Here is a 57,400-nt window from a genome sequence, read left to right as displayed (position 1 = left end):
GCGCCCGGATCGCCGGCGTACACCCTGGTGACCGCGTTCGGGCCGGCCGGACACGCGGCCGGCGACCGCGGGGACCTCGGGGAACAGCTCGCGGCGGCGACACCGCTCGCCCGGCGCGGGACCCCCGTGGTGCTCGCCGGCTGGGGTCCGCTGGAGCGGTGCAGCACCGCGTCCGTGCTCCGCGTCGCGGCCAGGCCGGCCGGCCCCGGAGCGGAGGCGGGCCGCCCGCGCCCCGCCGGGCGCGACGGACTGGAGGAGACCGCGGAGCGTGCGGGCCTCAGACCGGACGGATCGGGGCGGGTCGCCTGTCCCTTCGGGTACGCCGACATGGACAGCGCGGTGCGGGGGATGCTGTCGACGGGGCTCTTCGACGCGGCGATCGAGGCGACGGACCCGGAGCAGGTCGAGAAGGAGCTGACGGAAGCCCTCCACCCGCACCGGCGGGCGGACGGAACGGTGTGGATGCCGAACGTGTTCCGCTATCTGATCGCACGTGTCCCCTAGCGGGACCGGTTCCCGGGTGAGGACCGGGCCTGTCCGGGGCGCGGAGGCCGGGGCCCCTGGCCCCGGGAGCGGTCAGTCGTCCTTGCGCACCCTCAGCACCCCGGCGATCCGGTACGCCTCCGCCTCCTCCAACGTCTCGTTGACCAGCAGCGCCTCGGCCAGCGCGTCCAACTGGCCCCTGTGGTCCTGGAGTTTGCGGCACGCCTCCGCGTAGCACTCGTCCACGATGCGCCGCATCTCGATCTCGATGACGTCCAGCGTCTGCGGCGCGGCCGCCAGGCCGTAGGCCTGCTGCGCGTCGCTCGGCAGCGCCGACAGCCGGCCCACCCGCTCGCTCATGCCCCAGCGGGCGACCATGCCGCGGGCGATGGCGGTGACCTGTTCGAGGTCGTTCTCGGAGCCCGTGGTGATCACCTCGTAGACCACCCGCTCCGCCGCCATGCCGCCGAGGGCGCCGATGATACGGCCGCGCAGGTACTCCTCCGTGTACGCGTACTTGTCGGACTCGGGGGTCGACAGCGTCACTCCGAGCGCCCGGCCGCGCGGCACGATCGTGATCTTGCGCACCGGGTCGGCGCCCGGCTGCAGCATGCCCAGCAGGGCGTGCCCGCTCTCGTGGTACGCGGTCCTGCGGCGCTCCTCCTCCGGCATCACCAGCGACCGTTCGGCGCCCAGCTGCACCTTCTCCAGTGCCTGCGAGAAGTCCGTCTGCGTCACCCGGTCCTGCTTCCGTTTGACCGCCAGCAGGGCCGCCTCGTTGGCGAGGTTGGCCAGCTCGGCACCGGTCATGCCCGGGGTCGTACGGGCTACCTGGGCCAGGTCCACGTCCGGGGCGAGCGGGATGTCCCGGCTGTGGATCCTGAGGATCGCCTCGCGCCCGGCGCGGTCCGGCGGCAGGACGTGGACCACGCGGTCGAAGCGGCCGGGCCGGGTCAGCGCCGGATCCAGGACGTCGGCGCGGTTCGTCGCCGCGATGACGATCACGCCCTCGGAACCGGTGAAGCCGTCCATCTCGGTGAGGATCTGGTTGAGCGTCTGCTCACGCTCGTCATGACCGCTCACCGAGGCGCCGGCGCCACGCGCCCGCCCGATCGTGTCGATCTCGTCGATGAAGATGATCGACGGGGCCACCTTGCGGGCCTCGGCGAACAGCTCGCGCACACGGGAGGCGCCGACGCCCACGATCATCTCGATGAACTCCGAGGCGGAGGCGGAGAAGAACGGCACGTCCGCCTCGCCCGCCACCGCCCGCGCCAGCAGCGTCTTGCCGGTGCCCGGCGGACCCGTGAGCAGCACCCCGCGCGGTGGTTTCGCGCCCATCCGGCGATAGGCGTCGGGGTGCTCCAGGAAGTCGACGACGTCGTCCAGCTCGCCCTTGACCTCGTCGATGCCGGCCACGTCGGCGAACGTGGTGCGCCGGATGCCCGGCCGCAGTTCCACCGGTCTGGGCGGTGTCTTGCGGCCGAGCATGCCGCCCGGGCCGGTCAGGCCCGCCCCGATCCGCCGGGCGAAGAAGACCCACAGGGCCACCAGGATCACCAGCGGCGCGAGGGAGAGCAGCAGATTGGACAGGAAGCTGCGCTCCTGCACCACCGGCTGGGCGGTCACCGTCACCCGGTGCTTGTTCAGGTTCTGCCAGAGCTTGTCGTCCGCGAAGGCGGGGCGCTGGGTCTTGAACTTGGTGTACGTGCCGCCGCCGTGAGGCTTGGCCTGGGCCTGCTTGAGCTGCCCCTGGATGGCATCGCCCTTGGAGTAGATCGTGTTGACGTTGCCGTCACCGACCTGCCGGCTGAACTCCGTGTACGAGATCGTCGGCTCGTTGCCGCGGTTGTAGGAGGACACCGCGACATAGGCGACGAGGAAGACGACCACCGCGGCGACGACCAGGCCCCACCAGCCGCCGCGCGGCCTCCTGCCCCCCGGCCACCTGGCCGGCTCCTCCGGCGTGCCTTCGGTGCGCCACGGTTTCTCCGGGGTCTCGCGTGGTGGCGCGCCATTGCTCATACATCGGACGGTACGGCAACCGGGGGACCCCGGCACGCGCTGAGGGCGCCCCCGGGAGGGGGCGCCCTCGGTGTCGTGGCGTACGAACCGTCGCGTGGGCCGGCCGGTGAACCCGGGTCAGCCCATGAACTTCTTGAACTCGTCGGGCAGCTCGAAGTCCTGACCGGCCTGCTGCGGCAGACCGAAGGCGCCCGGGCCCTGGGCCGCGGCGGCGCGGCGCGCGGCCTCCTCCTGCTCCTGCTCCTTGCGCTTCATCGGGTTGCCGGAGCGCTGCTTGCCCTTGGCCTTCTTCGGCTGCTTCTTCGTCCGGCCGGGACCGCCGCCCATCCCGGGGATGCCCGGCATGCCGGGCATCCCGCCGCCCTGGGCCATGCGGGACATCATCTTGCGGGCCTCGAAGAACCGCTCGACGAGGTTCTTGACCGCGCTGACCTCGACACCGGAACCCTTGGCGATACGGGCGCGGCGCGAGCCGTTGATGATCGTCGGGTCCTGGCGCTCGCCCGGGGTCATCGATTTGATGATCGCGGCCGTGCGGTCCACGTCCCGCTCGTCGAGGTTGTTGATCTGCTCCTTGATCTGGCCCATGCCCGGGAGCATGCCGAGGAGCTTGGAGATCGACCCCATCTTCCTGACCTGTTCCATCTGGGACAGGAAGTCGTCCAGGGTGAAGTCCTGGCCCTTCTTGGACGCCAGCTTGGAGGCCATCTTCTCGGCCTCTTCCTGGCTGAACGTCCGCTCCGCCTGCTCGATCAGGGTGAGCAGGTCACCCATGTCGAGGATGCGGGAGGCCATCCGGTCCGGGTGGAAGGCGTCGAAGTCGTCGAGTTTCTCGCCGTTCGACGCGAACATGATCGGCTTGCCGGTGACCGAGGCGATCGACAGGGCCGCACCACCGCGGGCGTCGCCGTCGAGCTTGGAGAGGACCACACCGTCGAAGCCGACGCCGTCGCGGAACGCCTCCGCGGTGTTGACGGCGTCCTGACCGATCATCGCGTCGACGACGAACAGGATCTCGTCGGGCTGTACGGCGTCGCGGATGTCCGCGGCCTGCTGCATCATGTCCTGGTCGATGCCGAGGCGGCCCGCGGTGTCCACGATCACGATGTCGTGGACCTTGGTCTTCGCGTGGTCGATCGAGTCCTTGGCGACCTTGACCGGGTCGCCGACGCCGTTGCCCGGCTCCGGCGCGTAGACGGCCACGCCCGCGCGCTCGGCGACGACGCTGAGCTGGTTCACCGCGTTGGGGCGCTGGAGGTCGGCGGCCACCAGGAGCGGGGAGTGGCCCTGCTCCTTCAGCCACCGGCCGAGCTTGCCCGCGAGCGTGGTCTTACCGGCACCCTGCAGACCCGCGAGCATGATCACGGTCGGGGGCTGCTTGGCGAAGCGCAGCCGGCGGGTCTCGCCGCCGAGGATCGTGACCAGCTCGTCGTTGACGATCTTGAGGACCTGCTGGGCCGGGTTCAGGGCCTTGGAGACCTCGGCGCCGAGGGCGCGCTCCTTGACGTTCTTGATGAAGGTCCGGACGACCGGCAGGGCCACGTCGGCTTCGAGGAGCGCGATACGGATGTCGCGCGCGGTGGCGTCGATGTCCGCCTCGCTCAGCCTGCCTTTTCCGCGGAGGCTCTTGAAAGTCGCGCTAAGGCGGTCGGAGAGAGTGTCGAACACGGCGGCGTCGGTCCTCAGGGGTCGGGGTCGTTTCGGACTGCCCTCCAGGGTATCCGGACCCGCGAGCAAATCGTCCCCGCCCGCCGGAGCCGTCGGCCGGGGGCACACCCCGCGCAGGTCACGCCCGCAGTGTCTCCTCCAGTGTCCGCGCCACCGAGGCCGCCTCCGCCCCCGGCAACGGATCACCCGTCCCACCGGTCACGTAGAAGGCGTCCACGGCGTTGGAACCCAGCGTCGACACATGCGCGCTGCGCACCCGCACGCCCGCCTTCTCCAGCGCGCGTCCGATCCGGAACAGCAGCCCCGGCACGTCGTGCGCCCGTACCTCGATCACCGTGGCGTGCCGGGAGGCCGCCGGGGCGACGGTCACCCGCGGCGGGGGTGCCACCACGCCCCGGCGGCGCGGGTAGGCCGCGTCCCGCTCGGCGAGGCGCGCCGCGATGTCCAGGGAGCCGTCCAGGGCCCGTACGAGGTCGGCGCGCAGCCGTGCGGCCTGCGGCAGCGAGCCGTACTCCGCCGCGACCCGCCAGTCGAGCAGCAGGACCGAGCCGTCGTGGACGCCGTCGGGCAGTTCCAGGGTGCGCAGCTCCGCGGTGCGGACGGTGAGGCGGTGCAGGGCCAGGACGCCCGCCACCGCGGGCAGCACACCGGGCTGGTCGGGTACGGCGACGAGCAGCTCCACGCCGAGGGGTTCCGGCTCGCCGCCCGCGTCCTTTGCGGGCGGCTCGGTCTGCGCGCGCAGCGCGAGCACGGGGCCGTTCGTGCGGCACGCCTCGATGGCGAGCCGTTCCTGTTCGGCGGTGGGCGCGGCGGCCTCCGGGTCGGCGGGCTCGTCTCCGGCGAGCAGCGCCGAGACCCGCTTGACCAGGTCGGTCACCAGTGCGCCCCGCCAGGACGACCAGGCGGCGGGCCCGGTGGCCAGTGCGTCCGCCTCGGTCAGCGCGTGCAGCAGTTCGAGGGTGTGCGGTGAGCCGACGGCCTCGGCGACCGAGCGCACGGTGACCGGGTCCTCCAGGTCGCGCCGGGTCGCCGTCTCCACCAGCAGCAGATGGTGGCGGACCAGGGTGGCGAGCACGGCGACGTCGTCCCGGTCGAAGCCGATGCGGCCGGCCACGTCCCGGGCGATGATCTCGCCCGCCACGGAGTGGTCGCCGGGCCAGCCCTTGCCGATGTCGTGCAGCAGCGCGGCGACCAGGAGGAGGTCGGGCCGGCCGACCCGGCGGGTCAGTGCGGAGGCGCGCACGGCCGTCTCGATCAGGTGCCGGTCGACGGTCCACAGGTGCACGGCGTTGCGCTGCGGGCGGCAGCGCACGCGCTCCCAGTCGGGCAGCAGCCGGGTGATGAGCCCCTCGGCCTCCAGGGCCTCCCAGACCTCGATGGCCGGGCGGCCGGAACCGAGCAGGGTCACGAGCTGTTCGCGGGCCTCGGCGGGCCAGGGCGTGGGCAGCGGGCGCACGGCGCCGGCCATGCGCCGTACGGCGTGCAGGGAGAGCGGGAGGCCGGCTTGCGCGGCGGCCGCGGCCGCGCGCAGCGGGAGCACGGGGTCGCGTTCGGGGCGCGCGGTCCGGGCGAGCACCGCTTCGCCGTCCTGTTCCACCACGCCTTCGGCCAGCGGGGACCGCTCGGCTACGGGCTTCGGGCCGCCCAGCATGGCGCGCAGCCGGGGCCGGGCGCCGCGGGAGCGCAGTACGCGCCCCACCTCGCGCCAGGTCACATCGCTGGCGTACGAGATCACCCGCGCCGCCTCGTACACCTGGCGCAGCAGTGTGTCGGCGTCCAGCAGGTCCAGCTCGGCGGCGACCTGGTCCTGTTCCTGGAGGGCGAGCCGGTCGGTGGCGCGTCCGGTGGTCAGATGCAGCGCGTCCCGTACGTCCAGGAGCCTGCGCCGGGCGTCCGCGAGCCCCTCGCGCGGGGCGTCGGCGAGCCAGGAGGCGGCCACCGCGCGCAGGGCCGTGGCGTCGCGCAGTCCGCCCCGGGCCTCCTTGAGGTCCGGTTCCAGGAGGTACTGCAGCTCGCCCTGGCGGGCGGCCCGCTCGGCGCACAGGTCGTGGAGTTCGGGGAGCCGTTTCGGCGCCTGGTTGCGCCAGTCGGCGAGTACGGCCGTCCTCAGGCCCGCGGTCAGCGCCGGATCGCCCGCGAGGTGCCGGGCGTCCAGCAGGCCGAGCTGCACCTTGAGGTCCTCGCCCGCGGTCTTGCGGGCCTGTGCGGGGGTGCGGACGGAGTGGTCGAGGGCGAGGCCGAGGTCCCAGACGGGGTACCAGACGCGGTCGGCCAGCGCGGCGATGGCCTTGCCGTCGCCGCCGTCGTGCAGCAGGAGCAGATCGAGGTCGCTGCGGGGGGACAGCTCGCCGCGGCCGTAGCCGCCGACGGCGACCAGGGACACCCCGCGCAGTCCCTCGGCGCCGGCGGTGAACAGCCCGGCGAGCCAGCTGTCCGTCAGTTCGGCCAGGGCGGCACGGCGCGGCGGCCCGGACCACGCCCCCTCGGTGAGGAGGCGCAGACGGGCCGCCGCGTAGCCGCCGGGTCCCAAGCCCTCTGCTTCCATGTGTCCGTCCGTACCCGTCACCCGGCGACTCCTGTTCCGTTGGTGCTCGGAGCTCTTACAACGCGTCGGGTCCGCGCTCGCCGGTCCGGACCCGGACGGCCGTCTCGACCGGGATGGACCAGACCTTGCCGTCTCCGATCTTGCCGGTGCGGGCCGCCTTGACGATGAGATCGATCAGTTGCTCGGCGTCGTCGTCCTCGGCGAGCACCTCGATACGGATCTTGGGGACGAGGTCGACCGTGTACTCGGCGCCCCGGTAGACCTCGGTGTGTCCCCGCTGCCGGCCGTAGCCGCTCGCCTCGGTGACCGTCAGACCGTGCACCCCGAAGGCCTGGAGGGCCTCTTTGATCTCGTCCAGCCGGTGGGGTTTCACGACGGCGGTGATGAGCTTCATGCGTCCACCTTCCTGCTCTGCGCGGCGGTCGGGGCGGCCGTGGCGGAGGAGGCGATGACGCCGCCGCCCGCGCCGCTGAAGTCGTATGCGGTCTCGGCGTGCTCGGCCTGGTCGATGCCGGAGATCTCCTCGTCCTCGGAGACCCGCATGCCGAGGGTCCGATCGAGGACGAAGGCGAGGATCGCGGAGGCGATCAAAGAGTAGGCGAGGACGGCGAAGACTCCGGCGCACTGCTTCCAGAACTGATCGAGGCCGCCGCCGTAGAAGAGGCCCTTCACGTCGGACTGGCCCCGGCCGCTGGCGAAGAAGCCGATGAGCAGGGAGCCGGCGATGCCGCCGACCATGTGGACGCCGACGACGTCGAGGGAGTCGTCGTAGCCGAACTTGTACTTCAGGCCGACGGCCATGGCGCACAGGACGCCAGCGATCGCGCCGACGGCGATCGCGCCGAGCGGGGAGACCGCGCCGCCGGACGGGGTGATCGCGACCAGACCGGCGACGGCGCCGGAGGCGGCGCCCAGCGTGGTGAACGCGCCGTGGCGGATCTTCTCGTAGGCGAGCCAGGCGAGCATGGCCGCGCCGGTGGCGACCTGGGTGTTGACGAACATCAGCGGGCCGACGCCGTCGTCGTTGCCGAGCCAGGAGCCGGCGTTGAAGCCGAACCAGCCGAACCACAGGAGCCCCGCGCCGAGCATGACCAGCGGGAGGCTGTGCGGACGCATCGGGTCCTTCTTGAAGCCGACGCGCTTGCCGATGACGAGGATCACACCGAGGGCCGCCGCACCGGCGTTGATGTGGACCGCCGTACCGCCGGCGAAGTCGATGACGCCCAGCTCGTAGGCCCAGCCGCCGGTGCCCCAGACCCAGTGGGCGACCGGGAAGTACACGATCGTCACCCACAGCACGAGGAACAGGGACCAGGCGGTGAACTTCACCCGGTCCGCGAGCGCGCCGCTGATCAGGGCGGGCGTGATGATCGCGAACATCAACTGGAAGACGGCGAAGACGAAGACCGGGATGGTGTAGCCGGGCCAGAGGTCCGTCTTGCCGATCCCGCTGAAGCCGACGAAGTCGGAGGTCCAGCCGACGATCGAGCCCTTGTCGTCGCCGAAGGCCATGGAGAAGCCGTAGAGCACCCACAGGATGGTGACGATGCCCAGGCTGATGAAGCTCATCATCAACATGTTCAGGGTGCTCTTGACGCGGACCATTCCTCCGTAGAAGAAGGCCAGGCCGGGCGTCATGAGCATGACCAGGGCGGAGCAGATCAGCATGAAGCCGGTATTGGCGGACGACAGCTTGGGTGCGTCCGCCGCAAGCATGATGGCTGGTGCCATCGGCGTCTCCTCGTCGGTTGGTACGGCCCCGTGCGGGCGAAGCCTGTGAGCGGTCCGGTCATCAGGGGCGGGCCGGTTATGCGCCCTGAGATTGACGCAGCGCGGTTTCGGTCGTTGCCGCTCGATGTTTCGCCGCAGTGACGAAGGTGCCGGGCGTGTTACGCGTTGATGAACGGCCGGAAGTCGGCCCGGTCGATCGTCATCGTGACGCAACCCGGGGTGAAAGGCATCGCGGGAATGACACCGCGGCCGTCCTGCGCGGGAGCCCGGGGCGGTCGACGGGGCCCGCGGGCGTCACGTCCTTTCGGACGGAGAGGCCATGCATCCGGCCGCGACAGCCATCCGATGACCTGGCACGGGGGAGCCGAGTCGGGCAGTTCGGGATGGCGGCCGCGGCCGGGGTCATGGGTGCCCTCCCGGTCCGGTGGACCGGGGGTCAGACCGCCTCGGCGGTCTCGGGCAGATGGGTGGCGAGATGGCCGGTCAGCTCGACGACCTCGGCAAGATCACCGAAATCACGCACGGCCGCGTCGACGGTCTTTCGAATACGAGTGTTGACCCGTTCGGACCGCACTTTTCCGGCGATGCCCAGGGCTTGCCTGACGAGCACCGCGCTCTGTTCCGGCTCGCGCTGGAGGAGGTGCACGGTGGCCATGCCGATCAGATTGAGTGCGTACGACCGCTGGTGATCGCCGTCCCCGGCGAAGCCGTCGACGGCCTTCTGCATCAGTGGCCGGGCGAGGGAGGCGTAGCTGGGGCTGCGGCCCGCGACATAGGCGAGGTCGCGGTAGGAGTGGGAGTTCTCGGCGTGCAGCTCGGGCTCGGAGAAGAAGCGGATCCAGTCGGGCTCGGGCTCGTCGAACTCCTGGACGTCGCCGAAGGTGTCCTCGGCCAGCCGCACGGCCCGCTTGCACTTGCCCGGCTGGCCCATGTTGGCGTACGCCCGGGCCTCCATCGCATACAGCATCGCCTGCGTGCGCGGGCTCGCACAGTCCCGGCTGCCGTACTGGGCGAGGTGGATGAGTTCCAGGGCGTCGTCCGGCCGGCCCAGATGGATCATCTGGCGACTCATGCTGGAGAGGATGTAGGAGCCGAGCGGCTTGTCGCCGGCCTCCTTGGCCGCGTGCAGGGCGAGGACGAAGTACTTCTGCGCGGTGGGCTGCAGTCCCACGTCGTAGCTCATCCAGCCCGCCAGCTGGGCCAGCTCGGCGGCGACCTGGAACAGGCGCCTGGCGGTGTCCTCGGGCTGGGGTTCCTGGAGGAGGTCGGTCACCTCGTGCAGTTGGCCGACGACGGCCTTGCGGCGCAGTCCGCCGCCGCACCGGGCGTCCCACTTGCGGAACATCACGGTGGTCGCCTCGAGGAGGTCGAGCTCGGGCCGGGACAGCCGGCCGCGGGCCCGCCCGGACGGCGTGGGGCCGGGCTCCTCCCGCGGGGCGGCGGGGCCCGGCACGAGCCAGCGCTGCATGGGTTCGATGAGGGACGGGCCCGCGGACAGGGCCAGCGAGGTACCGAGGAAGCCGCGCCGCGCCAGCATCAGGTCGCTGCGCGAGTACTCGCTGATCAACGCCACCGTCTGCGGGCCCGTCCAGGGCAGGTCGACTCCGGACACGGAGGGTGACTGACGGGCCGCGCGCAGTCCCAGATCCTCGATGGAGACCACACAGCCGAAACGCTCGGAGAGCAGCTCCGAGAGGATGCGCGGGATCGGCTCGCGCGGGTTCTCCCCGTCCAGCCAGCGGCGCACCCGGGAGGTGTCCGTGGAGATGTGGCAGGCCCCCAACTGACGGGCCCTTCGGTTGACTTGCCGTGCCAGCTCGCCCTTCGACCAGCCACTGCGCTCGAACCACGAGCCGAGCAGCTCATTGGGGCGCTTCTCAGCGTTCGTCCCGCTTTCGCCGTTGCCGCCCACTGGACGCCCCCATCCCTGAACCCACCTGTGCGCCGTGTGCGCCAAGCCTTACCAGAATGCCGGTGGCCGCGACCCCGCGTCCGGCGGTTCTCGGCCGCCGGACGGGAACCCGGCTTGCCTCCGGCATACCCACGCGTGCACGCGTCCCCAGGAACCGTGCACTCAAAGTAGTCCTACGATCACCCGCCCAACCATGGCGAATCCATAAGCGCCACCATTCGCCACCCCTTTGAATGAACTCGCCGCCACCCGGGCGCGATTCACTTGACACATACCAGCCGGAAGTGGGTGGAGCGATGTATTCACCGGCGCGCGCCAGGAACTCACACCCTGCGGACCACCGGACACGCCCCAGGCAGGGCACGAGGGCGCCGGACGCAGTGTCGCCTCCCGATTCCGGGGCGTAACCACCGGTGTGCCGAACCCGTTGGAGGGAGCATGGGCTTCACGATCGGCGGCACGCGGAGCATCCGCGAAATCCGCCCCGGTGCCCGGCGCCGGGGCCGCTCGTCGGAGTGCCTCGCCGTGGCCGAGTACACGGCACTGTGGGGCTGGGACGTGGTACCGGGCGCGCGGGCGACCGCGGGGGCGTGTTCCTGCGGGGACACGGACTGTGCCGCGCCCGGAGCGCATCCGCTGAGCTTCGCCCCCGTGGTGCGCGCCGGCGCGACGCTCGACGAGGCGGCCGAGACCTGGGCCGAGGTGCCCGGCGCGGCGGTGCTGCTGCCGGTGGGCCGCGCGTTCGACGCGGTCGAGGTCGCCGAGGCGGCGGGGCGCCGCGCCCTGGTCCGGCTGGAGCGCATGGGCATCCCGGTCGGCCCGGTCACGGCGACACCGCAGGGCCGCGCCCAGTTCTTCGTCGCGCCCGGCTCCGCGGCCGAGCTTCCCGCGCTGCTGTACCGGATGGCGTGGGACGACGCGGACCTCGATCTGCACGCCCTGGGCCCGGGGACGCACATCACGGCCCCGCCCTCGGACCGTGGCGGCCTCGGCCCGGTCCGCTGGCTGCGCTCCCCCGCCCTCGACACGGCGACGAGACCACCGGCCGCGCGTCTGCTGATCGGCACACTGGCCCATGTGGCCCACCGCTCCCGGGCATGGGCGGTGTCCGACACCCCCTGAGCCCGTCGACGGCGACAGCGAAGGGCCTTGGCCGCATCCGCACCATGCGGCGGGGGCCCTTCTGTATCCGCACGCGGATCCCGCGCCTGCACGCACATCCCATGGCGTACGCGTGGCGTACGCGCATCCCATGGCGTACGCGCAAGAGACAGCGCCCGTCCCCCACCGCATCGTGGGGGACGGGCGCTGCTCGGTGCGTGCCGGGACCGACGGGTGGCGGTCGCGCTCCGTTAAGTGGTCACTCTCCGATGAGGGCGTCAACGAACGCCTCCGCCTCGAACGGCGCCAGGTCGTCGGGACCCTCGCCGAGACCGATCAGCTTCACCGGGACGTCCAGCTCACGCTGGACCGCGACCACGATGCCGCCCTTGGCCGTGCCGTCCAGCTTGGTGAGCACGATGCCGGTGATGTCCACGACCTCGGCGAAGACGCGCGCCTGGACGAGACCGTTCTGCCCGGTGGTGGCGTCGAGGACCAGCAGCACCTCGTCCAGCGGGGCGTGCTTCTCGACGACACGCTTGACCTTGCCCAGCTCGTCCATGAGGCCGGTCTTGGTGTGCAGGCGCCCCGCCGTGTCGATGAGGACGACGTCGGCGCCGATCTCCTTGGCCTCCTTGACCGCGTCGAAGGCGACGGAGGCGGGGTCCCCGTTCTCCGGGCCGCGCACGATGTGCGCACCGACCCGCTCGCCCCAGGTCTGCAGCTGGTCGGCCGCGGCGGCGCGGAAGGTGTCGGCGGCGCCGAGGACGACGGTGCGGCCGTCGGCCACGAGGACGCGGGCGAGCTTGCCGGTGGTGGTGGTCTTGCCGGTGCCGTTGACACCCACGACCATCACGATGCCGGGCTTGCTGGTCTCGGGCTCGGTGCGGACCGTACGGTCCATGTCGGGGCCGACCAGCTGGAGCAGCTCCTCGCGCAGCAGCCCGCGCAGTTCCCCGGGCGTGCGGGTGCCGAGCACCCGTACCCGCTCGCGCAGCCGCTCGACCAGCTCCTGGGTGGGCTGCACTCCGACATCGGCGGTGAGCAGCGTGTCCTCGATCTCCTCCCAGGTCTCGTCGTCGAGGTGCTCGCGCGACAGGAGCGTGAGCAGCCCCTTGCCGAGTGCGTTCTGCGAGCGGGACAGGCGGGCGCGCAGACGGACGAGACGGCCGGCGGTGGGCTCGGGGATCTCGATGGGGGGCGCCTCGACGGTGGGCGGCTCCTCCACGGCGACGGGAGCGGAGCCCGCCGGAAGATCCACCTCCTCGATCGTCCGGCGCTCCTCGTCGCGCGGTGTCGCGGCCTCGTCGCCGACGTGCGGCTCGGCCGGAGGGGCGGTGATGTCGGGTGCCGTGGGGGGCGCCGGGGGCAGCGGCTTCTTCCTGCGGCTGCCGACGACGAGCCCGAGCACGCCGAGCACGACCACGGCGATGACTACAGCAAGGATGACGAATTCCATAACGGGTCCAGTATGCGCGACGGCCCCGCGGGCCCTTCGGCGGCGGCTCCGGGGCGTGGAGCCCTGATTGTCTGACGATCCATCAGTTACGGTCCTCGCGCCGGTCCCGCCGGCGCAGGCGAAAGGGGCCTCTCCCGTGCCCGTCACGGTCGTACGCTGCGAGCGGGCGCTCCCCCGGCTCGGTGGCTCGCTCCGTGGAGGGCGTGCGCGGATACGCGGAGCGCTGAGCACGGTTCTCCCCTCGGTGCCGGCCAAGGCTCCCGGTGGGCGAACGGGCCGGAGCACACGCACCGCCGCCCGGCTCGGGCAGTGACCGGGCCGGGCGGCGGACGGGGGTCGAGGAGAGAGGCAGCGGGGACTTGGCCTTTCTCCTCGAGTTCGGGGTGGGCGGGTCAGCCCATCTCCTCCAGGGACTTGCCCTTCGTCTCCTTCACGAACTTCAGGACGAACGGGATGGAGAGCGCGGCGAAGACCGCGTAGATCACGTAGGTCCCGGAGAGGCTCCAGTCGGCCAGCGACGGGAAGCTCGCGGTGATCGCCCAGTTGGCGATCCACTGCGCGGCGGCGGCCACGCCCAGGGCGGCGGCGCGGATCTTGTTCGGGAACATCTCGCCGAGCATGACCCAGACGACCACACCCCAGGACAGGGCGAAGAAGAGGACGAACAGGTGGGCGGCGACCAGGGCGACCCAGCCCTGGGTGCTCGGCAGCTTGCCGTCGACCAGGTGGGACGAGAACGCCCAGGCCTCCAGGGCGAGGCCGACGGCCATGCCGACCGAACCGATGAGGGCGAGCGGCCTGCGGCCGACGCGGTCCACGAAGATGATCGCGATCACGGTGCCGACGATGTTGATGATCGACGTCGTGAACGAGTAGAAGAACGATTGCGTCGGGTCGACGCCGACCGACTGCCACAGGGTCGAGGAGTAGTAGAACGCGACGTTGATGCCGACGAACTGCTGGAAGACCGACAGGCCGATGCCGATCCAGACGATCGGCTTGAAGAAGAAGCCGCCGCCGAGCAGGTCCTTGAAGGTGGACCGGTGCTCGCTCGTCATGGCGTGCTCGATCTCGGCGACGCGGGCGTCCAGGCCGGCGTGGTCGCCCTCGACCTCGGCGAGGATCTCCCGGGCCCGCTCGCGCTTGCCGACGGAGAGCAGGAAGCGCGGGGACTCGGGGATGGCGAGGGAGAGCAGACCGTACAGGACGGCCGGGACGACCATGACGCCGAGCATGACCTGCCAGGCCTCCAGGCCCATCAGCTTGCCGCGCTGGTTGCCGCCGGCGGCGTTGAGCAGCCCCCAGTTGACCAGCTGCGAGATCGCGATGCCGACGACGATGGCCGCCTGCTGGAAGGAGCCGAGCCGGCCACGGTAGGCGGGCGGGGCGACCTCGGCGATGTAGGCGGGGCCGATCACGGAGGCCATGCCGATGGCGAAGCCGCCGATGATGCGCCAGAGGGCGAGGTCCCACAGCGCGAAGGGCAGGGCGGAGCCGACGGCGCTGATGGTGAAGAGGACCGCGGCGATCTGCATACAGCGGATGCGGCCGATGCGGTCGGCTATGCGGCCGGCGGTGGCGGCGCCGATGGCACAGCCGATCAGGGCGATGGCGATGACCTGGGCCAGCGCGGCGGAACCGATGTCGTAGCGGTCCCGGATGGCCTCGACGGCGCCGTTGATCACGGAGCTGTCGTAGCCGAACAGGAAACCGCCCATCGCGGCCGCCGCCGCGATGAAGATGACATGCCCGAGATGATCGGGGTGAGCCGTCCCGGCTCCTGACTGGGGTGCCTGCGCTGTGCTGGTCACGAATAACTCCTCGGGCCACCGGCAACGCTGCCGGGGGTGGGGGGCGAGCCCTTTCAGGCACGACGCCAGCGTCCAAGCACCCGGGGAGCATCGGAGAAGCCGCCGCTCACACCTGTAGGTAAAAGCAACGTTGCAGAGACTATTCCTTCAAGTTCCGAAGTCAAGAGGCCGATCACTACTAGATGTGCCCGAAATGGCCGACCCGATTGGGTTTAGAAGTTGAATCTGCAAGGAGATGCAGGTCAGGACCGGTGTAAGCCCCACCCACCTAGCGGAGCCGCTGGGAGATGACCTTCGACACACCGTCACCCTGCATGGAGACGCCGTACAGCGCGTCCGCGACCTCCATCGTCCGCTTCTGGTGGGTGATCACGATCAGCTGCGAGGCCTCCTGCAGCTCCTGCATGATGCGGATCAGCCGCTGGAGGTTGGTGTCGTCGAGGGCGGCCTCGACCTCGTCCATGACGTAGAACGGGCTGGGCCGGGCCTTGAAGATGGACACGAGCAGCGCGACGGCGGTCAGCGACCGCTCACCGCCGGAGAGCAGGGACAGCCGCTTGACCTTCTTGCCCGGGGGCCGGGCCTCGACGTCGACGCCCGTGGTGAGCATGTTGTCCGGGTCGGTCAGCACGAGCCGCCCGTCGCCGCCGGGGAACAGCCGGCCGAAGACGCCCTCGAACTCACGGGCCGTGTCCCGGTACGCCTCGGTGAAGACCTGTTCGACGCGCTCGTCGACCTCCTTCACCACCTGGAGCAGGTCGGCCCGGGTCTTCTTCAGGTCCTCCAGCTGCTCGCTGAGGAACTTGTGGCGCTCCTCCAGCGCCGCGAACTCCTCCAGCGCGAGCGGGTTCACCTTGCCGAGCTGCTGATAGGCCCGCTCGGCCGCCTTGAGCCGCTTCTCCTGCTCGCCGCGCGCGAACGGGCGCGGCCGGTTACGCGGGTGCCCCGGGTCCTCGGGCAGCTCCTCGCCCTCGGCGGGCGGCGAGGGCGGCACCGGCTGGTCGGGGCCGTACTCGGCGACCAGTCCCGCCGGCTCGACGCCGAGTTCCTCCAGCGCCCTGGACTCCAGCTGCTCGATGCGCAGCCGCTTCTCCGCGCCGAGCACCTCGCCGCGGTGCACGGAGTCGGTGAGCTTGTCCAGCTCGGCCTTGAGCGCGCGGCCCTCGGTGCGGGCGGCTGCGAGCTCCTCCTCGCGCCGTGCCTTGGCGGCCTCGGCGGCGGTGCGCTCGGCCTGCGCCCGGCTCAGGGACACCTCGGCATGGGCGAGGAGCTGCCGGGCACCGGAGGCGACGGCCTCGGCGACGGCCGCCTCGTGGCGCAGCCGGGCCCGCCGCGCTTCGGCACGCGCGCGTGCCTCGCGTTCGGCACGGGCGCCGCGGTCGAGGGAGTCGGCCCGGCCGGCCAGCCCCTTGACCCGCTCCTCGTGGGTACGGACCTGGAGGCGGGCCTCCATCTCGGTCTGCCGCGCGTTCGCGCCGTCGGCGGCGAGCCGGTCGCGTACGGAGGTGTCGGGCTCCTCCTCGACCGGCATCTCCTCGGCGACGGCGAGCCGCTCGGCGAGTTCCTCGACCTCCAGCAGGGCCTTCTCCACCGCCTCCTGCGCGCGGGCCGCGGCGGCGGTGGAACGTTCGGCCTCCCCGGCGGCGGCCCGGGCCTGCCCGGCGAGCCGTCCGAGCTGCTGGGCGACCGCGGACTTCTCCCGCTCGGCCGCCCGCCGCCGCTCCCCCAGCTCCTCCACGAGGGCAGCGCACTCCTTGCGGCGCTCTCCCGCCAGATGCTGCGCCTCGGCCAGCCCCTCGCAGCTCACGGCGAGTTCCTCCAGTTCGGCCGCGGCCTCGTCGACCGAGGCCTGCACCTCGATCAGGCTCGGCGCCCCGGCGGACCCGCCGTGCGCGAAGTGCGCCCCGAGCAGATCACCCTCGGCGGTGACGGCCGTCAGGCCGGGCCGCGCCTCGACGAGTTCCTCGGCGTCCTCCAGGGTGCCGACCACGACGATGCCGCGCAGCAGCCGCCGTACGGCGGGCATCAGCGCGTCGGGACCGCGCACGAGGTCGGCGGCGAAGGGGGGCCCGTCGGGAGGGAACGGCGCACGACCGCCCCGCGCATCGGCATCGGCGCCCGCCCCCGGATCGCCGGACACCCCGGCTCCCGAGGGGTCCGCCGCGCCCGCCCGCGCGCCCGGGCCGTCAGGGATCGGTCGGCGCGCGCCCGGGCCGTCCGGGAGCGGCTCGTCTCCCGGCTCCCCCGGCGGCCCGGCCAGCACCAGGGCCGCCCGTCCCGCGTCCTGCTTGCGCAGCAGCCGGATCGCCTCGGCCGCCGCGGACGGGCTGGTCACCGCGACCGCGTCCGCGGCGGCACCGAAGGCCGCCGCCAGCGCCACCTCGTGCCCGGGGGTCACCGTCAGCAGTTCGGCCGCCGGGCCCAGGAGGCCGGAGAGACGGTCCTTGGCCCCGAGCAGGACGCCCGTTCCGTCCTTGCGGCGCAGGCCCAGGGCGAGCGCCTCGTGGCGGGCCGCGACCGCCGCGCGCTTGCGTTCGGCCGTGGTGGCCGCCTCCCGCGCGGCCGACAGGGCCGCCTCCGCCTCGGCCAGAGTCCGCTTCGCCGTCTCGTGCTGCCCGGTCAGGTCCGCGTCCCCCGCGTCCAGGCCGTCCACCTCGGCCTTGAGGGCCTCGTACTCCTCCTGCGCGGCGACCGCGCGCTCGTGTGCCTCGTCGCGTGTTGCGGCGAGGCGGTCGATCTCGGCCTGGGCGGAGGCCGCGCGGGAACGGGCCGCGCCCACCTTCCCGTTCAGCCGGGCCAGATTCTCGCGGCGGTCGGCGATGGCGCGTGCCGCGTCCTTCAGGCGCCGCTCCTCCAGGGCCAGTTCGCGCTCCAGTTCAGACCGGTGGGCGACGGTGTCCTCCAGCGCGCGCTCGGCCGCTTCCAGGGCGGCCGCCAGCTCGGCCTCCTGCTCGCGGATGCGGGCGGCCTCGCGTTCCATGTCCTCGGGGTCGCGTCCGCGCCGCTCCTCCAGGGGCGCGGAGGTGGCGCTCTTGACCCGGGCGTCGGCCAGCGAGACCGTGCCCCGCACCCGCTCCGCGAGCTGGGACAGCTCGTACCAGGTCTGCTGGGCGCGCCCCAGACGGGGCGTCAGCCGGCGCACCTCGTCCTCCAGGAGCGCCTCGCGCCGGAGCGCCGTCTTCAGTGCGGTCTCGGCGGCTTCCTTGCGTTCCTTGAGCGCGGCCTCGTCCGCGATCTCGGCCTTCAGCGCCTGCCGCATCCCTACGAGGTCGTCGGCGAGCAGGCGCAGCCGGGCGTCCCTCAGGTCGGCCTGGATGACGGCGGCCCGGCGGGCGACCGCGGCCTGCCGCCCCAGCGGCTTGAGTTGGCGGCGCAGCTCGTCGGTCAGGTCCTGGACCCGGGCGAGGTTCGCCTGCATGGCGTCCAGTTTCCTGAGGGCCTTCTCCTTGCGCTTGCGGTGCTTGAGGACCCCCGCGGCCTCCTCGATGAAGGCACGGCGGCCCATGGGGTCGGCGTGCAGCACCGAGTCGAGCTGGCCCTGGCCGACGATCACGTGCATCTCGCGGCCGATGCCGGAGTCGGAGAGGAGTTCCTGGATGTCGAGCAGGCGGCAGGTGTCGCCGTTGATCTGGTACTCGCTGCCGCCGTTGCGGAACATGATCCGCGTGATGGTGACCTCGGAGTACTCGATCGGGAGTGCCCCGTCGGAGTTGTCGATGGTGAGGGACACCTCGGCGCGGCCGAGCGGCGGGCGCCCGGTGGTGCCGGCGAAGATGACGTCCTCCATCTTGCCGCCGCGCAGCGACTTGGCCCCCTGCTCGCCCATGACCCAGCTCAGCGCGTCCACCACATTGGACTTGCCCGAGCCGTTCGGCCCCACCACGCAGGTGATCCCCGGCTCGAAGCGGAGCGTGGTCGCCGAGGCGAACGACTTGAACCCGCGGAGGGTCAGGGCCTTGAGGTGCACGCCGCTGGACTCTACCTTCCGCCGGTATCTCACACTGTGAACCGCGGCACCCCTGCGGTTTCACCGTTGAACGCGCAGGGCACACCATCCGTTAAAGAGGCTGAAAGGGTGTACGGGGGCAAGAAAGAAGGGACGCCTGGGGCGTCCCTTGCAACGCGGATGGCTGAGCGGTTGATACGGGCAGCCAACCACTGCGTGTGCCTCGTGGAGCGATGCAGTGATCAGGTGAGCGCAGGCTCCGCCTGGTGTGCGTCGATGCTCTCCATGATCCTGTCGTGAGAAGCGGCAGCCGTCAGCGCGTCGTTCTCCGCCTGGATCCGTACGAGCTCGGACTCGAGCTCGTGGACGCGCTGCTGGAGCCGTCGCATCTCGGCGAGGAGTCGCGGGTCGGAGCCGCCGACGTAACCGAGAAGCGCCTTTGCCATGATGGATGGTCCTCCACACTGAGTGACCGACCGATGCGGTGTGGGTCGTGAGGGATTCGCACCCGCGGTGCTTGGCAATCTTCAGTTCTTACGCCGTTCTCACATGCCAAACAGCTAAGGTGCGCGGGGCTTTCAGCGTCTCACCAAAAAGTTTGACGGTCAACACGATCACACCCCGCATCGGCGGGCAGCCGGGGGCGCGCGGCCCTCGGCGGGCGGCGCTGCGACTCCTTCGGGGCCCGGAGTGCGTGGCGATCATCCTTGCCGCCGGAGCCTTCCATGGTGCGCCCTTCTTGGCAACCACCTGGGTTTTTCCGCTACGGGCAGGTGCCGGTGGCATGTTCTCCCGCTTCCGCCCGGGGCCCCCGCGGCGCGGGCTCAGCGGATCGCGAAGCCGTCGTAACCGCCGCGGGGCGTGTCCCACATCTCAGTGACGCCATCCACCCTCCCGGGTGTGTCGTCACCCCGGAGCCAGTCCAGCAGGCCCTCGCACTCTCCCCGGGAGCCCTCGGCGACCACCTGGACCCGGCCGTCGTCGAGATTGAGGGCAAAGCCCCTCAGGCCGCCTATCTCCAGCGCCTTGGCCCGGGTGAACCAGCGGAAACCCACACCCTGGACACGTCCGCGTACCCACGCCACGAGCCGTGCGTCGTCGTTCATGGCTGCACGCTAACTGGCCAATGTCCCTCCAGGCACTTCCTCCACTCGCGTCTTGCGGTAGCGTCCCCACTCATATGAATCTGACGTGAAACTCACTCGATCGAGCGATTTTCGATTCAGTAGAGCTGACCGCAAGACTCAGGAAGGCCAGCAGATGGGACGCCACCGACGCTCCGCCGCCGGACGCGCCGCCACCGGCCGCGCACCCAGAGTGACATCGGACCACGAGCCCGCGACGGAGCGCTACGGTCCGGAGAACCTCTACGGCTTCGCCGCGGTCCTGGAGGCCGAACAGCAGGTGGTGGCGCGCTCGCACCGCAGGAAGAAGGCGGCCACCCCGGTGCGCACGGGCCTGCTGGGCGTCTCGGCCGCCGTCGCGCTGGGCACCGCGGCGGTCGCCACGGGCGTGCTGCCCGGCGCCGAGACCTTCACGGTGAGCGGCGATGCCGGCGATGTGCAGGCCGGGGGCACCGGCCCGTCGGGCTACGCCACCGCGCAGGGCGGCACGAGCGGCCCGGCCGACGGCCGCGGCTCGGCGTCCACGAGCCGCGACCACGACCGTGACCGCACTTCCTCGCCGGCCGCGCCGCCCTCGGCCCCGGCGTCCTCGACCGCCGCGACGCGGGGACCCTCGCAGCCGCAGTCGCCGTCCGCGCCGGCGACGACCGCTCCGCCCGCGAAGAAGCACCCGAAGAAGCCCAAGGCCCACGTCCCGCCGCCCAGGTCCGCCCACTCCTCGACCACGGCCGCGGTGCTCGACCTCGTCAACCAGGAGCGGGCCAAGGCGGGCTGCAGCCCGGTGTCCGCGAGCAGCGAGCTGACGAGGCTGGCGCAGGCGTTCAGCGACGACATGGCCGTGCGGGACTTCTTCGACCACACCGACCCGAACGGCAGGGACCCCTGGGACCGGGCCGCCGCTCTCGGCATAACCGACCTGGGCGGCGAGAACATAGCCCGCGGCCAGGCGACCGCCCAGGCCGTGATGGACGCCTGGATGAACAGCCCCGGCCACCGCGCGAACATACTGAACTGCGACTTCAAGACGCTGGGCGTCGGGGTGCACCAGGGCGCCGGCGGCCCCTGGTGGACGCAGGACTTCGGCTACTGACGCCCCCTCCCGGCGCCGCGCGTGCCCCCGCCCGGTCCTCCCGGGCGGGGGCACGGCCGTGTCCGGTGGCTACGCCGCCGCGCGGCCCAGGGCGAACACCCGGGCCGTCTCCGCGACGCGGCGGCCGAGGTGCCGGGCGGTCTCCACGTCGGCCTTGTGGACGGCCTCGGGTCCCTCGTCGACGTTCGTCTGCGCGGCGGCGCCCAGGAAGACGCCGAGGCGGTTGAGGTCGTGCTCGGAGCCGGCGCTGTTGTTCCAGCCCGGGTGGAGTCCGAGGCTGATCCAGTTCATGCCGTGCTGCGCCGCCAGGATCTGGAAGAACTGCAGGGTGTGCAGCTTGTCGCCGCTCTTGGACCCGGAGTTGGTGAAGCCGGCGGCCAGCTTGTCCCTCCAGTCCTGCCCGAACCAGCGCTTCGACGTGGCCTCGGCGAAGGTGTGGAAGGGGGCGGACGCGGTGCCCATGTAGGTCGGCGAGCCGAAGACGATCGCGTCCGAGCCGTCGAGGGTCGCCCACTGCTCCTCGGTGATCTCGTCGACCCTGATCAGGTGCACCTGGGCGCCGGCCTCGGCGGCGCCCTCCCGCACGGCCTCGGCGAGCACGGCGGTGTGGCCGTGGCCGGAGTGGTAGGCGATGGAGACGACAGGGGTGGTCACGTGAGTACTCCTCGTGGGAATGGAAACAACGTCCGCGGGGGACGGGGTCGAGGAGCGCGGCACAGCGGCGGCCCTCGATCGTGCGATACCTCCAGGAAAGCACTAACTTTTAGTTAGCGCAAGCTGTCGGTTAGCGCTGTGCTGGAGTACGCTTCGGCCATGACGACCACGCAGCAGGAGAACCTCCCGTACGACGTGTTCTCCAAGGCGTGCCCGTCGCGGGGCACGCTGGAGCATGTGACGGGGCGCTGGGGGGCGCTCACGCTGGGCGCGCTCCAGGAAGGCTCGCTCCGCTTCAACGAGCTGCGCCGCCGGGTCGACGGGGTGAGCGAGAAGATGCTGTCCCAGACCCTGCACGCGCTGGAGCGCGACGGCCTGGTGCACCGTGACGCCCAGCCGACGAACCCCCCGCGCGTGGACTACGAGCTGACCCCGCTGGGACACGCGGTGGCCGAGCGGCTGCTCGGCCTCATCCACTTCGTGGAGGGACGCATGGACGACGTGCTGGAGGCTCGCCGTCGCTACGACGGCACCCGCACGGGCTGAGGCTCCCCCCAGCGCTCGCGAGCGGTCCTACGGCACCACGGGCGGCGTCGCGCCGCGCGGCGCCCGCTGGCACCTCGGGCAGAAGTGGCTGGACCGGTTCGTCCAGGGGCGGCGGCGCACCGGCGTCGCACAGCGCCGGCAGGGCAGGCCCTCGCGGCCGTACGCGTCCAGCGACCGGTCGAAGTAGCCCGACTCCCCGTTGACGTTGACGTAGAGGCTGTCGAAGCTGGTGCCGCCGACGGTGAGCGCGGCGTTCATCACATCGCGTACGTGGCCGAGGAGTTCGGCGGTGCGCGGGCGAGTGAAGCCGGCCGTGGGGCGCTCGTAGTGGAGGCGGGCGCGCCACAGGGCCTCGTCGGCGTAGATGTTGCCGACACCGCTGATCAGCGACTGGTCGAGCAGGGCCCGCTTGATCGTCGTGCGCTTACGCCGCAGGGCCTCGTGGAAGGCGGCGTCGTCGAAGAGCGGGTCCAGGGGATCGCGGGCGATGTGCCCGATCACGTCGGGCAGCCCGTCGGGGGTGGTGTCGTGCAGCGAGAGCCCGCCGAAGGTGCGCTGGTCGACGAAGCGCAGCTCGGTGCGCAGGCCGTCGTCGAACCGGAGCCGGACACGCAGATGCTTCTCGTCGGCGGCGTCGTGCGGCTGGACGAGGAGCTGGCCGCTCATGCCGAGGTGGGCCAGGATCGCCGCGCCCGTCGTCTCGACCGGGATCCAGAGGTATTTCCCGCGGCGGCTCGGGGTGCCGAGGAGCTGCCCCTTGAGGCGGTGCGCGAAGTCCTCGCCGCCCGCCGTGTGCCGGCGGACGGCGCGCGGGTGCAGCACCTCCACGTCGGCGACGGTCCGGTGGGCGACCCAGCGCTCCAGACCGCGCCGCACAACCTCGACCTCGGGCAGTTCGGGCACGGGGCTCCTCGGGAGGGGTGAACGGGGGCGACGTCCGCAGGGTACCTCGCACCCGGGGCCGGCCGACGGGCCCGAGGGAGCCGCTGCCGAAGAAACGGACCCCGCCCGGCGGCATACGCCGGGCGGGGTCCGGTGAAGGATTCAGGCCGTGGCCGTGTCACCCGACGGGGCCGTGACGGATGCGGCGGCTCCGTCGGGAGAGCCCGACTCGGCCACCGCCTCGGCACGCTCGTCCGCGGCGGCGCGGATGGAGCGCCAGGCCGACTCCGCGGCCTGCTGCTCCGCCTCCTTCTTGCTGCGGCCGGTGCCGGTGCCGTACGAGACGCCTCCGACGCGGGCGGCAGCAGTAAAGGTCTTCTCGTGGTCCGGGCCGGTCTCCGTGACCAGGTACTCGGGCACGCCGAGCCCCTCGGTCGCGGTCAGTTCCTGGAGGCTGGTCTTCCAGTCCAGGCCGGCACCGAGATTCGAGGACTTCTCGATCAGCGGGTCGAACAGGCGGTGCACCAGCTCCGCCGCCGAGTCCAGCCCCTGGTCGAGGTAGACAGCGCCGATCACCGCTTCGAGGGTGTCGGCAAGGATGGACGCCTTGTCCCGGCCGCCCGTGCCCTCCTCGCCCCGGCCGAGCCGGATGAAGGAGCCGAGATCGAGCCCGCGGCCCACCTCCGCCAGCGCACGCGAGTTGACCACCGCGGCCCGCAGCTTGGCCAGCTGGCCTTCGGGCAGGTCGGGGTGGGTGCGGTACAGCGTGTCCGTGACGACGAGGCCGAGAACGGAGTCCCCGAGGAACTCCAGACGCTCGTTCGTCGGCAGACCGCCGTTCTCGTACGCGTACGAACGGTGGGTCAGCGCACGCACCAGAAGGGCGGACTCGACCTTGTAGCCGAGCCGCCCTTCCAGAAGCGTGTGGGACGAGGCTGTGTTGTCCGCCGAACCACCCCCGTTACGACGGGGACTGTTTTTGGCGTCAGACATCAAACCTCTCACCAGCCGATCAGACCTCGAGGACCTGGCGCTTGTTGTAGGTGCCGCACGAGGGGCACGCGATGTGCTGCTGCTTGGGCTCGTGGCAGCGCTCGCACGCAACCAGGGTGGGGACCGCAGCCTTCCACTGCGACCGGCGGTGGCGCGTGTTGCTGCGCGACATCTTCCGCTTCGGAACAGCCACGGCTACTTCTCCTGCTTCTCGTCGACGCCCGCTTCGGCGCCGCTCATCTCGTCCTTATCGCCGGCTTCGTGTGAATCGGCGAGTCCCTGCAGTGCCGCCCAACGGATGTCGACGGCGTCGTGGTGGTGGTCCGAGTCGTCCGCGAGTCGCACTCCGCATTCGGAGCACAGGCCCGCGCAGTCTTCCCGGCACACCGGCTGCATCGGCAGTGCGAGCACCACCGCATCGCGCAGCAGAGGTTCGAGGTCGAAGAGTCCGTCCTCGAGGAAGAACCTGTCCTCGTCGTCCTCGTCGTCGTCGCCCGGCTCCGCGATCACGCGGCCCCGGTCGTCGGCGGCAGGGTACGAGAACAGCTCCTGGAAGTCCGCTTCGAGCTCCAGCTCCAGCGGCTCCAGACACCTTACGCACTCCCCCTCGGCCGATGCACGGGCGGTGCCTGTGACGAGCACCCCTTCCATGACCGACTCGAGCCGGAGTTCCAGCTCCACCGGGGCGCCTTCCGGCACTCCGATGACCCCCTGGATACCGAAGTCCTTGGGGGCGTCGACCGTGCGGGTCAGGCGCTGCAGCGCACCAGGACGCCGCCCCAGCTCGCGCGTGTCGAACACGAGGGGGTTGCGGTGGTCGAGGCGGGCGTTCAGAGCCGTTCCTGCTTTCGGTCTCGAAGTTCAGGGAACGCTGTCCCGTGATGGTCCGGGCAGCGTGGTTCGCGAAGGGTACGCGTGACCGAAGAGCCAGGATACTGGACCTTGCGCTCAGGGCCCAATCCGCTGCACTCGGACGCCCCGGAACCCGCGCGTCCGGCACGCTCAGTGACCGCCGCGCCCCTGTTCGTAGGCCCGGAGCTGCTCGGCGCTGATCATGCTGGTGTCGAAGAGGCTGGTCTCGTCGAGGGTGTTGCCCTGGGGATACCCGTGCCCCTGGCCCTGGTCCTGACCCTGATCGTACGCCGCCTGCTGGTCGTAGGTCCCTGACTGGGGGTAGGCGGCGTACGGGTCGGCCTGCTGGTAGCCGTAGGCGTCCTGCTGGGCGTAGGCCTGCTGGTAGCCGTACTGGTCGGGCTGCGGATACCCGTACGGGTCCTGCTGCTGCGCGTAGGCGGGCTGGTTCTGCTGGGCCGGGGGCCCGGGGGTCCGGGCGGGTGCCGCGGCGGCCTGGGCCGGGATGTCGGAGAGGGCCGCGAGGTCGGCGAGGTAGTCGGCGTCGCTGGAGTGCTGGACGGTCGTCAGGTCGTCGGCGAGGGCGCCGAGGTCGTCGGTGGCGATCCGGCCGTGCAGCTTCTGCCGGCCCTTGCCGACGGCCTCCAGGGTCTTGGCGAGCACGGCTTCGAAGGCGCCGAGCTTGGTGTCCACGTACGCGTCGGCGTCCCGGCGCAGGGTCTCGGGGTCGTGGCTGCGCTCGGGGGCGTCCTCGTCCTCGAAGCCCTGCGCGTCGAGGCCTGGACCGGTGCCGAGGAGTTTCTCGCGGCCGCGGCCGACCGAACCGAGGGTCTTGGTGAGGACGACCTCGAAGTTGGCGAGCTTGGAGTCGACGTAGTCGTCGGCCTCGGCGCGCACCTCCTCGGCCTCCTGACGGGCCTCGGCGAGGATGCGGTCGGCCTCGTTCTGGGAGCGGCGGGCGACCTCCGTGCCGGAGACCAGCGAGCCGCGTTCGGCGTGTGCGCTCTCGATGATCCGCTCGGCCTCCTGACGGGCCCGCTCGACCATCTGCTCCCGGTCGCCGATCACCTCCTGGGCCTGGGCCAGGGAGTCGGGCAGGGCCGCGCGCACCTCTTCGAGCATCGAGAGCAGCTCAGCGCGGTTGATCACGCACGAGGCCGACATGGGCATGGACCGGGCGCCGGAGACCATCGAGACGATCTCGTCGAGCTTCTTCTGCACGTCCACCGTGTGCTCGCCACTCTCTACAGCTGTGTTGGAGACGGACGGGTCGACTGTACGACCACTTCCACCCCGGCCGACACCGGCTGACGGTCCGTCAGGGATCGGCGGGTGCGCGGCGGGTTCGTTCAGTCCTTGCCCAGGCGCCTGCCCAGGGCGTCGAGGACGGCCGGCGGCACCAGGTGGGAGACGTCCCCGCCCCAGGCCGCGACCTCCTTGACGAGCGAGGAGGACAGGAAGCTGTAGGTGGGATTGGTGGGGACGAAGAGGGTCTCCACGCCGGTGAGGCCGTTGTTCATCTGGGCCATCTGCAGCTCGTAGTCGAAGTCGCTGACGGCCCGCAGGCCCTTGACGATGGCGGGGATGTCGCGCTGCTTGCAGAAGTCGACGAGGAGGCCGTGGAAGGACTCCACCACGACGTTGCCGAACTCGGCGGTGACCTCGCGGATGAGATCGATCCGCTCGTCGATCTCGAACAGGCCCTTCTTGGACTGGTTGATCATCACCGCGACGTACACCTCGTCGTACAGCTTGGAGGCACGGGCGATGATGTCGAGGTGTCCATTGGTGATCGGGTCGAACGACCCGGGACAGACGGCACGGCGCACTTGTGATCCCTCGCTCTCCAGTCCGGTCATCGTGCGTCTTCGCACGTAGAGGCGGCGCGACCGTACCAAAACGTCCCTTCCCCGTAACGACGGGCCCGGATCGCCTCGAAGCCGTCCGGCCACCGGAACTCTCCGCCTCTGGTGCTGCGCTCCACGGTGACGAGGGCGTCGGCCGCGAGCCAGCCCCCCGTGCGGAGTGTGAGGAGAATCTCGCGAAGATCGTCGTCGGAGACCGCGTACGGCGGGTCCAGGAAGACGAGGTCGTACGGCTGTTCAGGGGCCGGGGTGCGGATGATCTGTTCCGCTTTGCCCGCCCGCACCTCGGCGCCGGGCAGGCCGAGCGCCCTGACGTTCTCACGGACGATACGGGCGGCGCGGGCGTCGGCCTCCACCAGGAGGGTGTGGCCCGCGCCGCGGGAGAGGGCCTCCAGGCCGACGGCGCCCGAGCCGGCGTACAGGTCGAGGACGTGCTCGCCCTGCAGCGGGCCGCCGAGGAGGGACTGCCAGGTGGAGAAGAGGCCCTCGCGCGCGCGGTCGGAGGTGGGGCGGGTGCCGTTGCCCGGCGGGACGGCCAGGCGGCGTCCGCCGGCCCGGCCGGCGATCACGCGGGTCATCTCTTCGGTCCTTGTCGGTCTGCGGGCCAAAGCCCTGTGCCCAGGGCGGGTGTGCCCCTCCAGTCTCGCAGCCCGGCAGCCGTCCGCGCTCGGTCTCCCCCGGCCATCCCTTTCCCCCTTCGCCGCCTCGCGCGGCTTCTTGTCACCCCCGTGTCACCCCTTGTCGAGGTACTGCTCCCGCTCCTCGTCCAGCAGCGCCTCCAAGGCCGTGCGCAGACCGGGCAGTCGCTGGAGCTCCGGGTCGGCGGCGACCACCGCGGTGGCCTCCTGACGGGCCTCGGCGATGATCTCCTCGTCCTCGATGACCGCGAGCATGCGCAGCGAGGTGCGGGCGCCCGACTGGGCCTGGCCGAGGACGTCGCCCTCCCGCCGCTGTTCCAGGTCGATGCGGGAGAGCTCGAAACCGTCCAGGGTGGAGGCGACCGCGTTCAGGCGCTGCCGCGCCGCGCTCGCCTCCGGCATCTCGGTCACCAGGAGGCACAGGCCGGGCGCCGCGCCCCGGCCCACCCGGCCGCGCAGCTGATGGAGCTGCGACACCCCGAAGCGGTCGGCGTCCATGATCACCATCGCGGTGGCGTTCGGCACGTTGACCCCGACCTCGATGACCGTCGTCGCGACCAGGACATCGGTCGTCCCGGCGGCGAACCGGCGCATCACCGCGTCCTTGTCGTCGGGGTGCATCCGGCCGTGCAGCACCTCGACCCCAAGGCCCTTCAGGGGCCCCTCGGCCAGGTGGTCGGCCACGTCGAGCACGGCGAGCGGGGGCCGCTTCTCCGCCTCGTCCTCGGGCGACTTCCCGGCCTTCTTCGGCTCGCCGGGCTCGTCGGCGTCGTCGCCGATGCGGGGGCAGACGACATACGCCTGATGGCCCTTGGCCACCTCCTCGCGCACCCGCTCCCAGGCGCGCGTCAGGAAGTGCGGCTTGTCGGCGGCCGGCACCACATGGCTGGCGATCGGCGAGCGCCCGGCCGGGAGCTGGTCGAGGACGGAGGTCTCCAGGTCGCCGAAGACGGTCATGGCGACGGTCCGGGGAATCGGCGTGGCGGTCATGACCAGCAGGTGCGGCGGCTGCGTGCCCTTGCCGCGCAGCGCGTCGCGCTGCTCCACCCCGAACCGGTGCTGCTCGTCGACCACGACCAGGCCCAGGTCGTGGAACCGCACCTTGTCCTCGATCAGCGCATGCGTGCCGATCACGATCCCGGCCTCCCCGGTGACGAGATCGAGCAGCGCCTGCCGTCGCCCCGCCGCGCCCATGGAGCCGGTGAGCAGCACCACCTTGGTGCCCTGCTCGGCTCCGCCCAGCATCCCCGCCTCGGCCAGCTCCCCCATCATCTCGACGATCGAGCGGTGGTGCTGCTGGGCGAGCACCTCGGTGGGCGCGAGCAGGGCGGCCTGGCCGCCCGCGTCCACGACGGCGAGCATGGCGCGCAGGGCGACCAGGGTCTTGCCGCTGCCGACCTCGCCCTGGAGCAGGCGGTGCATCGGGTGCTCGGTGGCCAGATCGCCGAAGATCTCCTGGGAGACCTTCCGCTGGCCGTCGGTGAGGGTGAAGGGGAGCTTCTCGTCGAAGGCCGCGAGCAGGCCGTCCGGGGCGGGAACGCGGGGCACCGCCGGAAGCTGGGCGTCCGCGTGGCGGCGGCGGGCCAGGGCGACCTGGAGGACGAACGCCTCGTCCCACTTGAGCCGGGCACGGGCCTCGGCGATGTCCGCCTTGGTGTGCGGGCGGTGGACCTTCAGGAGTGCCTCGGGGAGGGAGACGAGACCCCGGCCCGCGCGCAGGGACTCCGGCAGGGGATCAATGGCCTCCTGGGCGCTCGGCAGGACCGTCTGCACCGACTTGGCGATCTTCCAGGACTCCAGCTTGGCCGTGGCCGGGTAGATCGGGATGAGGGCGCCCGCCCAGCTGTCGACCGTCTCGGCCACGTCGTCGCCGCGCAGCAGCTCGTAGGCGGGGTGGGCCAGTTGAAGCTTGCGGTTGAAGACGGAGACCTTGCCCGCGAACAGCGCGCGTGTGCCCGGCAGGAGTTCCTTGTGGGGCTTGTGCACGCCGTTGCCGAAGAAGACGAGTTGGAGGCGGCCGCTGCCGTCGGTGATCGTGACCTCCAGGCGCTGGCCCTTGCCGCGGGGCGCCTTGGCCGAGGCGAAGGCGTGCAGACGGGCGTCGGCGACCTGGGCGACCACCGTGACGTGCTCGTCCATGGGCAGGTCGGCGAGGTGGGTGAGCTGACCGCGCTCCTCGTATCTGCGCGGGTAGTGGTGGAGGAGGTCCGAGACGGTGTGCAGGCCGAGGTGCTCGGCCATCACCTTCGCGGTGGCGGGGCCGAGCGCCTTCTTCAGCGGTTCTTGCGGTGCGGGCACGAGATCCATTGCACACCACACCACTGACAACGCCGTATAGGTATGGCAAAACCGCTGGTCAGGAAGGTGGGTCGGAGCCTACGATGGCCCATTCTCCCGGCTCGCCCCGCGGTCACCGCCCCACCGGGACCGCCCGACCCCGCGCCGTCGACCGACCCCACTCACGGCGCTGTGACGATGGACTCCCAGACCTCACAGGCATCCCAGGCACCTCAGTCACCCCAGCCGCCTCATACGTTCCAGGTCGACCTGCGCGGTCTGGTGGACCTGCTCTCCCATCACCTCTACTCCAGTCCCAAGGTCTATCTGCGCGAGCTGCTGCAGAACGCCGTGGACGCGATCACCGCCCGCCGCGCCGGGCAACCGGACGCGCCGGCCCGGGTCCGGCTGTACGCGGACGCGGGCGGCCTCCGCGTCGAGGACACGGGTATCGGGCTCACCGAGTCCGATGTGCACAGCCTGCTCGCCACCATCGGGCGCAGCTCCAAGCGCGCCGAGGGCCTGCAGGAGGCCCGTTCCGGCTTCCTCGGACAGTTCGGCATCGGATTGCTGGCCTGCTTCGTCGTCGCCGAGCGCATCCGGGTCGTCAGCCGCAGCGCCCACCGGCCGGACGCGCTCCCCGTCGAGTGGACGGCCGCCGACGACGGGTCGTACGTCGTCCGCACGCTGCCGCCGGACGCCCGGCCCGAACCCGGCACCACAGTGCACCTGGTGGCGCGTCCCGGGGCCGCGGAGTGGCTCTCGGCGGACCGAGTGCGGTCCCTGGCGCGGGACTTCGGGTCGCTGCTGCCCTACGACGTGCGGGTCGACGACGAGCCCATCACGGATCTGCCGGCGCCCTGGGACCGCGCGTACCCCTCCCCCGCCGCCCGGAGGGCGGCCCTGGCGCGCCACTGCCACGGCCTGTTCGGTTTCACCCCGCTGGACTCGATCGACCTGGACGTGCCGGTCGCCGGGGTCCGGGGGGTGGCCTATGTGCTGCCGAGCGCGGTCAGCCCCGCCCAGCGGGCGAGTCACCGGGTGCACCTGAAGGGCATGCTGCTGACGGAGCGGGCCGAACAGCTGCTGCCCGACTGGGCGTTCTTCGTGCGCTGCGTGCTCGACACGGACAGTCTGCGGCCCACGGCCTCGCGCGAGTCGCTGTACGAGGACGAGACCCTGGCGGCCGTGCGCGAGGCCCTCGGGGAGCGCATACGGTCCTGGCTGACGGGACTCGCGGCCGGTGACCCCGAGCGGCTCGCCGCCTTCCTGGCCGTGCACCACCTGGGCGTCAAGTCGCTCGCGCGGCACGACCGGGAGATGCTGCGCACGATGCTGCCGTGGCTCCCCTTCGAGACCACGGACGGACGGCTGTCCCTGGAGGAGTTCGCCCAGCGGCACCCCGTCGTGCACTTCACCCGGACGGTGGAGGAGTACCGCCAGGTCGCGCCGATCGCCTCCGCGCAGGGCGTCGGGGTGGTCAACGGCGGCTACACCTATGACAGCGAGTTGGTCCAGGCGCTGCCGTCGGTGCGTCCGGGGACGGTGGTCGCGGAGCTGGACGCTGACACCGTGACCGCCCACCTGGACGCGGTCGACCCGGCCGAGGAGCTGGCGCTGTCGGGCTTCCTGGCGGCCGCGCGCGCCACGCTCGACCCGCTCGGCTGCGATGTCGTCCTGCGCGCGTTCCATCCCCTGTCCGTGCCCGCCCTGCACCTGGACGACCGGGCGGCCCGCCACGAGCAGGCGCGCGCCGAGGCCGAGGAGCAGGCCGACGACCTGTGGGCGGGGATCCTCGGTTCGCTACGGGGCAGCGCGCCCCGCGCGCGTCTGGTCCTCAACCACCTCAACCCGCTGATCCGCAGGATCGGCTCCCTGGGCGAGGCGGAGCTGATCGGCACCGCCACCGAGTCCCTCTACGGGCAGGCCCTGCTGATGGCTCAGCGCCCGCTGCGGCCGGCGGACTCCGCGCTGCTCAACCGCGCGTTCATCGGCCTGCTCGAATGGGCCACCCACACCGACTCTCCCAAGGAAGGCCCCCGTTGAGCCAGGTCACCGACTTCGATGCGCTGCGCCGGGCGATGGCGGACAACTACGACGAGCCGGAGGGCCCGGCGCGCAACGCGCGCGCGGAGCAGCTGCTCGTGGACGCGGAGAAGCTGAACATCCCGCTGGCCGTGATCGAGGCGCTCGGGCACCAGCTGAAGGTCTACAACTACAGCTCCGAGAAGGACCGGATGTTCGTCCCCTTCGCGCGTCTGCTGCGCATGTGGGACGAGCACCCCGAGGACTTCGACGAGTACGAGACCCACTCGCTGCACTGGGTCTTCAAGTGGATGTCGGCGGGCATGCTGGGCCAGCCGCACATCCCGCTCGCCGCCATGGAGAAGTGGCTCGGCGAGATGGAGCACCGCTACCGGCTGGCCGGGCACTCCGAACGCGCCGTGCGCAGCGCGGAGTTCAGCGTCGCCGCACACATCGGGGACCTGGCGCGCGCCGAACGGGCGTACGCCGCGTGGCTGGCGGCCGACCGCGACACGATGGCCGACTGCCATGCCTGCGAGCTGCACGACCAGGGATGGTGGCAGACACGCAAGGGCGAGGACGAGCAGGCGCTGGAGCTCTGGCGGCCGGTGCTGGATGGTGAGTACGTGTGCGCGCACGAGCCGCACGCCGTGCTGGCCTCCTCGCTGCTGCCGCTGCTGCGGCTGGGCCGTGCGGACGAGGCGCGGGCGCACCATCTGCGCGGGTTCCGGCTCGTGCGGGGCATGGAGAGCATGCGCGGCGCGTACGCGGACCACGTGGAGTTCTGCGCCCTGACCGGCAACGAGGCCCGCGGCCTGGAACTCCTGGCCGAGCGCCCGCAGTACTTCACGGACTCCGGGGAGCCGCGCAGCAAGCTGGACTTCCTGGCCGTGGTGGCGCTGCTGACGGACCGGCTGGTCGCGCTGGGGCTCGGCGACCAGGTGGTGCCGGGCCCGGCGGGCCGTCAGTGGACCGCCCGCGAACTCGCCGCCCACGCGCGCGAGGAGGCGCTGTCGCTCGCCGCCCGCTTCGACGCGCGCAACGGCACGGCCTGCGTCGGTGAGCGCACCCGGGAGCGGATGGACCGCCGTCCGCTGGTGGACCGGCTGCCGCTCGGCGTGCGGACGGTCCGGCCGGCGCCCGCGCCCGCGCCGGTGTCCCCCGCGCCGGCCCCGGAGCGGGACCTTCCGGCGCTGCTCGCCGAGGCGCGACGGCTGTCGGCGGCCCTGCACCCGGACGCCGTGGACGCGTGGGCCGCGGTGGCGCGCGCGGCCGGGGGCCAGGTGCTGGAGCCCCTGGACCAGGCGGAGCTGGTCGACCACGAGGCGATCAGCCGGGGCCCGGAGGGCGTCGAGTCCTTCGAGCGCGCGGCCGCGCTGTACGCGGCGGCGGGCGACCCGGGTGAGGCGCTGGCGGCACGCGCGCGCGCCGCGTTCGTACGCGCCCTGACGGGCGAGGCCGACCGGGCGCTGGAGGAGATCACCGGGCTGCGCGAGGAGGCCCTCGCCCTCTTCCAGGAGGGCGGGACGGGGCCCCGGCAGACGGCGTCCGTCCTGGTGGGGCGCGCCCGCATCCTGATGCACCGGCTGGAGGAGGACGAGGGCTCCGCCGGGGCCGCCGAGGAGTCCGTACGGGAGCTGCTGGCGTTCGCCGGGCCGCACACGGCCGAGGTGCGTCTCGCGTCCCGGACCGCGGAGGCCAGGGCGATGCTCGCCGAGCTGGCGGGGCGCGCCGGGGACGCGGAGGCGGCCGCGGAGCTGCTGGCGCGGGCGGCCGAGGAGTATGTGGCGGCGGGCCTGCCGTGGTTCGCGGTGGAGCACGAGGCGCGGCTGGCCCACCTCGCGCGCCGGCTCGGGGACGCGGAGGGCGCCGAGCGGGCGGCCCGGGCGGCGCTGGAGCACGGCCAGGGGCAGCTGGAGCCGGTCGGGCAGGCGCAGCTGCACCTCGGGCTGGCGGAGGCGCTGGAGGCGTCGGAGCGGTTCGCGGAGGCCGCCGAGCACGCCCTTCAGGCCGCGTACTGGGCCGACGAGGCGGGCGAGGGCCCGACGCTCGGCGCATGGGCGCGACACCGGCTGGGCGGTCTGCTGCTGCGGCAGGGCCGGTTCGCGGAGGCGGCCGAGGTGCTGGAGTCGGCACTGCCCGATCTGACCGCCGAGACACACGGCGACGGCGCGCTCGTGCAGACACAGTGGTGGCTCGGCGACTGCCACACGGAGCTGGGCGAGCACCGCGCCGCCGCCGAACGGTGGTTGCAGGCCGCGGAGATCGCCCGGCACTGGCCGGAACAGCGGGACCACGCCATGCTGGCGCACCTGGCCGCGGAGGCGCTGGGGAACGCGGAGCTGCCGGCGGAGGCGGACCGGGCCTACGCCCGCGCCGCAGACCTGTGGAGCGACCTCGGCAACACCCATGGCCTGGTGCGCGCCCTGCGGGCCCGCGCCTGGCTCGCCGCACGCGAGCAGGCGGATCTGGACGCGGCGCGGGAGCTGATGGCCCAGGCGGCCCGGGTGTGTGCGTCGGGCTCGCCCGAGGACGAGGAGACACGGGCCGGGCTGGCCGCCGAACTCGGGCACACCCACCGCCAGTTCGGCGAGCTGATCGCCGGTTCGGCCGGTGAGGACGCGGACGAGGAGACGCTGCGGGCGGCCTTCGAGGAGGCGCTCGGGCACTTCACGGAGGCCGTCGCGGTCTTCGCGGACCTCGGCCCGGGCGCCCTCGACGCCCGTACCGGCGCCGAGCTGGCCGCGGGCCGGATGGAGGCGGACCTGCGGCGTCCGGACGCGGCGGCGGCACGCGCGCGTGCGGTGCTGTCGGCGTACGAGGGGCACGAGGCGGCGGACGGCGGCGGCGAACCGGCCCGGGCTCGGCGGGCAGAGGCGGAACGGCTGCTGGAGTTCGTCGAGGCGTAGCGGGAGCGGTGACGCCCGTGCCGGGTGCCCGTCGTCGCGGGCGGACACCCGGCTCGCATCGCCTGCCGCTGCCGGGGGCGCCGCGCGGGTGGACGTGCTGCCGCGAACCCGGACGGTGTCACGGCGGGTGGCCGCACTGCCGTGACCCCGGACGGTGTCATTCCACGCCGATGAGCAGCAGCGGCCCCTGTCGGCCGCCCCGGTAGACCACCGTGTCGACGGCCAGGTACGACTCGCGTACCCGGGCCTCCAGATGGGCCGCGACCGACTCCGGGGCCTCGTCGCCCAGGACCAGGGTGACCAGTTCGCCGCCCGCCGCGAGCATGCGGTCCAGGACCGTCCCGGCGATCGCCGTCACGTCCGAGCCGATGACCGCGACATCGCCGTCGATCAGGCCGAGGACGTCCCCGGCCTGGCAGATGCCCGCCATCGTCCAGGACTGCCGTTCGGCGACCGCGACCTCCGCGTACCGGGTCGCCCCCGCCGCCGACGTCATCGCCACGACGTCCTCGTCGAAGCGTCGTTCCGGCTCGTGGACGGCCAGTGCCGCCATCCCCTGCACCGCGGACCGGGTCGGGATCAGCGCCACGCGGACGCCCTCCGTACGGGCCTGCTCGGCCGCCGCGGCCGCGGTGTGGCGCAGCTCCGCGTCGTTGGGCAGCAGCACCACCTCGCGCGCGTGCGCCCGTCGTACCGCCTGCACCAGCTCCCCGCTCGCCGGCGGTTCCCCGGGCCGGGCGAGCACGGTGGTCGCCCCGGCCTCCTGGTACAGCCCGGCCAGACCCTCTCCCGGCACGACCGCCACCACCGCGCGCTGGACCCGCTCGCGCGGCGGGCGTCCGGCCCGCGTGGTGTGCACATCCCCGGCGGCGAAGTGCGTGATCCGGATCCGGTACGGCCGCCCGGCCTCGACACCCGCCTCGACGGCGGCGCCCGCGTCGTCGACGTGCACATGGACGTTCCACAGCCCGTCCCCGCCGACCACGACCAGGGAGTCGCCGAGCGCGTCGAGCCGCTGCCGCAGCCGCGCCACGGCCGGGTCGTCGGCCTCCAGGAGGTAGATCACCTCGTAGGCGGGGCCGCCGTCGTCCGCCGGGGCGCCTGCGCACTCGTCGGCGACGCCCGGGGAATCGGCGTGCACGCGCGCGAGGGCGTCGTCGCCGTGCACGCGCGCGAGAGCCTCATCGCCAGCAGGTACACGCGGGTGGACGTCGCCGCCGTGCACGCGCGCGTGGGCGTCGCCGCCAGGCACACGCGGGTGGGCCGCGCCCGCGTCCCCGCGCGCGTGGGCGTCGCGCCCCGGCCCGTCGGGAACGTGGGGGGTCTCCCCCGTGAACGTCTCCACCAGTGCCGCAAGCACCGCCACCAGGCCCCGGCCACCCGCGTCGACCACCCCGGCGCGCTCCAGGACGGCGAGCTGGCCGGGAGTCGCCGCGAGGGCGGTCCGGGCTCCCTCGTACGCGGCCCGGGCGACGCCGGCGCAGTTCTCCTCCGCGCCCGTGGCCGCGTCCGCGGCGGCCGAGGCGACGGTCAGCACGGTGCCCTCCACGGGGTGGGCGACGGCCTCCCGGGCGGAGTCGGCCGCCCGCCGGAGCGCGAGCCGCAGCCCCTGGGCGTCGGTGTGAGCGCTCTCACCGTCGGCGGCGAGCACCTGGGCCATGCCGCGCAGCAGTTGCGCGAGGATCGTCCCCGAGTTGCCGCGGGCCCCGATGAGCGCGCCGTGTGCCATGGCCCGCACGGCGTCGGCGAGCGTCGGCCGCTGGGTGCCGCCCGCCTCGTATCCGGCGAAGACCGCCTCGACGGCCGCGGCGGCCGACTCCACGGTGAGATAGAGGTTCGTGCCGGTGTCCCCGTCGGCCACTGGATAGACGTTGATCGCGTCGATCTCCTCGCGCGCCCGTCCCAGCGCCTGGAGCGCGAGAGAGCACCAGGTGCGCACCGCGAGGGCATCCAATGGCTGCGGCACCTGCGCCACCTGCGCCTCCTTGAGCTGCTGGACGTGGGACGCAGCGTAGACCCAGAGCGGGTACGGCCCGGAAGAGGGCCGGACGGACGCCCGGCGCCGAGGTCCCGGCGCGGCCGGATCCCGGACCCGGAGCCGGTCGGGGCCCGAGCGGGGGGCGGGAGGGCCGTGGTAGTTTCGTTGAACGGAAGCAGCCGTTGTATGCTGCTCCGGTTGCCCGATCCAGGTCGGGCTTTCCCCTGGCAGAGCCACTCAGATCCTACGATCTCGATCCCGGCATGCCGGGATCCACCGTAAGAACATCTGAAGTCTTTGGAGTGACCCGTGGCTGCCAACTGCGACGTCTGCGGCAAGGGCCCGGGCTTCGGCAACAACATCTCGCACTCGCACCGCCGTACGTCCCGTCGCTGGAACCCGAACATCCAGCGTGTGCGTACCGTGGTGGGCGGGACGCCGAAGCGCGTGAACGCTTGCACCTCGTGCATCAAGGCCGGCAAGGTCTCGCGCTGACGTCCTGTTAAGCGCGCGGCCACCGCTGGTTCGCTGCAGAAAGCCGGTCCACTGACGTGGGCCGGCTTTCTGCTGTGTCCGCCCGGACACGGCCTGTCAGACTCCCCCGCATGCGCTTCGCCATCCTCGGCTACGGGCGGTACGGGCACCGGAGTGGCGATCGTCGCCGCGTATGTCCTGGCGGGCTAACTCGCCCTCGCCCACGGCGACCACCGCACCGCCCTGGCCGCGTACGAGGCGCGGATCCGGGACTTCGCCAAGGGCTGCCAGAAGATCTCCGGCAACGCGGGTCCGTTCTTCGCCCCCGCGACCGAGCGGCGGATCCGCAGCCGGGACCGGATGTACCGGCTGCTGGCCTCGCGTCTTCTCGCCGGGTTCTTCAAGCGGCTGACGAAGAAGGCGGCGACGGACATCGACCTCCCGGCGTATCCCGCCTGAGGCCGTCCGCGTGGAGCGGGCGGCCACGCCCGCCGGACGGCTACGCCTCGACGTCCCCGAAGTGGTCCCAGCCGCCCTTGCTGGTCCACGGTGCTCCGTCGACCGTCACCTGGGGCAGCGCGGAGGGGTTGAGCACCTCGCCGATCACCTTCCAGCGCGCGGGCAGCTTCACGTCCGGCGGGAAGGTCGCCACGATCGCGTGGTCCTCGCCGCCCGTGAGCACCCACTGGAGGGGGTCGACGCCGACGGCCTGCCCGATGTCGTTCATCTGGGAGGGGATGTCGATGGCGCCGGAGCGGATGTCGATCCGCACCTTGCTGGCCACCGCGATGTGCCCGAGGTCGGCGATGAGGCCGTCGCTCACGTCGCACATCGCGGTGGCGCCGAGCGCGGCGGCGGCCGGTCCCGCGTGGTACGGCGGTTCGGGGCGCCGGTGCGCCTCGACGAACGCGCGCGGCGAGCGGAAACCGCGGGAGAGGACCGCGTGCCCGGCCGCGGACCAGCCGAGCCAGCCGGTGACGGCGACCACATCGCCGGGCTGGGCGCCGGCCCGGGTGACCGGCTCGTGGTTGCGCAGATCACCGAGCGCGGTGATCGAGATCATGATGGTGTCGCCGCGTACGACATCGCCGCCCACCACGGCCGCGCCCGCGACCTGGCACTCGTCGCGCAGGCCGTCCATCAGCTCCGTGGGCCAGGTGACGGGCAGTTCGGCGGGGACGACGAGACCGAGCAGCAGCGCGGTCGGCACGGCGCCCATCGCGGCGATGTCGGCGAGGTTCTGCGCGGCCGCCTTGCGCCCGACGTCGTACGCCGTCGACCAGTCGCGGCGGAAGTGCCGGCCCTCCAGGAGGATGTCGGTGCTCGCCACCACCCGGCGGTCGGGAGCGGCCACCACCGCGGCGTCGTCGCCGGGGCCGACCCGGACCGCCGGGGTGGTGGTGAGCCGCGCGGTGAGCTCCCTGATGAGCCCGAACTCGCCCAGCTCGCCCACGGTGCCCTTCATCGTCGTACATCCCCTTCTCTCGCCTGCCGCGCCCGGTCGCGAGCCGTCATCGTCGCCGGTACGGTCGAGTCGACTGTCAACTTGTGTCGCGGGTGGTACCCGTCACGCACGCCACAGCCTCCGCGGGTCTCCCCGCGGCGAGCGGCGACGCGATACCGTGGCGTCCCTTCTCCCCCACATGATCCTCGTGGCCGCCTTGGAGGTTCCGTGGTACAGGCGTACATCCTGATCCAGACGGAGGTCGGCAAGGCGTCGACCGTCGCCGAGACGATCGGCAAGATCCCTGGGGTCGTCCAGGCCGAGGACGTGACGGGTCCCTATGACGTCATCGTGCGCGCCCAGGCCGACACCGTCGATGAGCTGGGCCGCATGGTGGTCGCGAAGGTCCAGCAAGTGGACGGCATCACCCGCACCCTGACCTGCCCGGTGGTGCACCTGTAGCCCCCGTCTACCCTTGGCCGGTGAGCTTCTTCCGTCACCGGCGCCTCGGACTGTCCGCCCTCGCCCTGCTGATCGCCGCTGCGGGCTGTTCCTCAAGCGATGACAGCCCCTCGGCGGCGGTTCCCGACCCGGATGCGAAGGTCACCCAGCTGTGCCGGAACCTGGACAAGGTGCTGCCGCAGAAGGTGAACGGCCTCGAGCGGAACGATCCCGAACCCCAGTCCGCGCTGACGGCGGGCTGGGGAAGCCCGGCGATCATACTGCGCTGCGGCGTGGCGAGGCCCGCGGAGATGGACGACCCGGAGGCCGACGGCATGGACGTCAACGGTGTCGGCTGGCTGCTGCAGAAGCGGGACGACGGCTCGTTCCGCTTCACCACCACGCTGCGCCGGGCGTATGTCGAGGTGAGCCTGCCCCAGGCACGCACGGGCGGCGGGGTGGCACCGCTCGTCAGCCTGGCGCCCGCCGTCAAGAAGGCGATCCCCGAGGGGATCGCCGACTGAGAGGTCCCGGCGCGGGCTACCGCAGGCCCGTGGAGCGGTTCAGCGCCGCCTGGATGAGACGGTCCACCAGCTCGGGGTAGCTGATGCCGCTCGCCTGCCACATCTGCGGGTACATGGAGATCGGCGTGAAACCGGGCATGGTGTTGATCTCGTTGATCACGAACTTCCCGTCCTCGGCGAGGAAGAAGTCCGCGCGGACCAGGCCCTCGCAGGACGCGGCGTCGAACGCCTGCACGGCGAGCCGCTGGACCTCGGCGGTCTGCTCGTCGGTCAGCGGCGCGGGCACGATGCCGGGGGTCGAGTCGATGTACTTGGCGTCGAAGTCGTAGTACGCGTGCGTGTCCGGCGGCGGGATCTCGGCCGGCACCGAGGCGCGGGGGCCGTCCTCGAACTCCAGGACACCGCATTCGATCTCGCGCCCGCGGATCGCGGCCTCCACGATGATCTTGGGGTCGTGCCGCTGGGCCTCGGCGATCGCCTCGTCCAGCCCCGCGAAATCGTCGACCTTGGTGATGCCGATCGACGAACCCGCGCGCGCGGGCTTCACGAACAGCGGCCAGCCGTGCTCGCCGGCGAAGTCCACGATCTTCTTGCGGGCGGCGGCCTGGTCGCGCTCCCACTCGCGCGGACGGATCACCACGTACGGGCCGACCTGAAGCCCGAACGAGGTGAACACGCGCTTCATGTACTCCTTGTCCTGGCCGACGGCGGAGGCGAGCACGCCCGAGCCCACATAGGGCACGCCGGACAGCTCCAGCAGGCCCTGAAGGGTGCCGTCCTCGCCGTAGGGGCCGTGCAGCACCGGGAAGACCACATCGACCTCGCCCAGCGCCTTGGGGACCGAACCGGGCTCGCTGTAGACGACTTCGCGGTTCGTGGGGTCGACGGGCAGGACGACGCCGCCCTCGTGCGACTCGGCGAGTTCCTCGACGCTGGGCGTGCGGCGCTCGGTGATCGCCATCCGCTCGGGTTCGTCGGCGGTGAGCGCCCAACGGCCGTCCCGCGTGATGCCGATCGGCAGGACGTCGTACTTCGTCCGGTCGATGGCGCGCAGCACAGCACCGGCCGTGACCACGGAGATGCCGTGTTCGGAGCTGCGGCCGCCGTGGACGATGGCGACGCGCGGCTTGCGAGGGGGCTGCCCAGGGCTCTGGGGGAGGTTCTCGGTGCTCATATCGCGATGAGCGTACCCGGTGGTAGGGCCCTGAGACAGCGTCCGTCGGCCTGGGTCGCTCAGCGTCGTTCGGGCTTCGCGCTGCGCGACATCAGCTCCTTGAGGGCGACGACCGGCGGCTTTCCCTCGTGGACGATGCCGACCACCGTTTCCGTGATGGGCATGTCGACGCCGTGCCTGCGGGCCAGATCCAGCACGGACTCACAGGACTTGACGCCCTCGGCGGTCTGCCGGGTGACCGCGATGGTCTCCTGAAGCGTCATGCCCTTGCCGAGGTTGGTGCCGAAGGTGTGGTTGCGCGACAGCGGTGAGGAGCAGGTCGCCACCAGGTCGCCGAGGCCCGCGAGCCCGGAGAAGGTCAGCGGGTCGGCGCCCATGGCGAGCCCGAGCCGGGTGGTCTCGGCGAGCCCGCGCGTGATGAGCGAGCCCTTGGCGTTGTCGCCGAGGCCCATGCCGTCCGCGATGCCGACCGCGAGGCCGATGACGTTCTTGACCGCCCCGCCGAGTTCGCAGCCGACCACGTCGGTGTTGGTGTACGGCCGGAAGTACGGCGTGTGGCAGACGCTCTGGAGGCGCTGGGCGACCACCTCGTCGGTGCAGGCGACCACGGCGGCGGCCGGCATCCGGGCGGCGATCTCCCGGGCCAGGTTGGGTCCGGTGACGACGGCGACGCGTTCCGGGCCGACCTTGGCGACGTCCTCGACGACCTCGCTCATCCGCATGGCGGAGCCGAGTTCGACGCCCTTCATCAGGGAGACGAGGATCGTGTGGGGCGCGAGCAGCGGCGTCCACTCGGCGAGGTTCCCGCGCAGGGTCTGCGAGGGGATCGCGAGTATCGTGAAGTCGGCCTCCCGCGCGGCCTCGGCCGGGTCCGTGGTGGCCTTGAGGTTCTCGGGCAGTTCGACGCCCGGCAGGTAGTCCGGGTTCGTCCGGGTGGAGTTGACGGCCTCGACGAGTTCGGCGCGGCGAGCCCACAGGGTGACCTCGCACCCGGCGTCGGCGAGCACCATGCCGAAGGCCGTCCCCCACGATCCCGTCCCGAACACGGCCGCCTTGACCGGCTTGCTCACTTGCCCTGCCCCTCCTTCTCGCGTGCCTTCTCCTGCGCGGCGGTGCGGCGGCGCTGCTGGATGCGGACCTCGCGCGGGTCGTAGCGCTTCTCGGGCGCCTTCTCGCCGCGGATCTCCTCCAGCTGCCGGGTGATGGCCGCCATGATGACCTCCGTCGCCTCCTTCAGGACGTCGGGGGACATCTCCTTGTCGTAGAAGCGCGTGAGGTCCACGGGCGGACCCGCGAGCACATGGTGGGTCTTGCGCGGAAAGAGGTTCGGCTTCTTGGCGTAGGGCGGCAGCAACTCGTTGGCTCCCCACTGGGCGACGGGGATCACCGGGCACTTGGTCTGCAGCGCGACGCGGGCGGCACCGGTCTTGCCGGTCATCGGCCACAGGCCGGGGTCCCGGGTGAGGGTGGCCTCCGGGTAGAAGGCGACGCACTCGCCGCGCTCCACCGCGTCGATCGCGGCCCGGAAGGCGCTGAGGGCGTCCGTGGTCTCGCGGTAGACGGGGATCTGCCCGGTACCGCGCATCGCGGCACCGACGATTCCCTTCTTGAAAAGACCGCTCTTGGCGAGGAAACGAGGAACGCGCCCGGTGTTGTACTGGTAGTGCGCGTAGGCGAACGGGTCCACATGTGAATTGTGGTTCACCGCGGTGATAAATCCGCCTTCGGCCGGAATGTTCTCCATTCCGCGCCAGTCCCGCTTGAGCAGAACCACCAGCGGCGGTTTGCAGAGGACCGCTGCGAAGCGGTACCAGAAGCCGATTCTGCGGCGGGGCACGCGGACACCTTCCTCTAGGGGCCCGGACGTCAGGCCCGGGCTCGGGGCTGTGGGCCGCACAAGTGTCGCCCCAGGCCGCCCGTCTGTCGAGAACACCGTACGCCCGCCCGTCTCCCGCGGCGGCCGTTGCATGGGGCTTCGCACACCTTTCCCCCGCGCCGGCCGCCGGTCGGGGCGTCGGTGCCGCGGCGGGATCCGGGTGACAATGGACGCGCCAGGTAAGGGACGGAGCGCTCGTGCAGTGGACTGTGGTCGTACCTCTGAAAGCCTTGGCGCGGGCCAAGAGCAGACTCTCGGACACCGCGGCGGACGGTCTGCGTCCGGGGCTCGCCCTCGCCTTCGCACAGGACACGGTGGCCGCGGCGCTCTCCTGCGCCGCGGTGCGTGATGTGGCGGTCGTCACGGGCGACCCGCTCGCCGCGCGCGAGCTGGCGGCCCTGGGGGCCCGGATCGTCGCGGACGAGCCGGCGGACGGTCTGAACGCCGCGCTCGTCCATGGGGCGGCGGCCGTACGCGGGGCCCGGCCCGGCGCCGCCGTGGCGGCGCTGAACGCCGATCTCCCGTCCCTGCGCCCGGTGGAATTGGCCCGGGTCCTGGACGCGGCCGCCGAATTCCCGCGCGCTTTTCTGCCCGACGCCACCGGAATCGGCACGACACTGCTGGCCGCGGGTCCGGGCCGGGAATTGCTGCCCGCTTTCGGTACGGATTCACGGGCACGGCACCGCGCCTCGGGCGCGGTGGAAATCGCCCTCGACGCGGTGGACTCCGTACGACAGGACGTGGACACCGGGGACGACCTGCGCGCGGCGCTGGCCCTGGGCGTGGGCCCGCGCACGGCGGCGGCGGCCGCCCGGCTGCTGATCCCGGGGCAGCCGGCGGGCTGACGCGGAGCCGGGGCCGACGGGCACGGTCCGGCCGGCTCGCCGCTTCGTCCGCCCCTGCCGCTTTCCCCCTGCGGCTCTCCGCTACATCCCCCCTGCCGCCTTCTCCCCTGCGCACGCCGGACCGCCACCCGGTGAAGAGGTGCGGCACGGTCGCTAGGCTGCGGTCATGCAGGCGACCGCGTACACCTACGACCCCGAGACCCGCACCGGCCAGGTGCTGCTCGACGACGGCACGCCCGTCCCCTTCGACGCGCCCGCGTTCGACGCGGGCGGGCTCAGGCTGCTGCGCCCGGGGCAGCGGGTGCGGATCGAGACGGAGGGTGAGGGCGCGGCCCGGCGGATCACGCTGGTGACCCTGCACACCTTCTGAGCACACCCCCGAAACACACCGCGGGCCGGGCTCCCAGGGGAGCCCGGCCCGGCGCGTGAGTGCCTGTGCGCCCCGTTACCTGCGGGCGGTGGTCTTCTTTGCGGTGGTCTTCCGGGCCGTGGACTTCTTGGCCGGGGCCTTCTTCGCCGGGGCCTTCTTGGCCGCCGCCTTCTTCGCGGTGGTCTTCTTCGCCGCGGTCTTCTTCGCGGCCGCGGTGGTCTTCTTGGCGGCCGTCTTCTTCGCAGCGGTCTTCTTCGCCGCCGCCGTGACCTTCTTCGCGGGGGCCGCCTTCTTCGCGGTGACCTTCTTCGCGGGGGCCGCCTTCTTGGCGGTGACCTTCTTCGCCACGGCCTTCTTGACCGTGGCGGCGGCACCGCCGGTGAGGCTGCCCTTGGGCGCCTTCTTCACGGCGACCTCACCACCGCGCGGCAGCTTCTTGGTGCCGCTGACCAGGTCCTTGAAGCCCTGACCTGCGCGGAAGCGCGGAACGGAGGTCTTCTTGACCCGAACCCGCTCGCCCGTCTGAGGGTTGCGGGCGTACCGGGCAGGACGCTCCACCTTCTCGAACGAACCGAAACCGGTGACCGAGACCCGGTCGCCTCCGACGACCGCGCGGACGATGGCGTCCAGGACCGCGTCGACAGCATCGGCGGCCTGCTGGCGACCGCCCATCTTGTCGGCAATCGCTTCTACGAGCTGCGCCTTGTTCACGTCTTCCCCTTCGGAGACATCGCCAGAACGAAAGTGTTCAAGCTTTTTCGCACGTTAGGCAGATATATACCGCAAATCAAACACGAAACGGGCTAATCACCCTTGTGCCGCAACCGACTCGGCCGCCTCAGAGTTCCTCTTCGGGGATTCGCCCCTCGTCGAGGTCGCCCATGAACCGCTTGAGACGCCTGGCCGCTTCGGCGGGATCGTGCTTGGCCGCGGCCGTAATGACCAGCAGCTTCCGGGTCAGCGCCATCCGTACGCCCTCCGGGACTTGCAGTGCGCGCACCCGGGAGTGCGCTTCCTTGAGTTGGACCGCGACCGCCGTATAGAGCTCGAGTTGGCCGTCGTTGTCCATGCACAGATTGTGCCATCTGGGGCGAGTTGTCGCCCCCGCAGGGGGGCAACTACCGCCGCTCCCGGACCTTCCCGGAATCCGCGCACAGGGTGTCTTCAAGGCGCCGGTACCCCGCAATGACCTTTGTATCCGGAGGAGTTGGCCCCCTCGCAGGCGGCGCGCCGGGACCGTCCGGGGGCAGAAACGGCTGTACCCCCAACCGTCCACGATTGGGGGTACAGACAGGTGTTGCGGTGGCTGAAATCAGCCCCTCCGGCCGGGCCCGGAGTCAGACCAGGAGCGTCCGCGGCTTGTACGCGGGGCGCCCTGCCTCGTACGCGGCGACATCGGCCTCGTTCCGGAGCGTGAGGGAGATGTCGTCCAGGCCGTTCAGCAGCCGCCAGCGGGAGTTCTCGTCCAGCTCGAAGGCCGCGGTGATGCCCTCGGCGCGCACCTCGCGGGCCGGGAGGTCGACCGTGATCTCGGCCTGCGGGTCCTGCTCCGTGAGTTCCCACAGCGCGTCGACGATCTTCTGCTCCAGCACGACCGTGAGCAGGCCGTTCTTGAGCGAGTTGCCCCGGAAGATATCGGCGAACCGGGAGGAGATGACGGCCTTGAAGCCGTAGTTCTGCAGCGCCCAGACGGCGTGCTCGCGGGAGGAGCCGGTGCCGAAGTCGGGGCCGGCGACCAGGACGGTCGCCCCCTGCCGCTCCGGGCGGTTCAGCACGAACTCGGGGTCCCTGCGCCAGGCCTCGAACAGCCCGTCCTCGAACCCGTCCCGGGTCACCTTCTTGAGCCAGTGGGCGGGGATGATCTGGTCGGTGTCGACGTTGCCGCGCCGCAGCGGGACGGCCCGGCCGGTGTGCGTGGTGAATGCTTCCATGACTTCTCAGACTCCAGCGGGCGTACGAGTGTCGGCGTCGGACAGGTCGGCGGGGGACGCCAGGTGGCCCAGGACCGCCGTCGCGGCGGCGACCTGCGGCGAGACCAGGTGGGTACGGCCGCCCTTGCCCTGCCGGCCCTCGAAGTTGCGGTTGGAGGTGGACGCGGAACGCTCACCCGGGGCGAGCTGGTCGGGGTTCATGCCGAGGCACATCGAACAGCCCGCGTGCCGCCATTCGGCGCCGGCCTCCTTGAAGACCACGTCCAGGCCCTCGGAGACGGCCTGCAGGCCCACGCGCGCGGAGCCCGGGACGACCAGCATCCGTACACCGTCGGCGACTTTGCGCTCCTTGAGGATCTCGGCCGCGGCGCGCAGGTCCTCGATGCGGCCGTTGGTGCAGGAGCCTACGAAGACGGTGTCCACCGTGATGGAGCGCAGCGGCTGTCCGGCCGCCAATCCCATGTACTCCAGGGCCTTTTCGGCGGCCATGCGCTCCGAGGCGTCCTCGTACGAAGCCGGATCGGGGACGGCGGCCGAAAGCGGAGCGCCCTGGCCCGGGTTGGTGCCCCAGGTGACGAACGGCGAGAGCGCGGCGGCGTCGATCCGGACCTCGGCGTCGAATTCCGCGTCGTCGTCGGTGCGCAGGGTCTTCCAGTACGCGACCGCGGCGTCCCAGTCGGCGCCCTCGGGGGCGTGCGGGCGGCCCTTGAGGTAGGCGAAGGTGGTCTCGTCGGGGGCGATCATGCCCGCGCGGGCACCGGCCTCGATGGACATGTTGCAGATGGTCATCCGGGCCTCCATCGAGAGCTTCTCGATGGCCGGGCCGCGGTACTCCAGGATGTAGCCCTGGCCGCCGCCGGTGCCGATCCTGGCGATGATCGCCAGGATCAGGTCCTTGGCGGTGACGCCCTCGGGCAGCTCGCCGTCGACCGTGATGGCCATGGTCTTCGGGCGGGCCAGCGGCAGCGTCTGGGTGGCGAGCACATGCTCGACCTGGGAGGTGCCGATGCCGAACGCCAGCGCGCCGAAGGCGCCGTGCGTGGAGGTGTGGGAGTCGCCGCAGACGACGGTCGTGCCCGGCTGGGTCAGGCCGAGCTGCGGGCCGACGACGTGCACGACGCCCTGCTCGACGTCGCCCAGCGGGTGCAGGCGGACGCCGAAATCGGCGCAGTTCTTGCGCAGCGTCTCCAGCTGGGCGCGGGAGACCGGGTCCGCGATGGGCTTGTCGATGTCGAGGGTGGGGGTGTTGTGATCCTCGGTGGCGATGGTGAGATCGAGCCTGCGCACCTGGCGGCCGCTCTTGCGCAGCCCGTCGAAGGCCTGCGGGCTGGTCACCTCGTGCAGCAGGTGCAGATCGATGTAGAGGAGGTCGGGCTCGCCCTCGGCGCGCCGGACGACATGGTCGTCCCAGACCTTCTCCGCGAGTGTCCTACCCATCGCTTTCCCCTTTTTTGTGGCTCGCTCGCCTGCGGGGCGCTCCGGCCGGTGCCGAGGGCCCGATCGCGCCCAGCCCCTCGGGCCTCCGCTCGGTCGGGCCCTCGGCACCGGCGCGCCTCTTCGGCTCGCTCGCCGCTGTTCTCGGGCATCTTTCGCCGGACCCGTGAATTCGGAGCCGTAGGTCCAGAGTGGCGGGTTCCACGGAAAATTGAACTTGCGTTTCACAGAGTGAGACGTGAGTATCGTTGCATGGACAACAGTAGCGGCGTCGGCGTTCTGGACAAGGCGGCCCTCGTCCTGAGCGCTCTGGAGTCCGGTCCGGCCACCCTCGCGAGTCTGGTCGGCGCCACCGGACTGGCACGACCCACGGCCCACCGTCTGGCCGTGGCGCTGGAGCACCACCGTATGGTGGCGCGCGACATGCAGGGCCGTTTCATCCTCGGCCCCCGGCTGGCCGAGCTGGCCGCGGCGGCGGGCGAGGACCGCCTGCTGGCGACGGCGGGTCCGGTGCTGACGCACCTGCGCGACGTCACGGGCGAGAGCGCGCAGCTCTATCGCCGTCAGGGGGACATGCGCATCTGCGTCGCCGCCGCGGAGCGGCTGTCGGGCCTCAGGGACACGGTACCGGTGGGTTCCACGCTCACGATGAAGGCCGGCTCCTCGGCGCAGATCCTGATGGCCTGGGAGGAGCCCGAGCGGCTGCACCGCGGCCTGCAGGGCGCCCGCTTCACGGCGACGGCCCTGTCGGGTGTGCGGCGCCGGGGCTGGGCGCAGTCCATCGGGGAGCGCGAGCCGGGCGTGGCGTCCGTCTCCGCCCCCGTACGAGGCCCCTCCAACCGCGTGGTGGCCGCGGTGTCCGTGTCCGGCCCCATCGAGCGCCTGACGCGCCACCCGGGCCGGATGCACGCGCAGGCGGTCATCGACGCCGCCGCCCGTCTGTCCGAGGCGCTGCGCCGCTCCGGCTGAGCGCCCGGCGGCCCGGCACGGAAGCGGGCGGGCCTCGACGCCGCGGGCAGGCCCTCTTCCGCAAGGTCGTGGGCGGGACACCCGGGAACCCCGGCCCGCCTGCCACAAGGGAAACATCGGCCACAGAAGCAACAGCAGCCACGTCTGGGACACCGAAGTCCTGGCGCCGTACACGGAGTTGGCCCGCCGGCACGGCCGGGGCGCGCACCCCGCCCTGCCGGGACCGGGGAGCCGGAAACGCCGCAGGGCCTCCACCGAAGTGGAGGCCCTGCGAGCCCTGTACCCCCGACCGGATTCGAACCGGCGCTACCGCCTTGAGAGGGCGGCGTGCTAGGCCGCTACACAACGGGGGCGAGGATCTTGCGTTTCCGCAGATCCGAGCTGGTCTACCTGGACTCGAACCAAGACTAACTGAACCAGAATCAGTCGTGCTGCCAATTACACCATAGACCAATGTGGTTTAGACCAGACCGTACCCCCGACCGGATTCGAACCGGCGCTACCGCCTTGAGAGGGCGGCGTGCTAGGCCGCTACACAACGGGGGCCCTAGCGATCCTGCATCGAGGGCAGCGGGAGCGACCCGGCTGTCCTCGCGGGAAGGATCTGTACCCCCGACCGGATTCGAACCGGCGCTACTGCCGTGAGAGGGCAGCGTGCTAGGCCGCTACACAACGGGGGCTTGCGGATGAGATCCGCACCTGCAGATAAGCTCTGCGAGCTGGCCTACCTGGACTCGAACCAAGACTAACTGAACCAGAATCAGTCGTGCTGCCAATTACACCATAGGCCACTGGAACGCAATCCCCTGAAAGGGTTTTGTTCTAGCTCGCGCCTCCGGTTTCCGGCCTCTCGGCCCGCTCCCCGGCGGCGCAGGAAGAACATTACCCGAAGGTGGACGGCGCTCCAAAACGGGTATCCGCGCCGAGGACCGCGGGGAGTTCGTCGAGGGAGACGATCCGGTGCAGGCCGGCGGGCACTTCGGGCCGCGCGGCGGGCTGTCCGTCCGTGACGACACGCACACCGGCGCGGTCGATCCACACGGACAGCAGCCCGGCCTCGGCCGCGCCACGGCCGTCGATCTCGGGGTGGTCACCGACGTACGCGACCTGGTGCGGGGCGAGCCCGAGGGCGTCGCAGGCCGCGCGGAAGGCCCGGGCGTCCGGCTTGGAGACGCCCAGTTCGGCGGCGCACAGCACGGCCTCGAAGCGGTCGCGGACGCCGAGGGCGCGAAGCTTGTGGTCCTGGACGTGGATGCTGGAGTTGGACAGCACCGCGTGCCGGTGACTGACGGCGAGGGCGTCCAGGACGGGCAGGACGTCCGGGAAGAGGGACCAGGCGGCCTCGTAGTGGTCCCGGTAGCGCAGGAACCAGGCGTCCGCCTCGTCGTCGGTCAGCGCCCGCTCGAGGAAGACCCGTACGCGGTCCCGGCGCTGTCCCTCGAAAGAGGTCTTCCCGGCCGCGTACCGGGCCCACTGCAGATCGGTGCTCCGCCGCCACCGGTCGAGGGCCTGCTCCACGCTCCCGTACCCGCCGAGCAGCCCCTCGGCGGCCAGGTGCTCGCGCATCCCGGCGCGGTCGGCGGCGGTGTAGTCGAAGAGGGTGTCGTCGACGTCCCAGACGACGGCCTTGATCGGCACGCGGTTCACCTCCGGTTCGTGGTCCTGGCCGGTCTCCTGCGACGGTAGCCGGTCAGCCGGTGGCGGCGGCAGTCCCGCTCGACTCCTCGGCCTCGGACGGGTCGGGGGCGACGAAGAAGTCGGTGACGAAGCAGGTGACCTCGCCGGCCGCCGTACGGCCGATCCAGGTGGGGTAGGAACCGTCGCCCCAGCCGGAGGTGAAGGCGGCCAGGCCGTGCCCCGTGTCCGGTGCGGTGACCAGGTGGGGGCCGGGGGCCCAGTCGCTGTTCTCGAAGGCGTCCCACAGCGGACCCTCGTCGCCCTCCGCCCAGCCCTGGAAGGACGCGTCGGCCGCGGCGTCGTAGAAGCAGCCGGTGCCGGCGTCGACGCCGTAGCCGTAGAACTCGTCCTCGCCGAGCGTTCCGGTGTCCTGGCCCGGCAGGAGGGCGGGCTCCCACACGGCGGTGGGCTCGTCGCGGATGACGAGGCGCGCGGCGGCCACCCGCTGATGAGGGGCGTCGGACGGCGGCTCGTCGGGCTGGGCGAGCGTCGCGACGGCCGCGTCGACGCGGTAGCGGCCGGGCGGGACGGAGACCGTGAAGGGCTCGACGTCCCCCTGGCCGAGGTAGACGAACGGGTCGCAGGCCACGACCCGGCCGGTGGGCAGCCACAGCTCGCCGCCGTCGGCCACGCCGATCGTGCCGACCGTTCCGGACTCGTAGCGGAACGTGCTTCCGGGGGTGAAGAGCCACGCGTAGTCACGGGCGGGCAGCGGCATGAGGGCGCCTTTCCTTCGGGGGCTGGGCACGATCGGATCCGCGGGCGACCCGGGGGACTTCGGCCTCGCGGTGACCGCGCGATGCGATGCCCGAACGGTAGTCCCCCGGACTGACACACACGGCTCTTCGGAAAGAACGCGGGAGGACGGCGGCGGGAAAGCCACAGGGCGGCGGCCGTCACGGCCGCCGCCCTGGGTGTGTCAGCGTCTGCTCGGCGCGCGCCTACGCCGCCAGTCTCGCCAGCGCCGCGTCGATGCGCGCGAGCGTCGTCTCCTTGCCGAGGATCTCCAGGGACTCGAAGAGCGGCAGGCCGACCGTGCGGCCGGTGACGGCGACACGGACCGGGGCCTGGGCCTTGCCGAGCTTGAGGCCGTGGGCCTCACCGGCGGCCAGGACGGCCTCCTTCAGGGCCTCCGGGGACGTCCAGTCGGCCGTCTGGAGCTTCTCCCGCGCCGTGCGCAGCAGCGCGTCGCTGCCCTCCTTCATCGCCTTGGTCCAGGAGGCCTCGTCGACGACCGGCTCCGGCAGGAACAGGAAGTCGACGTTCTCCGTGATCTCGGACAGGACCTTCAGACGAGTCTGGGCGTGCGGGGCGATCGCCTGCCACCTCGCCTCGTCGAAGTCCTCGGGCGCCCAGGGCGCGAACGGGGCCTTCAGCCACGGCCGGCAGCGCTCCGTGAAGTCCTTCACATCCAGCAGGCGGATGTGGTCGGCGTTGATCGCCTCGGCCTTCTTCAGGTCGAAGCGGGCCGGGTTGGGGTTCACCTCCGCGATGTCGAAGGCGGCGACCATCTCCTCGACCGAGAAGATGTCGCGGTCGGCCGCCAGCGACCAGCCCAGCAGGGAGAGGTAGTTGAGCAGGCCCTCCGGCAGGAAGCCGCGCTCGCGGTAGAGGTTCAGCGACGACTGCGGGTCGCGCTTGGACAGCTTCTTGTTGCCCTCGCCCATCACATAGGGCAGATGGCCGAAGGCGGGTACGGACTTCGCGACGCCCAGCTCGATCAGCGCCCGGTAGAGGGCGATCTGGCGGGGGGTGGAGGAGAGCAGGTCCTCGCCGCGCAGGACGTGGGTGATCTCCATCAGGGCGTCGTCGACCGGGTTCACGAGCGTGTACAGGGGCGCGCCGTTGGCTCGTACGATCCCGTAGTCCGGCACGTTCTCGGGCGTGAAGGTCAGCTCGCCGCGGACCAGGTCCGTGAAGGTGATCGTCTCGTCCGGCATGCGGAAGCGGACGATGGGCGTGCGGCCCTCGGCCTCGTACGCCGCCACCTGCTCGGCGGTCAGGTCGCGGCAGTGCCCGTCGTACCCGGACGGCCTCCCGGCGGCGCGGGCGGCGTCGCGGCGGGCGTCCAGCTCCTCCGTGGTGCAGTAGCAGTGGTAGGCGTGCCCGCCGTCCAGGAGCTTGCGGGCGACGTCCTGGTAGATGTCCATCCGCTGGGACTGGCGGTACGGCGCGTGGGGGCCGCCGATCTCCGGGCCCTCGTCCCAGTCGAAGCCCAGCCAGCGCAGCGAGTCCAGGAGCTGGAGGTAGGACTCCTCCGAGTCCCGGGCCGCGTCCGTGTCCTCGATGCGGAAGACGAACGTGCCGCCGGTGTGACGGGCGTACGCCCAGTTGAACAGGGCGGTTCGGACCAGGCCCACATGGGGGTTGCCGGTCGGGGACGGACAGAAACGTACGCGGACGGATCCGTTAGCCACGCTTGATCACCTTGTTGGTGAGAGTGCCGATGCCTTCGATGGTGACGGCGACCTCGTCGCCGACGTTGAGGGGGCCGACCCCCGCGGGGGTGCCCGTGAGGATCACGTCGCCGGGGAGCAGCGTCATGGCCTCGGTGATGTTGACGATCAGATCCTCGATCGAGTGGATCATCTCGCTCGTACGGCCGAGCTGGCGCTGCCCGCCGTTGACCGTGAGCTGGATGGTGAGGTCGCTCGGGTCGAGGTCGGTCTCCACCCAGGGGCCGAGGGGACAGGAGGTGTCGAAGCCCTTGGCCCGGGCCCACTGCTTCTCGCGCCGCTGGACGTCGCGTGCGGTGACGTCGTTGGCGCAGGTGTAGCCGAGGATCACGTCCTTGACGCGTTCGCGCGGCACCTCGCGGCACAGGCGGCTGATCACCACGGCCAGCTCGGCCTCGTGGTGCAGCTCCTGGGAGAAGGAGGGGTAGGCGATCTCGTCGCCGGGGCCGATCACGGAGGTGGACGGCTTGAAGAAGGCGAACGGGGCCTCGGGAACCTCGTTGCCGAGTTCGCGCGCGTGCTCCGCGTAGTTGCGGCCGAAGGCCACGACCTTGTTGGGGAGCACCGGCGGCAGCAGCCTGACCTTGCTCAGCGGCACCTTCGTGCCGGAGCGCTCGAAGTCCGCGAACGGGATGCCCTTGATGATGTCGAGGACGAGCTCGTCCGGCTTGTCACCCTCGACCACGCCGAAGGCGACGTTCCCGTCGATGGAGAATCTGGCGATGCGCACGGGATCCTTGCGCCCCTTAACTGAGCTGGCTGGAGTCTGACGCTCCAGGCTAACGCGGCAGCGCGCGGGGACCTCGCGCTGCTACCGCCGGCGCCCTCGGGTCCACCAGGGGTGCCGGGCTCAGGACGCCGTGCTCCACACCCCCGGAGGACGGCACCGGTCGTCCGGCTCCGGGCCGACGTGCCGGTCCGGTCCCGGACCGGCACGACCCGCCGGCTTCGGGGGCGCGAGAGCGGCCCGGCTTCGAAGAGCCGTCGTCCGGCGGGCCGCGGTGCGCGCGAGCGGCGCAGGGGAACCGAGCAGGCGGCGCCCTGCGCGCGTGCTACCTCGTGCTCCTTCTTCGCGCTACTTGGCGGCGGAGGCCGGGGCCGGCTGTTCCGCGGCGGAGGCCTGGGCCGGGACCTCCATGAGAACGGTGCGCTTGGGATTGGCGGTCTGGGTGGGAAGGTCGACGGAGTGTTCCGGCGTCGCCGGGGCCTGCAGTTCGTCCGCGTCGGCGAGGTGCGCCAGCGTCGTGCGCCGCGGGTTGGCTATGGCGCGGAACATCATCGTGGTCTTCACTGTTGTCGTTGACCTTGTCGTGAGGGGCGCCGGGCGGGTGGCACGGGCCGTCGCCGGGGCGCGAGTTGTCGGATTCGCCATCCCTGTAAAGCGTCAGGCTAAACATCCGATTCCCCACCGAAGCCGTGAAGAGACCGTGATCTCCATGTGAGTTTACTCACGGGGTTGCGAACAAAAGGGTTAATTCACTTCGCAGTCCCGTCACGACAAAACGGACAATGCCCTATCGAAGCCAGCATTCCGCTCCCGATCATGGCGACTGGGACACCCGACCCGCCTCGCCGACTCGCGGACATAAGCCCGTTATGCACGAGATCACCTTCTACGCCTGGTGACGCATCCTTCACAAGGTGTCACGGTGGTCACCGCCTCACCCGTTGGCCTTGTTGGAGATCCTGCACTGTGCTGGAATTCCACGGACCGCTGCTGGATCGCACCGGCGCGCAGGGGGCGCAACGCAGCGCCGGGCAGCGGCGGGGAGGGGGAGCCAGCGCCGGTCACTCACGACCACCCGGGGGGCGTATTCAGGACGCCCCTCACGACGCCGACACCGTCCCGCCGTTCGCGGAGGGGCGCCTGGTCCAGAGGTTGCGACGCTAGTGCAGGGACGTTTCAAGAGGGATGGCAGTGCTCCGGCCGAGCCGGAGCCGCACGGCGGGACCGACCGCGGTTCCTCGCCCCAGCACGCCCAGAACCCGGGACCGCCCACGGCCGGCAGCGGCACCGAGCGGCCCGGGCGCCCGGGCGCGCCCGCCGGCTCCACGACGCCCACGCCGCCAGCCCCGCCCAAGACCTCGGCACCGGTCGACTCCGGCTCGCGCATGGCACTGCGCAACTGGCGCATCTCCACACGTCTGGTGTCGCTGCTCGCGCTCCCCGTGGTCGCCGCCACCTCGCTCGGTGCCCTGCGCATCAGCGACAACCTGGACCAGATCCAGCAGCTCGACAACATGAAGCTGCTGACGGACATGACCAGGCAGGCGACCCAGCTCGCCGCCGCGCTCCAGGAGGAGCGCGACCAGTCCGCCGGTCCGCTCGCCCACGGCGCCACGGCGTCCGACTACACGGTCAAGGGCGTCCGCGACAAGACCAACAGCGCCCGTTCCGCCTTCCTGCAGGGCACCCAGGAGATCGGCGACGCCTCCGACAGCGGCCAGCTCTCCGGTGTCCGCGACAGCATCGTCGGCATCGCGAGCGAACTGAACAACCTCAGCGCCATCCGGGCCAGCGCCTACAAGGACCCGCAGAACTCCACGCAGACGGTCGAGGCGTACCACCGTCTGATCACGGAGCTGCTCAGCCTCTCCCAGGACATGGCGGAGGCCACCAGCAACCCGGAGATGATCCAGCGCACCCGCGCGCTGGCAGCCTTCTCCACCGCCAAGGAGTACGCCTCGATGCAGCGTGCGGTGATCGCCGCCGCCCTGCCCGCGAACATCGACACCTACGGCAAGCTCTCCGAGAACGACCGGCAGTACGCCCTGTCGGCCCTGCAGAGCCAGGACTCCGAGCTGGACAGCTTCCGCAGCATCTACGGCGACGGCGCCGAGGACCTGACGAAGCCGATCGACCAGGGCAGCCCGACGATCGAGGCCGCCGACCAGTACGCCGGCCGCGTCCTGAAGAGCGCGTCCGGTATGCACAACGAGGACAAGCGCTCGTACCGGGACTGGGTCGACGACGACTCGACCAAGATCGAGCAGATGAAGAAGATCGAGGGCACGCTGCTCGAGCAGATGGAGCAGAAGGCCCGTGAGCTGAAGAGCAACTCGCAGAGCGAGGCGATCATCTCCGGTGCGCTGATCCTGCTCGTCCTCGGCGTCTCCCTCGTCGGCGCCTTCGTCGTGGCCCGCTCCATGATCCGCTCGCTGCGCCGCCTTCAGGAGACCGCGACCAAGGTCGCCCAGGACCGGCTGCCCGAGCTGGTCAAGCAGTTGTCCGAGTCCGACCCGCAGGACGTCGACACGTCCGTGGAGTCGGTCGGTGTGCACTCCCGGGACGAGATCGGCCGGGTGGCCGCGGCCTTCGACGACGTGCACCGCGAAGCGGTCCGCCTCGCCGCCGAGCAGGCCCTGCTGCGGGGCAACGTCAACGCGATGTTCACCAACCTCTCGCGCCGCTCCCAGGGTCTGATCCAGCGCCAGCTCTCCCTGATCTCCGAACTGGAGTCCCGCGAGGCCGATCCGGACCAGCTGTCCTCGCTGTTCAAGCTCGACCACCTCGCGACGCGTATGCGCCGTAACGGTGAGAACCTCCTCGTCCTCGCGGGTGAGGAGCCCGGCCGTCGCTGGACCCGCCCGGTCCCGCTGGTCGACGTGCTCCGCGCCGCCGCGTCCGAGGTGGAGCAGTACGAGCGCATCGAGCTGGCCGCGGTGCCGACCACCGAGGTCGCCGGCCGGGTCGTCAACGACCTCGTACACCTGCTCGCCGAGCTGCTCGAGAACGCCACCTCCTTCTCCTCGCCCCAGACCAAGGTCAAGGTCACCGGTCACGCGCTGCCCGACGGCCGCGTCCTGATCGAGATCCACGACACGGGTATCGGCCTGTCCCCCGAGGACCTCGCCCAGATCAACGAGCGGCTCGCCTCGCCGCCCACCGTGGACGTGTCGGTGTCCCGGCGCATGGGTCTGTTCGTGGTCGGCCGTCTGTCGCAGCGCCATGGCATCCGCATCCAGCTGCGGCCCTCCGACTCCGGTGGTACGACGGCGCTCGTCATGCTCCCGGTCGACGTCGCCCAAGGCGGCAAGAAGCCCGCTCCGGGCAAGCCGGGTGCGCCCTCCGCCGGCGGTCCGGCCGCCGCGCAGGCCGCCGCGGGCGCGGCCGCGGCCCGTCGCCAGGCCCAGCAGAGCGGTTCGTCCTTCGGCAGCGGTGCGACCGGCGGCCCCGGACTGGGCGCCGCCCCGCAGCGCGGGCAGGTGGGTGCCGGACAGGGCCCGCATGCCGCGCTGCCCGGCGGCCGTCCCGGCGGACCGCAGGGTGCCCCCTCCCCGCAGCAGGGCCGGCCGGGCTCGGCGGGCGCGGGTACGGGCGCCTTCGGCCAGGACGCCTCCTTCCAGGACCCCGGCTCCCGTCAAGGCGGCTTCGGCGACGGCGGCCCGGGTACGCGCCCGGCCGGCTTCGGCGACGGCGCCCCGGCGGGCGCTCCCCAGCAGTCGCAGCAGCCCCAGCAGAAGCAGCAGAAGGAGCCCAAGGAGCGCGGTGGGCGGCGCCGTCCGCAGCTGCCCGGGCGCGGCGGTGCGCGTGGCGAGCTACCCGGTGGCAATCCCCAGCAGCGCACCCCGAGCTGGAGCGACGAGAACGCGCAGCCGTCGGTGCCGCGTGCCTCGCTGGACGCCCCGCGCGGCCACGAGGAGCCGGACGCCCTCTCCACGACCTCCTCCATGCCGCGCGTCGACGACCGGCAGGGCCCCGGCGCGACCGCCGAGATCCCGCGCGTCGACGACCGCCAGGGACCCGCTGCCGCCCCCGAGTTGCCGCGACCGGACGCCAACGCCCCCCAGAACGGTGGCCAGTTCGTCCGGCAGGACGTCTTCGGTGGCACGAACCAGGGCGGTGCGCCCGGCCGGTTCCCGGTCCAGGAGCACGGTCAGGACACGGGCCAGTTCCCGGCCCCGGGCCACGGCCAGAACACGGGCCAGTTCCCGATGCCGGGCCGTGGTCAGGACACCGGACAGTTCCCGGCCCGGAACCGCGGTCAGAACACGGGACAGTTCCCGATGCCGACCCGCGGTCAGGACACGGGCCAGTTCCCGATGCCGACCCGCGGTCAGGACACCGGACAGTTCCCGGCCCAGGGTCACGGCCAGAACACGGGCCAGTTCCCGGCCCAGGGCCGGGGTCAGAACACGGGCCAGTTCCCGGCACCGACCCGCGGTCAGGACACCGGCCAGTTCCCGGCACCGACCCGCGGTCAGGACACCGGCCAGTTCCCGGCACCGACCCGCGGTCAGGACACCGGCCAGTTCCCGGCACCGACCCGC

At 71.9% G+C, this 57,400-nt stretch carries 47 protein-coding genes, 5 tRNA genes and 1 pseudogene (1 of these 53 only partly in view); 14 read left to right on the top strand and 39 right to left on the bottom strand.

Going from position 1 to position 57,400, the window contains the following annotated elements; all coding sequences use genetic code 11:
• Positions 1-504 carry the 3' portion of a class I SAM-dependent methyltransferase gene (locus tag ACWD5Q_RS19725; protein WP_451428291.1) on the top strand. 357 nt of this gene lie to the left of the window's left edge, so the window shows 504 of its 861 coding nt (coding positions 358-861); its start codon lies off the left edge, out of view; its stop codon occupies positions 502-504.
• Positions 505-576: 72 nt separating this feature from the next.
• On the opposite strand, the gene ftsH is transcribed toward ACWD5Q_RS19725, so the two are convergent.
• The 6 genes from ftsH to nsdA form a co-directional block, all read right to left on the bottom strand.
• Positions 577-2,508, bottom strand: a complete 1,932-nt coding sequence (gene ftsH, locus ACWD5Q_RS19720; RefSeq protein WP_451428290.1) for an ATP-dependent zinc metalloprotease FtsH — start codon at positions 2,506-2,508, stop codon at positions 577-579.
• 117 nt (positions 2,509-2,625) lie between these two features.
• Positions 2,626-4,176, bottom strand: coding sequence for a signal recognition particle protein (gene ffh / locus ACWD5Q_RS19715; protein WP_451428289.1), 1,551 nt, complete (start codon positions 4,174-4,176; stop codon positions 2,626-2,628).
• Between the two features lie 118 nt (positions 4,177-4,294).
• The gene (locus tag ACWD5Q_RS19710; RefSeq protein ID WP_451428288.1) at positions 4,295-6,721 is read right to left on the bottom strand and encodes a [protein-PII] uridylyltransferase; all 2,427 of its coding nucleotides are present in this window, start codon (positions 6,719-6,721) and stop codon (positions 4,295-4,297) included.
• Positions 6,722-6,776: 55 nt separating this feature from the next.
• Complete coding sequence (locus tag ACWD5Q_RS19705) at positions 6,777-7,115, bottom strand: P-II family nitrogen regulator (protein WP_451428287.1); 339 nt, start codon at positions 7,113-7,115, stop codon at positions 6,777-6,779.
• Positions 7,112-8,452: an ammonium transporter gene (locus ACWD5Q_RS19700; protein WP_451428286.1), complete on the bottom strand. Its 1,341-nt coding sequence runs from the start codon at positions 8,450-8,452 to the stop codon at positions 7,112-7,114. The genes ACWD5Q_RS19705 and ACWD5Q_RS19700 overlap by 4 nt, the downstream gene beginning before the upstream one ends.
• Before the next feature lie 436 nt (positions 8,453-8,888).
• Entirely contained in the window at positions 8,889-10,364 is a 1,476-nt protein-coding gene (gene nsdA / locus ACWD5Q_RS19695) for a transcriptional repressor NsdA (protein WP_451428285.1), read from the bottom strand.
• 438 nt (positions 10,365-10,802) lie between these two features.
• On the opposite strand from nsdA, the gene ACWD5Q_RS19690 reads away from it, so the two are divergent.
• Entirely contained in the window at positions 10,803-11,486 is a 684-nt protein-coding gene (locus ACWD5Q_RS19690; RefSeq protein WP_451428284.1) for a bifunctional DNA primase/polymerase, read from the top strand.
• 238 nt (positions 11,487-11,724) lie between these two features.
• Here the strand turns inward: ACWD5Q_RS19690 and ftsY are convergent, their stop codons facing one another.
• The 5 genes from ftsY to ACWD5Q_RS19665 all read right to left on the bottom strand — a co-directional run bounded on the left by ftsY (position 11,725) and on the right by ACWD5Q_RS19665 (position 19,787).
• Positions 11,725-12,924 (bottom strand): signal recognition particle-docking protein FtsY, encoded by a 1,200-nt coding sequence (gene ftsY, locus ACWD5Q_RS19685; RefSeq protein ID WP_451428283.1) that lies wholly within the window; start codon positions 12,922-12,924, stop codon positions 11,725-11,727.
• Positions 12,925-13,316: 392 nt separating this feature from the next.
• The gene (locus ACWD5Q_RS19680; RefSeq protein ID WP_451428282.1) at positions 13,317-14,735 is read right to left on the bottom strand and encodes a sugar porter family MFS transporter; all 1,419 of its coding nucleotides are present in this window, start codon (positions 14,733-14,735) and stop codon (positions 13,317-13,319) included.
• A gap of 268 nt (positions 14,736-15,003) precedes the next feature.
• On the bottom strand, positions 15,004-18,702 hold the full coding sequence (locus tag ACWD5Q_RS19675) for an AAA family ATPase (protein WP_451428281.1): 3,699 nt from the start codon (positions 18,700-18,702) through the stop codon (positions 15,004-15,006).
• Between the two features lie 221 nt (positions 18,703-18,923).
• The gene (locus ACWD5Q_RS19670) at positions 18,924-19,127 is read right to left on the bottom strand and encodes a hypothetical protein (RefSeq protein WP_451428280.1); all 204 of its coding nucleotides are present in this window, start codon (positions 19,125-19,127) and stop codon (positions 18,924-18,926) included.
• Between the two features lie 378 nt (positions 19,128-19,505).
• The gene (locus ACWD5Q_RS19665; RefSeq protein WP_451428279.1) at positions 19,506-19,787 is read right to left on the bottom strand and encodes an acylphosphatase; all 282 of its coding nucleotides are present in this window, start codon (positions 19,785-19,787) and stop codon (positions 19,506-19,508) included.
• 154 nt (positions 19,788-19,941) lie between these two features.
• Here ACWD5Q_RS19665 and ACWD5Q_RS19660 point away from each other — a divergent pair, with 154 nt between their 5' ends.
• Positions 19,942-20,895, top strand: a complete 954-nt coding sequence (locus ACWD5Q_RS19660; RefSeq protein WP_451428278.1) for a CAP domain-containing protein — start codon at positions 19,942-19,944, stop codon at positions 20,893-20,895.
• A gap of 69 nt (positions 20,896-20,964) precedes the next feature.
• On the opposite strand, the gene ACWD5Q_RS19655 is transcribed toward ACWD5Q_RS19660, so the two are convergent.
• On the bottom strand, positions 20,965-21,549 hold the full coding sequence (locus tag ACWD5Q_RS19655) for a flavodoxin family protein (RefSeq protein ID WP_451428277.1): 585 nt from the start codon (positions 21,547-21,549) through the stop codon (positions 20,965-20,967).
• Between the two features lie 159 nt (positions 21,550-21,708).
• On the opposite strand from ACWD5Q_RS19655, the gene ACWD5Q_RS19650 reads away from it, so the two are divergent.
• A complete protein-coding gene (locus ACWD5Q_RS19650) occupies positions 21,709-22,095 on the top strand; it encodes a winged helix-turn-helix transcriptional regulator (RefSeq protein WP_451428276.1) in 387 nt (128 codons plus the stop codon).
• Between the two features lie 27 nt (positions 22,096-22,122).
• Here ACWD5Q_RS19650 and mutM read toward each other — a convergent pair whose 3' ends face one another.
• From mutM to recG, 8 genes are all read right to left on the bottom strand, one after another.
• Positions 22,123-22,998, bottom strand: coding sequence for a bifunctional DNA-formamidopyrimidine glycosylase/DNA-(apurinic or apyrimidinic site) lyase (mutM, locus tag ACWD5Q_RS19645; RefSeq protein WP_451428275.1), 876 nt, complete (start codon positions 22,996-22,998; stop codon positions 22,123-22,125).
• A 141-nt stretch (positions 22,999-23,139) separates the two neighbouring features.
• Complete coding sequence (gene rnc, locus ACWD5Q_RS19640; protein WP_451428274.1) at positions 23,140-23,970, bottom strand: ribonuclease III; 831 nt, start codon at positions 23,968-23,970, stop codon at positions 23,140-23,142.
• Positions 23,971-23,989: 19 nt separating this feature from the next.
• Positions 23,990-24,163, bottom strand: coding sequence for a 50S ribosomal protein L32 (gene rpmF / locus ACWD5Q_RS19635; protein ID WP_003951102.1), 174 nt, complete (start codon positions 24,161-24,163; stop codon positions 23,990-23,992).
• Positions 24,164-24,165: 2 nt separating this feature from the next.
• Complete coding sequence (locus ACWD5Q_RS19630; protein WP_451428315.1) at positions 24,166-24,804, bottom strand: YceD family protein; 639 nt, start codon at positions 24,802-24,804, stop codon at positions 24,166-24,168.
• A 168-nt stretch (positions 24,805-24,972) separates the two neighbouring features.
• Positions 24,973-26,049: a cell division initiation protein gene (locus tag ACWD5Q_RS19625; protein WP_451428273.1), complete on the bottom strand. Its 1,077-nt coding sequence runs from the start codon at positions 26,047-26,049 to the stop codon at positions 24,973-24,975.
• A 122-nt stretch (positions 26,050-26,171) separates the two neighbouring features.
• A complete protein-coding gene (gene coaD / locus ACWD5Q_RS19620) occupies positions 26,172-26,651 on the bottom strand; it encodes a pantetheine-phosphate adenylyltransferase (RefSeq protein ID WP_451428314.1) in 480 nt (159 codons plus the stop codon).
• A gap of 26 nt (positions 26,652-26,677) precedes the next feature.
• Positions 26,678-27,265 (bottom strand): 16S rRNA (guanine(966)-N(2))-methyltransferase RsmD, encoded by a 588-nt coding sequence (gene rsmD / locus ACWD5Q_RS19615; protein WP_451428272.1) that lies wholly within the window; start codon positions 27,263-27,265, stop codon positions 26,678-26,680.
• A gap of 153 nt (positions 27,266-27,418) precedes the next feature.
• Positions 27,419-29,632, bottom strand: coding sequence for an ATP-dependent DNA helicase RecG (gene recG, locus ACWD5Q_RS19610; RefSeq protein WP_451428271.1), 2,214 nt, complete (start codon positions 29,630-29,632; stop codon positions 27,419-27,421).
• A gap of 168 nt (positions 29,633-29,800) precedes the next feature.
• Here recG and ACWD5Q_RS19605 point away from each other — a divergent pair, with 168 nt between their 5' ends.
• Both ACWD5Q_RS19605 and ACWD5Q_RS19600 read left to right on the top strand, forming a co-directional pair.
• Positions 29,801-31,648, top strand: coding sequence for an HSP90 family protein (locus ACWD5Q_RS19605; RefSeq protein ID WP_451428270.1), 1,848 nt, complete (start codon positions 29,801-29,803; stop codon positions 31,646-31,648).
• Positions 31,606-34,536: a tetratricopeptide repeat protein gene (locus ACWD5Q_RS19600; protein WP_451428269.1), complete on the top strand. Its 2,931-nt coding sequence runs from the start codon at positions 31,606-31,608 to the stop codon at positions 34,534-34,536. The genes ACWD5Q_RS19605 and ACWD5Q_RS19600 overlap by 43 nt, the downstream gene beginning before the upstream one ends.
• 157 nt (positions 34,537-34,693) lie before the next feature.
• On the opposite strand, the gene ACWD5Q_RS19595 is transcribed toward ACWD5Q_RS19600, so the two are convergent.
• Positions 34,694-36,511, bottom strand: coding sequence for a DAK2 domain-containing protein (locus ACWD5Q_RS19595; protein WP_451428268.1), 1,818 nt, complete (start codon positions 36,509-36,511; stop codon positions 34,694-34,696).
• A 312-nt stretch (positions 36,512-36,823) separates the two neighbouring features.
• On the opposite strand from ACWD5Q_RS19595, the gene rpmB reads away from it, so the two are divergent.
• Together rpmB and ACWD5Q_RS19585 are read left to right on the top strand one after the other, a co-directional pair.
• The gene (rpmB, locus tag ACWD5Q_RS19590; protein ID WP_003993230.1) at positions 36,824-37,009 is read left to right on the top strand and encodes a 50S ribosomal protein L28; all 186 of its coding nucleotides are present in this window, start codon (positions 36,824-36,826) and stop codon (positions 37,007-37,009) included.
• Between the two features lie 135 nt (positions 37,010-37,144).
• Positions 37,145-37,447 (top strand): annotated as a pseudogene (locus tag ACWD5Q_RS19585) (FAD-dependent oxidoreductase); the annotation flags it as partial.
• 40 nt (positions 37,448-37,487) lie between these two features.
• Here ACWD5Q_RS19585 and ACWD5Q_RS19580 read toward each other — a convergent pair.
• Entirely contained in the window at positions 37,488-38,453 is a 966-nt protein-coding gene (locus tag ACWD5Q_RS19580) for a thiamine-phosphate kinase (RefSeq protein WP_451428267.1), read from the bottom strand.
• A 207-nt stretch (positions 38,454-38,660) separates the two neighbouring features.
• Here ACWD5Q_RS19580 and ACWD5Q_RS19575 point away from each other — a divergent pair, with 207 nt between their 5' ends.
• Positions 38,661-38,894, top strand: coding sequence for an Lrp/AsnC family transcriptional regulator (locus tag ACWD5Q_RS19575; RefSeq protein WP_451428266.1), 234 nt, complete (start codon positions 38,661-38,663; stop codon positions 38,892-38,894).
• Positions 38,895-38,914: 20 nt separating this feature from the next.
• Positions 38,915-39,397: a DUF3515 domain-containing protein gene (locus ACWD5Q_RS19570; protein WP_451428265.1), complete on the top strand. Its 483-nt coding sequence runs from the start codon at positions 38,915-38,917 to the stop codon at positions 39,395-39,397.
• A gap of 16 nt (positions 39,398-39,413) precedes the next feature.
• Here ACWD5Q_RS19570 and ACWD5Q_RS19565 read toward each other — a convergent pair whose 3' ends face one another.
• From ACWD5Q_RS19565 to ACWD5Q_RS19555, 3 genes are read right to left on the bottom strand one after another with little or no spacing between them, the layout of a single operon-like run.
• Positions 39,414-40,571: a D-alanine--D-alanine ligase family protein gene (locus ACWD5Q_RS19565; RefSeq protein WP_451428264.1), complete on the bottom strand. Its 1,158-nt coding sequence runs from the start codon at positions 40,569-40,571 to the stop codon at positions 39,414-39,416.
• A 59-nt stretch (positions 40,572-40,630) separates the two neighbouring features.
• Complete coding sequence (locus ACWD5Q_RS19560; protein WP_451428263.1) at positions 40,631-41,641, bottom strand: NAD(P)H-dependent glycerol-3-phosphate dehydrogenase; 1,011 nt, start codon at positions 41,639-41,641, stop codon at positions 40,631-40,633.
• A complete protein-coding gene (locus ACWD5Q_RS19555) occupies positions 41,638-42,408 on the bottom strand; it encodes a lysophospholipid acyltransferase family protein (protein ID WP_451428262.1) in 771 nt (256 codons plus the stop codon). The genes ACWD5Q_RS19560 and ACWD5Q_RS19555 overlap by 4 nt, the downstream gene beginning before the upstream one ends.
• 236 nt (positions 42,409-42,644) lie before the next feature.
• On the opposite strand from ACWD5Q_RS19555, the gene cofC reads away from it, so the two are divergent.
• Both cofC and ACWD5Q_RS19545 read left to right on the top strand, forming a co-directional pair.
• Positions 42,645-43,292, top strand: coding sequence for a 2-phospho-L-lactate guanylyltransferase (gene cofC / locus ACWD5Q_RS19550; RefSeq protein ID WP_451428261.1), 648 nt, complete (start codon positions 42,645-42,647; stop codon positions 43,290-43,292).
• Between the two features lie 166 nt (positions 43,293-43,458).
• Positions 43,459-43,662: a hypothetical protein gene (locus tag ACWD5Q_RS19545; protein ID WP_366905149.1), complete on the top strand. Its 204-nt coding sequence runs from the start codon at positions 43,459-43,461 to the stop codon at positions 43,660-43,662.
• A 75-nt stretch (positions 43,663-43,737) separates the two neighbouring features.
• Here ACWD5Q_RS19545 and ACWD5Q_RS19540 read toward each other — a convergent pair whose 3' ends face one another.
• The 4 genes from ACWD5Q_RS19540 to leuC form a co-directional block, all read right to left on the bottom strand.
• On the bottom strand, positions 43,738-44,373 hold the full coding sequence (locus ACWD5Q_RS19540) for an HU family DNA-binding protein (RefSeq protein ID WP_451428260.1): 636 nt from the start codon (positions 44,371-44,373) through the stop codon (positions 43,738-43,740).
• A gap of 127 nt (positions 44,374-44,500) precedes the next feature.
• Positions 44,501-44,731 carry an SCO5555 family protein gene (locus ACWD5Q_RS19535; protein ID WP_451428259.1) on the bottom strand — a complete coding sequence of 77 codons (231 nt, stop codon included), beginning with the start codon at positions 44,729-44,731 and terminating at the stop codon, positions 44,501-44,503.
• Positions 44,732-44,999: 268 nt separating this feature from the next.
• A complete protein-coding gene (leuD, locus tag ACWD5Q_RS19530) occupies positions 45,000-45,593 on the bottom strand; it encodes a 3-isopropylmalate dehydratase small subunit (RefSeq protein WP_451428258.1) in 594 nt (197 codons plus the stop codon).
• Positions 45,594-45,599: 6 nt separating this feature from the next.
• Positions 45,600-47,030: a 3-isopropylmalate dehydratase large subunit gene (gene leuC, locus ACWD5Q_RS19525; protein WP_451428257.1), complete on the bottom strand. Its 1,431-nt coding sequence runs from the start codon at positions 47,028-47,030 to the stop codon at positions 45,600-45,602.
• 249 nt (positions 47,031-47,279) lie between these two features.
• On the opposite strand from leuC, the gene ndgR reads away from it, so the two are divergent.
• A complete protein-coding gene (gene ndgR / locus ACWD5Q_RS19520) occupies positions 47,280-47,996 on the top strand; it encodes an IclR family transcriptional regulator NdgR (RefSeq protein ID WP_451428256.1) in 717 nt (238 codons plus the stop codon).
• Between the two features lie 280 nt (positions 47,997-48,276).
• Here the strand turns inward: ndgR and ACWD5Q_RS19515 are convergent.
• The 10 genes from ACWD5Q_RS19515 to ACWD5Q_RS19470 all read right to left on the bottom strand — a co-directional run bounded on the left by ACWD5Q_RS19515 (position 48,277) and on the right by ACWD5Q_RS19470 (position 53,420).
• Positions 48,277-48,349 (bottom strand) — tRNA-Glu (locus ACWD5Q_RS19515).
• A 28-nt stretch (positions 48,350-48,377) separates the two neighbouring features.
• Positions 48,378-48,449, bottom strand: a tRNA-Gln gene (locus ACWD5Q_RS19510).
• A 20-nt stretch (positions 48,450-48,469) separates the two neighbouring features.
• A tRNA-Glu gene (locus tag ACWD5Q_RS19505) sits at positions 48,470-48,542 on the bottom strand.
• A gap of 61 nt (positions 48,543-48,603) precedes the next feature.
• Positions 48,604-48,676 (bottom strand) — tRNA-Glu (locus ACWD5Q_RS19500).
• Between the two features lie 39 nt (positions 48,677-48,715).
• A tRNA-Gln gene (locus ACWD5Q_RS19495) sits at positions 48,716-48,787 on the bottom strand.
• 91 nt (positions 48,788-48,878) lie between these two features.
• Positions 48,879-49,634, bottom strand: a complete 756-nt coding sequence (locus ACWD5Q_RS19490; RefSeq protein ID WP_451428255.1) for an HAD family hydrolase — start codon at positions 49,632-49,634, stop codon at positions 48,879-48,881.
• 52 nt (positions 49,635-49,686) lie between these two features.
• On the bottom strand, positions 49,687-50,391 hold the full coding sequence (locus tag ACWD5Q_RS19485; RefSeq protein ID WP_451428254.1) for a DUF4241 domain-containing protein: 705 nt from the start codon (positions 50,389-50,391) through the stop codon (positions 49,687-49,689).
• 223 nt (positions 50,392-50,614) lie between these two features.
• Complete coding sequence (gene gltX, locus ACWD5Q_RS19480; protein ID WP_451428253.1) at positions 50,615-52,090, bottom strand: glutamate--tRNA ligase; 1,476 nt, start codon at positions 52,088-52,090, stop codon at positions 50,615-50,617.
• Positions 52,083-52,859, bottom strand: coding sequence for a fumarylacetoacetate hydrolase family protein (locus tag ACWD5Q_RS19475; RefSeq protein ID WP_451428252.1), 777 nt, complete (start codon positions 52,857-52,859; stop codon positions 52,083-52,085). Before ACWD5Q_RS19475 ends, gltX begins: the two co-directional genes overlap by 8 nt.
• A gap of 345 nt (positions 52,860-53,204) precedes the next feature.
• The gene (locus ACWD5Q_RS19470; RefSeq protein ID WP_451428251.1) at positions 53,205-53,420 is read right to left on the bottom strand and encodes a hypothetical protein; all 216 of its coding nucleotides are present in this window, start codon (positions 53,418-53,420) and stop codon (positions 53,205-53,207) included.
• Positions 53,421-54,019: 599 nt separating this feature from the next.
• Here ACWD5Q_RS19470 and ACWD5Q_RS19465 point away from each other — a divergent pair.
• On the top strand, positions 54,020-57,400 hold a 3,381-nt coding region (locus ACWD5Q_RS19465), incomplete at its 3' end, for a nitrate- and nitrite sensing domain-containing protein (protein ID WP_451428250.1).

It is taken from the genome of Streptomyces sp. NPDC002513, from assembly GCF_053595355.1.
This window is presented reverse-complemented; position numbering and strand designations above follow the sequence as displayed.

Bases quoted from the DNA above. Each gene is read 5' to 3' on its own strand.
- ftsH (WP_451428290.1), bottom strand. From the start codon at position 2,508: ATGAGCAATGGCGCGCCACCACGCGAGACCCCGGAGAAACCGTGGCGC.
- ACWD5Q_RS19710 (WP_451428288.1), bottom strand. From the start codon at position 6,721: ATGGAAGCAGAGGGCTTGGGACCCGGCGGCTACGCGGCGGCCCGTCTG.
- ACWD5Q_RS19705 (WP_451428287.1), bottom strand. From the start codon at position 7,115: ATGAAGCTCATCACCGCCGTCGTGAAACCCCACCGGCTGGACGAGATC.
- ACWD5Q_RS19700 (WP_451428286.1), bottom strand. From the start codon at position 8,452: ATGGCACCAGCCATCATGCTTGCGGCGGACGCACCCAAGCTGTCGTCC.
- ACWD5Q_RS19690 (WP_451428284.1), top strand. From the start codon at position 10,803: ATGGGCTTCACGATCGGCGGCACGCGGAGCATCCGCGAAATCCGCCCC.
- ftsY (WP_451428283.1), bottom strand. From the start codon at position 12,924: ATGGAATTCGTCATCCTTGCTGTAGTCATCGCCGTGGTCGTGCTCGGC.
- ACWD5Q_RS19670 (WP_451428280.1), bottom strand. From the start codon at position 19,127: ATGGCAAAGGCGCTTCTCGGTTACGTCGGCGGCTCCGACCCGCGACTC.
- ACWD5Q_RS19665 (WP_451428279.1), bottom strand. From the start codon at position 19,787: ATGAACGACGACGCACGGCTCGTGGCGTGGGTACGCGGACGTGTCCAG.
- ACWD5Q_RS19660 (WP_451428278.1), top strand. From the start codon at position 19,942: ATGGGACGCCACCGACGCTCCGCCGCCGGACGCGCCGCCACCGGCCGC.
- ACWD5Q_RS19650 (WP_451428276.1), top strand. From the start codon at position 21,709: ATGACGACCACGCAGCAGGAGAACCTCCCGTACGACGTGTTCTCCAAG.
- rnc (WP_451428274.1), bottom strand. From the start codon at position 23,970: ATGTCTGACGCCAAAAACAGTCCCCGTCGTAACGGGGGTGGTTCGGCG.
- rsmD (WP_451428272.1), bottom strand. From the start codon at position 27,265: ATGACCCGCGTGATCGCCGGCCGGGCCGGCGGACGCCGCCTGGCCGTC.
- recG (WP_451428271.1), bottom strand. From the start codon at position 29,632: ATGGATCTCGTGCCCGCACCGCAAGAACCGCTGAAGAAGGCGCTCGGC.
- ACWD5Q_RS19605 (WP_451428270.1), top strand. From the start codon at position 29,801: ATGGACTCCCAGACCTCACAGGCATCCCAGGCACCTCAGTCACCCCAG.
- ACWD5Q_RS19600 (WP_451428269.1), top strand. From the start codon at position 31,606: ATGGGCCACCCACACCGACTCTCCCAAGGAAGGCCCCCGTTGAGCCAG.
- ACWD5Q_RS19580 (WP_451428267.1), bottom strand. From the start codon at position 38,453: ATGAAGGGCACCGTGGGCGAGCTGGGCGAGTTCGGGCTCATCAGGGAG.
- ACWD5Q_RS19565 (WP_451428264.1), bottom strand. From the start codon at position 40,571: ATGAGCACCGAGAACCTCCCCCAGAGCCCTGGGCAGCCCCCTCGCAAG.
- ACWD5Q_RS19545 (WP_366905149.1), top strand. From the start codon at position 43,459: ATGCAGGCGACCGCGTACACCTACGACCCCGAGACCCGCACCGGCCAG.
- ACWD5Q_RS19535 (WP_451428259.1), bottom strand. From the start codon at position 44,731: ATGGACAACGACGGCCAACTCGAGCTCTATACGGCGGTCGCGGTCCAA.
- leuD (WP_451428258.1), bottom strand. From the start codon at position 45,593: ATGGAAGCATTCACCACGCACACCGGCCGGGCCGTCCCGCTGCGGCGC.
- leuC (WP_451428257.1), bottom strand. From the start codon at position 47,030: ATGGGTAGGACACTCGCGGAGAAGGTCTGGGACGACCATGTCGTCCGG.
- ndgR (WP_451428256.1), top strand. From the start codon at position 47,280: ATGGACAACAGTAGCGGCGTCGGCGTTCTGGACAAGGCGGCCCTCGTC.
- ACWD5Q_RS19485 (WP_451428254.1), bottom strand. From the start codon at position 50,391: ATGCCGCTGCCCGCCCGTGACTACGCGTGGCTCTTCACCCCCGGAAGC.